Origin of the sequence: Salegentibacter chungangensis, assembly GCF_042678405.1 — a bacterium.
GTDB classification, from domain to species: domain Bacteria; phylum Bacteroidota; class Bacteroidia; order Flavobacteriales; family Flavobacteriaceae; genus Salegentibacter_A; species Salegentibacter_A chungangensis.
Genome location: NZ_JBHTLI010000001.1, coordinates 2,197,231 through 2,254,901, shown reverse-complemented (window position 1 = coordinate 2,254,901; position 57,671 = coordinate 2,197,231). Strand labels below are relative to the sequence as shown.

General features: G+C 34.7%; 61 protein-coding genes (1 of these 61 running past the window's edge). 12 read left to right on the top strand and 49 right to left on the bottom strand.

Annotation, left to right across the window (positions count from 1 at the left end; all coding sequences use genetic code 11):
• Nucleotides 1-559, bottom strand: partial view of an oxygenase MpaB family protein gene (locus ACFQ3Q_RS10325; protein WP_380745425.1) — the 5' portion only. It extends 212 nt beyond the left edge of the window; 559 of the gene's 771 nt are visible here — the first part of the coding sequence; the start codon lies at nt 557-559; the stop codon falls past the left edge of the window.
• A gap of 118 nt (nt 560-677) precedes the next feature.
• Nucleotides 678-1,070 (bottom strand): cytochrome c oxidase assembly factor Coa1 family protein, encoded by a 393-nt coding sequence (locus ACFQ3Q_RS10320; protein ID WP_380745617.1) that lies wholly within the window; start codon nt 1,068-1,070, stop codon nt 678-680.
• Nucleotides 1,071-1,190: 120 nt separating this feature from the next.
• On the opposite strand from ACFQ3Q_RS10320, the gene ACFQ3Q_RS10315 reads away from it, so the two are divergent.
• The gene (locus tag ACFQ3Q_RS10315; protein ID WP_380745423.1) at nt 1,191-1,751 is read left to right on the top strand and encodes a helix-turn-helix domain-containing protein; all 561 of its coding nucleotides are present in this window, start codon (nt 1,191-1,193) and stop codon (nt 1,749-1,751) included.
• A 96-nt stretch (nt 1,752-1,847) separates the two neighbouring features.
• A complete protein-coding gene (locus ACFQ3Q_RS10310) occupies nt 1,848-2,090 on the top strand; it encodes a hypothetical protein (protein ID WP_380745422.1) in 243 nt (80 codons plus the stop codon).
• Between the two features lie 190 nt (nt 2,091-2,280).
• Here ACFQ3Q_RS10310 and ACFQ3Q_RS10305 read toward each other — a convergent pair whose 3' ends face one another.
• The 25 genes from ACFQ3Q_RS10305 to ACFQ3Q_RS10185 form a co-directional block, all read right to left on the bottom strand.
• The gene (locus ACFQ3Q_RS10305; protein WP_380745420.1) at nt 2,281-2,658 is read right to left on the bottom strand and encodes a DUF2255 family protein; all 378 of its coding nucleotides are present in this window, start codon (nt 2,656-2,658) and stop codon (nt 2,281-2,283) included.
• A 170-nt stretch (nt 2,659-2,828) separates the two neighbouring features.
• On the bottom strand, nt 2,829-3,983 hold the full coding sequence (locus ACFQ3Q_RS10300) for a porin (RefSeq protein ID WP_380745418.1): 1,155 nt from the start codon (nt 3,981-3,983) through the stop codon (nt 2,829-2,831).
• 350 nt (nt 3,984-4,333) lie between these two features.
• Entirely contained in the window at nt 4,334-4,564 is a 231-nt protein-coding gene (locus ACFQ3Q_RS10295; RefSeq protein ID WP_380745416.1) for a hypothetical protein, read from the bottom strand.
• Between the two features lie 177 nt (nt 4,565-4,741).
• Nucleotides 4,742-5,536 carry a cation transporter gene (locus tag ACFQ3Q_RS10290; protein ID WP_380745414.1) on the bottom strand — a complete coding sequence of 265 codons (795 nt, stop codon included), beginning with the start codon at nt 5,534-5,536 and terminating at the stop codon, nt 4,742-4,744.
• 246 nt (nt 5,537-5,782) lie between these two features.
• Entirely contained in the window at nt 5,783-6,229 is a 447-nt protein-coding gene (locus ACFQ3Q_RS10285) for an SRPBCC family protein (protein ID WP_380745412.1), read from the bottom strand.
• Nucleotides 6,230-6,410: 181 nt separating this feature from the next.
• A complete protein-coding gene (locus tag ACFQ3Q_RS10280) occupies nt 6,411-7,499 on the bottom strand; it encodes a serine hydrolase domain-containing protein (RefSeq protein ID WP_380745411.1) in 1,089 nt (362 codons plus the stop codon).
• Nucleotides 7,500-7,520: 21 nt separating this feature from the next.
• Nucleotides 7,521-8,612: a serine hydrolase domain-containing protein gene (locus ACFQ3Q_RS10275; RefSeq protein WP_380745409.1), complete on the bottom strand. Its 1,092-nt coding sequence runs from the start codon at nt 8,610-8,612 to the stop codon at nt 7,521-7,523.
• A gap of 163 nt (nt 8,613-8,775) precedes the next feature.
• Nucleotides 8,776-9,561, bottom strand: a complete 786-nt coding sequence (locus tag ACFQ3Q_RS10270; protein WP_380745408.1) for an FkbM family methyltransferase — start codon at nt 9,559-9,561, stop codon at nt 8,776-8,778.
• 147 nt (nt 9,562-9,708) lie between these two features.
• Nucleotides 9,709-10,167 (bottom strand): SRPBCC domain-containing protein, encoded by a 459-nt coding sequence (locus ACFQ3Q_RS10265; RefSeq protein ID WP_380745406.1) that lies wholly within the window; start codon nt 10,165-10,167, stop codon nt 9,709-9,711.
• A 237-nt stretch (nt 10,168-10,404) separates the two neighbouring features.
• The gene (locus ACFQ3Q_RS10260) at nt 10,405-11,373 is read right to left on the bottom strand and encodes a calcium/sodium antiporter (protein WP_380745405.1); all 969 of its coding nucleotides are present in this window, start codon (nt 11,371-11,373) and stop codon (nt 10,405-10,407) included.
• Nucleotides 11,374-11,792: 419 nt separating this feature from the next.
• Nucleotides 11,793-12,188, bottom strand: a complete 396-nt coding sequence (locus ACFQ3Q_RS10255) for a VOC family protein (protein WP_380745403.1) — start codon at nt 12,186-12,188, stop codon at nt 11,793-11,795.
• Between the two features lie 175 nt (nt 12,189-12,363).
• The gene (locus ACFQ3Q_RS10250; RefSeq protein ID WP_380745401.1) at nt 12,364-13,368 is read right to left on the bottom strand and encodes a thioredoxin-like domain-containing protein; all 1,005 of its coding nucleotides are present in this window, start codon (nt 13,366-13,368) and stop codon (nt 12,364-12,366) included.
• A 190-nt stretch (nt 13,369-13,558) separates the two neighbouring features.
• Nucleotides 13,559-14,470 (bottom strand): DUF5996 family protein, encoded by a 912-nt coding sequence (locus ACFQ3Q_RS10245; protein WP_380745399.1) that lies wholly within the window; start codon nt 14,468-14,470, stop codon nt 13,559-13,561.
• 240 nt (nt 14,471-14,710) lie between these two features.
• Entirely contained in the window at nt 14,711-15,775 is a 1,065-nt protein-coding gene (gene rsgA / locus ACFQ3Q_RS10240) for a ribosome small subunit-dependent GTPase A (protein WP_380745397.1), read from the bottom strand.
• Nucleotides 15,776-15,962: 187 nt separating this feature from the next.
• The gene (locus tag ACFQ3Q_RS10235) at nt 15,963-16,415 is read right to left on the bottom strand and encodes a hypothetical protein (protein ID WP_380745395.1); all 453 of its coding nucleotides are present in this window, start codon (nt 16,413-16,415) and stop codon (nt 15,963-15,965) included.
• 828 nt (nt 16,416-17,243) lie between these two features.
• Nucleotides 17,244-17,636 carry a hypothetical protein gene (locus ACFQ3Q_RS10230; RefSeq protein WP_380745393.1) on the bottom strand — a complete coding sequence of 131 codons (393 nt, stop codon included), beginning with the start codon at nt 17,634-17,636 and terminating at the stop codon, nt 17,244-17,246.
• A 172-nt stretch (nt 17,637-17,808) separates the two neighbouring features.
• A complete protein-coding gene (locus tag ACFQ3Q_RS10225) occupies nt 17,809-18,357 on the bottom strand; it encodes an RDD family protein (RefSeq protein WP_380745391.1) in 549 nt (182 codons plus the stop codon).
• Nucleotides 18,358-18,474: 117 nt separating this feature from the next.
• Nucleotides 18,475-19,236 (bottom strand): DUF6843 domain-containing protein, encoded by a 762-nt coding sequence (locus ACFQ3Q_RS10220; RefSeq protein WP_380745389.1) that lies wholly within the window; start codon nt 19,234-19,236, stop codon nt 18,475-18,477.
• Between the two features lie 132 nt (nt 19,237-19,368).
• Nucleotides 19,369-19,968 carry a hypothetical protein gene (locus ACFQ3Q_RS10215; protein WP_380745387.1) on the bottom strand — a complete coding sequence of 200 codons (600 nt, stop codon included), beginning with the start codon at nt 19,966-19,968 and terminating at the stop codon, nt 19,369-19,371.
• A 162-nt stretch (nt 19,969-20,130) separates the two neighbouring features.
• Nucleotides 20,131-20,814, bottom strand: a complete 684-nt coding sequence (locus tag ACFQ3Q_RS10210; RefSeq protein ID WP_380745385.1) for a hypothetical protein — start codon at nt 20,812-20,814, stop codon at nt 20,131-20,133.
• Between the two features lie 175 nt (nt 20,815-20,989).
• A complete protein-coding gene (locus ACFQ3Q_RS10205; protein ID WP_380745384.1) occupies nt 20,990-21,457 on the bottom strand; it encodes a hypothetical protein in 468 nt (155 codons plus the stop codon).
• A 245-nt stretch (nt 21,458-21,702) separates the two neighbouring features.
• Nucleotides 21,703-22,317 (bottom strand): hypothetical protein, encoded by a 615-nt coding sequence (locus tag ACFQ3Q_RS10200; RefSeq protein WP_380745382.1) that lies wholly within the window; start codon nt 22,315-22,317, stop codon nt 21,703-21,705.
• A 215-nt stretch (nt 22,318-22,532) separates the two neighbouring features.
• Nucleotides 22,533-23,702, bottom strand: a complete 1,170-nt coding sequence (locus tag ACFQ3Q_RS10195) for a hypothetical protein (RefSeq protein ID WP_380745380.1) — start codon at nt 23,700-23,702, stop codon at nt 22,533-22,535.
• Between the two features lie 153 nt (nt 23,703-23,855).
• Nucleotides 23,856-24,518 carry a hypothetical protein gene (locus tag ACFQ3Q_RS10190; RefSeq protein ID WP_380745379.1) on the bottom strand — a complete coding sequence of 221 codons (663 nt, stop codon included), beginning with the start codon at nt 24,516-24,518 and terminating at the stop codon, nt 23,856-23,858.
• Nucleotides 24,519-24,648: 130 nt separating this feature from the next.
• Nucleotides 24,649-25,329: a hypothetical protein gene (locus tag ACFQ3Q_RS10185; protein ID WP_380745377.1), complete on the bottom strand. Its 681-nt coding sequence runs from the start codon at nt 25,327-25,329 to the stop codon at nt 24,649-24,651.
• Nucleotides 25,330-25,527: 198 nt separating this feature from the next.
• On the opposite strand from ACFQ3Q_RS10185, the gene ACFQ3Q_RS10180 reads away from it, so the two are divergent.
• Both ACFQ3Q_RS10180 and ACFQ3Q_RS10175 read left to right on the top strand, forming a co-directional pair.
• On the top strand, nt 25,528-26,040 hold the full coding sequence (locus ACFQ3Q_RS10180) for a hypothetical protein (protein WP_380745375.1): 513 nt from the start codon (nt 25,528-25,530) through the stop codon (nt 26,038-26,040).
• On the top strand, nt 26,040-26,549 hold the full coding sequence (locus ACFQ3Q_RS10175; RefSeq protein ID WP_380745373.1) for a hypothetical protein: 510 nt from the start codon (nt 26,040-26,042) through the stop codon (nt 26,547-26,549). The genes ACFQ3Q_RS10180 and ACFQ3Q_RS10175 overlap by 1 nt, the downstream gene beginning before the upstream one ends.
• Nucleotides 26,550-26,873: 324 nt before the next feature.
• Here the strand turns inward: ACFQ3Q_RS10175 and ACFQ3Q_RS10170 are convergent, their stop codons facing one another.
• The 12 genes from ACFQ3Q_RS10170 to ACFQ3Q_RS10115 all read right to left on the bottom strand — a co-directional run bounded on the left by ACFQ3Q_RS10170 (nt 26,874) and on the right by ACFQ3Q_RS10115 (nt 36,848).
• Nucleotides 26,874-27,371 (bottom strand): hypothetical protein, encoded by a 498-nt coding sequence (locus ACFQ3Q_RS10170; protein WP_380745371.1) that lies wholly within the window; start codon nt 27,369-27,371, stop codon nt 26,874-26,876.
• Nucleotides 27,372-27,525: 154 nt separating this feature from the next.
• Nucleotides 27,526-28,275 carry a hypothetical protein gene (locus ACFQ3Q_RS10165; protein WP_380745369.1) on the bottom strand — a complete coding sequence of 250 codons (750 nt, stop codon included), beginning with the start codon at nt 28,273-28,275 and terminating at the stop codon, nt 27,526-27,528.
• Between the two features lie 162 nt (nt 28,276-28,437).
• On the bottom strand, nt 28,438-28,947 hold the full coding sequence (locus tag ACFQ3Q_RS10160) for a hypothetical protein (RefSeq protein ID WP_380745367.1): 510 nt from the start codon (nt 28,945-28,947) through the stop codon (nt 28,438-28,440).
• Nucleotides 28,948-29,102: 155 nt separating this feature from the next.
• Nucleotides 29,103-29,735, bottom strand: coding sequence for a hypothetical protein (locus tag ACFQ3Q_RS10155; RefSeq protein WP_380745365.1), 633 nt, complete (start codon nt 29,733-29,735; stop codon nt 29,103-29,105).
• A gap of 921 nt (nt 29,736-30,656) precedes the next feature.
• A complete protein-coding gene (locus ACFQ3Q_RS10150) occupies nt 30,657-31,181 on the bottom strand; it encodes a hypothetical protein (RefSeq protein ID WP_380745364.1) in 525 nt (174 codons plus the stop codon).
• Nucleotides 31,182-31,426: 245 nt separating this feature from the next.
• Entirely contained in the window at nt 31,427-32,260 is an 834-nt protein-coding gene (locus ACFQ3Q_RS10145) for a hypothetical protein (protein ID WP_380745362.1), read from the bottom strand.
• Nucleotides 32,261-32,263: 3 nt separating this feature from the next.
• Entirely contained in the window at nt 32,264-33,145 is an 882-nt protein-coding gene (locus ACFQ3Q_RS10140) for a DUF488 domain-containing protein (protein WP_380745360.1), read from the bottom strand.
• Between the two features lie 203 nt (nt 33,146-33,348).
• A complete protein-coding gene (locus tag ACFQ3Q_RS10135; RefSeq protein WP_380745359.1) occupies nt 33,349-33,894 on the bottom strand; it encodes a hypothetical protein in 546 nt (181 codons plus the stop codon).
• A gap of 151 nt (nt 33,895-34,045) precedes the next feature.
• Complete coding sequence (locus ACFQ3Q_RS10130) at nt 34,046-34,636, bottom strand: hypothetical protein (RefSeq protein ID WP_380745357.1); 591 nt, start codon at nt 34,634-34,636, stop codon at nt 34,046-34,048.
• A gap of 149 nt (nt 34,637-34,785) precedes the next feature.
• Nucleotides 34,786-35,352, bottom strand: a complete 567-nt coding sequence (locus ACFQ3Q_RS10125) for a hypothetical protein (protein ID WP_380745355.1) — start codon at nt 35,350-35,352, stop codon at nt 34,786-34,788.
• 155 nt (nt 35,353-35,507) lie between these two features.
• On the bottom strand, nt 35,508-36,179 hold the full coding sequence (locus ACFQ3Q_RS10120) for a hypothetical protein (RefSeq protein WP_380745353.1): 672 nt from the start codon (nt 36,177-36,179) through the stop codon (nt 35,508-35,510).
• 246 nt (nt 36,180-36,425) lie between these two features.
• Nucleotides 36,426-36,848 carry a hypothetical protein gene (locus ACFQ3Q_RS10115; protein WP_380745340.1) on the bottom strand — a complete coding sequence of 141 codons (423 nt, stop codon included), beginning with the start codon at nt 36,846-36,848 and terminating at the stop codon, nt 36,426-36,428.
• Between the two features lie 507 nt (nt 36,849-37,355).
• Here ACFQ3Q_RS10115 and ACFQ3Q_RS10110 point away from each other — a divergent pair.
• Genes ACFQ3Q_RS10110 through ACFQ3Q_RS10100 form a run of 3 tightly spaced genes read left to right on the top strand, consistent with a single transcriptional unit; the run spans nt 37,356 to nt 39,544 of the window.
• Nucleotides 37,356-37,883: a Pycsar system effector family protein gene (locus ACFQ3Q_RS10110; RefSeq protein ID WP_380745351.1), complete on the top strand. Its 528-nt coding sequence runs from the start codon at nt 37,356-37,358 to the stop codon at nt 37,881-37,883.
• Complete coding sequence (locus tag ACFQ3Q_RS10105; protein WP_380745349.1) at nt 37,870-38,871, top strand: hypothetical protein; 1,002 nt, start codon at nt 37,870-37,872, stop codon at nt 38,869-38,871. The genes ACFQ3Q_RS10110 and ACFQ3Q_RS10105 overlap by 14 nt, the downstream gene beginning before the upstream one ends.
• A complete protein-coding gene (locus ACFQ3Q_RS10100; RefSeq protein ID WP_380745347.1) occupies nt 38,861-39,544 on the top strand; it encodes a hypothetical protein in 684 nt (227 codons plus the stop codon). Before ACFQ3Q_RS10105 ends, ACFQ3Q_RS10100 begins: the two co-directional genes overlap by 11 nt.
• A 263-nt stretch (nt 39,545-39,807) precedes the next feature.
• Here ACFQ3Q_RS10100 and ACFQ3Q_RS10095 read toward each other — a convergent pair whose 3' ends face one another.
• From ACFQ3Q_RS10095 to ACFQ3Q_RS10065, 7 genes are all read right to left on the bottom strand, one after another.
• The gene (locus ACFQ3Q_RS10095) at nt 39,808-39,987 is read right to left on the bottom strand and encodes a hypothetical protein (protein WP_380745345.1); all 180 of its coding nucleotides are present in this window, start codon (nt 39,985-39,987) and stop codon (nt 39,808-39,810) included.
• 537 nt (nt 39,988-40,524) lie between these two features.
• Nucleotides 40,525-41,736: an alpha/beta hydrolase-fold protein gene (locus tag ACFQ3Q_RS10090; protein WP_380745344.1), complete on the bottom strand. Its 1,212-nt coding sequence runs from the start codon at nt 41,734-41,736 to the stop codon at nt 40,525-40,527.
• A 187-nt stretch (nt 41,737-41,923) separates the two neighbouring features.
• Complete coding sequence (locus ACFQ3Q_RS10085; RefSeq protein ID WP_380745342.1) at nt 41,924-42,775, bottom strand: hypothetical protein; 852 nt, start codon at nt 42,773-42,775, stop codon at nt 41,924-41,926.
• A 588-nt stretch (nt 42,776-43,363) separates the two neighbouring features.
• A complete protein-coding gene (locus tag ACFQ3Q_RS10080; protein WP_380745340.1) occupies nt 43,364-43,786 on the bottom strand; it encodes a hypothetical protein in 423 nt (140 codons plus the stop codon).
• Nucleotides 43,787-43,831: 45 nt separating this feature from the next.
• Entirely contained in the window at nt 43,832-45,010 is a 1,179-nt protein-coding gene (xerA, locus tag ACFQ3Q_RS10075; RefSeq protein WP_380745339.1) for a site-specific tyrosine recombinase/integron integrase, read from the bottom strand.
• A 106-nt stretch (nt 45,011-45,116) separates the two neighbouring features.
• A complete protein-coding gene (locus tag ACFQ3Q_RS10070) occupies nt 45,117-45,557 on the bottom strand; it encodes a GNAT family N-acetyltransferase (protein ID WP_380745337.1) in 441 nt (146 codons plus the stop codon).
• Nucleotides 45,554-46,150 (bottom strand): hypothetical protein, encoded by a 597-nt coding sequence (locus ACFQ3Q_RS10065; RefSeq protein ID WP_380745335.1) that lies wholly within the window; start codon nt 46,148-46,150, stop codon nt 45,554-45,556. Before ACFQ3Q_RS10065 ends, ACFQ3Q_RS10070 begins: the two co-directional genes overlap by 4 nt.
• A 206-nt stretch (nt 46,151-46,356) precedes the next feature.
• Between ACFQ3Q_RS10065 and pyrR the strand changes: the two genes are divergently transcribed.
• The 5 genes from pyrR (at nt 46,357) to ACFQ3Q_RS10040 (ending at nt 49,828) form a co-directional block, all read left to right on the top strand.
• Nucleotides 46,357-46,896 (top strand): bifunctional pyr operon transcriptional regulator/uracil phosphoribosyltransferase PyrR, encoded by a 540-nt coding sequence (pyrR, locus tag ACFQ3Q_RS10060; RefSeq protein WP_380745334.1) that lies wholly within the window; start codon nt 46,357-46,359, stop codon nt 46,894-46,896.
• Nucleotides 46,897-46,904: 8 nt separating this feature from the next.
• A complete protein-coding gene (locus tag ACFQ3Q_RS10055) occupies nt 46,905-47,834 on the top strand; it encodes an aspartate carbamoyltransferase catalytic subunit (RefSeq protein WP_380745332.1) in 930 nt (309 codons plus the stop codon).
• Nucleotides 47,835-47,885: 51 nt separating this feature from the next.
• Nucleotides 47,886-48,218 carry a ribonuclease Z gene (locus ACFQ3Q_RS10050; RefSeq protein WP_380745330.1) on the top strand — a complete coding sequence of 111 codons (333 nt, stop codon included), beginning with the start codon at nt 47,886-47,888 and terminating at the stop codon, nt 48,216-48,218.
• Nucleotides 48,219-48,227: 9 nt separating this feature from the next.
• On the top strand, nt 48,228-49,136 hold the full coding sequence (locus ACFQ3Q_RS10045) for a ribonuclease Z (protein WP_380745329.1): 909 nt from the start codon (nt 48,228-48,230) through the stop codon (nt 49,134-49,136).
• 188 nt (nt 49,137-49,324) lie between these two features.
• A complete protein-coding gene (locus tag ACFQ3Q_RS10040; protein WP_380745327.1) occupies nt 49,325-49,828 on the top strand; it encodes a CAP domain-containing protein in 504 nt (167 codons plus the stop codon).
• Between the two features lie 299 nt (nt 49,829-50,127).
• Here the strand turns inward: ACFQ3Q_RS10040 and ACFQ3Q_RS10035 are convergent, their stop codons facing one another.
• From ACFQ3Q_RS10035 to ACFQ3Q_RS10025, 3 genes are all read right to left on the bottom strand, one after another.
• The gene (locus ACFQ3Q_RS10035) at nt 50,128-51,993 is read right to left on the bottom strand and encodes an OmpA family protein (RefSeq protein WP_380745325.1); all 1,866 of its coding nucleotides are present in this window, start codon (nt 51,991-51,993) and stop codon (nt 50,128-50,130) included.
• Between the two features lie 17 nt (nt 51,994-52,010).
• Nucleotides 52,011-52,922: a PorP/SprF family type IX secretion system membrane protein gene (locus ACFQ3Q_RS10030; protein WP_380745323.1), complete on the bottom strand. Its 912-nt coding sequence runs from the start codon at nt 52,920-52,922 to the stop codon at nt 52,011-52,013.
• A gap of 12 nt (nt 52,923-52,934) precedes the next feature.
• On the bottom strand, nt 52,935-57,671 hold a 4,737-nt coding region (locus ACFQ3Q_RS10025; RefSeq protein WP_380745322.1), incomplete at its 5' end, for an HYR domain-containing protein.

The window sequence follows — 57,671 nt, the reverse complement described above, 5'->3', positions numbered from 1 at the left end:
CTGCCCCCAGATGTTTTCGGTATTGTAAATACAGGTCACGTGTATATTTGCTATTTTCCAGATTCCTGCTCAGGTGTTCCCTCCTCATTTTCTCCCATTCAGTGAGGTTTGAGGGAAGGCCGTTAATATTCATTCGTTTACCGACCCGTTGGAATACATTAAATACCTCTTGTTTTTCAGTCTCGCTAAGTTTGCGTTCCATAATTTCGAAAGACCTTATGGAATAATCTATAAGCATAAAAAGCACATCCCTGTATGCCCAGTCAGGGATCTTTGATCTGCGCCTGTCTTCTACCGAAGAATGGATGGCATTTATAGTATCGATTGCCGATAGCGCCGATTCTTTATCTGAAAACACAATGCTCCGGGCATAGGAAACCGTAGAGAATAACCTGCCCAGGGGATCGGCGGGCAGTTTCCCCGTGAAATATAACCAGTCTACAGCTTTGCTCAGGGCAAATTCTGCCGAAGCTCCGGCGAAAATAAAAAGAATAGTGTCTCCTTTTCCCCAGATCTCGCGAACTATGGACCCTTCTTCCACAAAATATTCCTTCTTCATTGTCCTTTACTTTTATATCCCAAATTATGAAAACTTTCAATAAAAGAATATACAATGTTAAGTTGATCAAATTTTATCGGTTAGCCCGAATTTGAGTCATAGCTTACTGCCTTTGGTTTTAGGGTGCATTTACAATTTCAATTGTTCTTTTATTATTTTCCGGTCCTTTAACTCGGATATTTATTTTTTCATCCTGCCAGTTATCATTTTCCCGCTTTGCAGTAATATCCATTTTGGCTGTTTCTTTTTCACCGGTAATCTTTATAGTTGAATTCACAATTTTATTATTGCCAGTAAACTTTACTTCCCCATTCAAAATCATCATTTTATTTATCGGTTTTATTTCACCGATAAACTCAATTACCTCTTTGTTGGAATTGGCCTTTTCTATGGTCTCTTCATAAAGCTCTTTATCTGCATAGGCCTGGGTTAGGTCTGTTGCCATCTTTCCTATTCCGGAGGACGTGAATAAATAAATAATGGAAGGGAGGATCACCAGGACAGGAATCATCCATTTTAATAGTTTAAAAGCCGGACTTTTGTTTAGGTGCCTGGTCACTTCTGCATTAAAGTTATTTATATGGGTTATCTTTAATTAAAATGGAATGCTTAATCAATTCCTTATAGAAGAATGAAACTCTACATAAAATATATGGTAAGTTTAAGATGTAAACTTATGGTAAAACTTGAGTTGGAAAAACTTGGATTGCATTACACCAGTATCGAGTTGGGAAAGATTGAAATCGAGGAAAATATCGATAAGGCACTCAAACAAAAGCTTAAATCTAATTTAGCCATATCTGGTTTGGAATTACTGGATGATAAAAAAAGCATTCTAATAGATAAGATAAAAAATGTAATTATTGAGATGATTCACTATTCTGAAGAAATTCCGAATGTGAATTATTCAGATTATATCGCTGAAAAATTGAATTATGATTACACCTATTTATCCAATCTGTTTTCTGAAGTAGAAGGTATTACCATTCAAAATTTTATCATTAAACACAAGGTGGAAAAAGCGAAAGAGTTTATACTATATGATGAACTTAATCTTACGGAAATAGCCTATAGATTACATTATAGTAGTGTAGCACACTTATCTAACCAGTTTAAAAAAGTAACCGGCCATACTCCTTCTTATTTTAAAAAAATTGGCGAAAAAAGAAAGAGTAACCTGGAAAACCTGTAAGATATGTAATCTTACCCCTTGCTTATGTAACATTAAATCAGGTATTTGTCCCCATCTTTGTAATAGTACAATTAAGTACTGTTTAAATAAATAATTATGCAAACCAAGAATAAAGTCGGGGAGAACAAAACAACTGAAATTTTTAAATTCAGTGGGGATTGGGATAAGCAATCTAAAGCCTTGCAAGAAAAATATCCGAAGTTAACAGCTGAAGATGTGAAATTTGAAAGCGGTAAAGAAATGGATCTAATTAAAAGATTAGAAACCAAATTGAATAAAGACCGAAATGAAGTTGTTAGTATTTTGAAATCGAACGCAGCTTTAGCGAAAACAGCTTAATTGGTTAAATTCTACCGGAATCTTAAGAACAGTTTATTTTATAGACTGTTCTTTTTTTATTTCAGATCAGCAACTAGGAATCTATTGCTTAACGGGACTGGTTAGCAGAGCAGGAGACAGATAATTGGCCTTCCTGCCAAAGCTCCTAATTTTTAAAGGCATTCGTACCAAGTTTGTGGTATACTATATTTTAGGCAGAATCCTGATTAAAAAATTCCATTGTATAATTGAAATATTCAGGTTGGGAGATCCCTTTTGAGTATTTCAAATTTTCAGGTTGATTGTATTTCTTAATGTAGGCTTCGCTTATTTTAAGATTGATAGGATTTTTCGAATTAAGCTTTTTTCCGCTTACCTTTAAGATCTTATCTCCGTATTTTATCTCTCCGATCCCTGTATTTTGAAATTCTGTAAACCAACTTTTTTCACTTTTATTCCAGCTCCTTGCAAAAATTCTGTCATTCACTTCTACCACCCAAATCTTTAGAAAAGAAGGGCGAACGTTGCCTCCTTTTATTTCTATTAAAGTATTATTGGCCAGGTATGCCTGGAAGTCTTTCGGAAACATATCTCTTATATATTTATTAATTACAAATGTACCCTTAAAAAGTTAGTGCCCTGCCTGTTATTGGTGAAAGGAGGAGGGAAGCGGTGTTTTTTAAGCCCAGCCTGGAGGCAGTTTTATTTTTTGGTGAATTAATAATTTCTGAAGCCTTAATGGTTTATGCTGAATTAAGCTTACAATAACAACAGGGGAGCCATAATACCAACCCTTACTTCATTTTTATTATAACTGGATTGCCCAAGATTTTCTATGGCATAGGTCGAATAATCAAAATACCGGCCTATATAAGCCAAATAAAACCGGACATCAATTTTTTTAAACGGACTGTAATAAATAGTGGGGATCATCCCATAGCTCGTTCTAATATGGGTATTGCTGCTCATGATGTCATCAAAGGCGCTACTGGTCATTAGAGTTAATAAACCTTGGAATTTTGGGCTAAAACGATACTCTGCTCTCAACCAGTTTTCGATGTACATCACATCCTCAGCTATCTGTTCATCACTAAAAATATTTGTTACAATTCCCTTTGTATCTACTTGTTCATAACTATAATGAAAGTCATACATCAGGCTGAGATCTTGATTTTGGTATTTATGACCTAGAGTTAAAAAAGTTGTTCCTCTCTTTTTTACCTCATAGGAATGACTTAAGCTATAAATTGTCTGGAGTTTTCCGTCAAAAAAGCTTCCTCGCCAGTTTCCTACGAAGGCTACCGGCCAGTCTGGTTCCTGGATATTTTCTGCAACTATATCACCGTAAAGGTCATCATAATGCATGGTGCGTGAGTTTAAAACCTGCAATCCGAATTTATGATTTTCTAAGGCCTGGTAAGTAATTCCTGCCCCGGTAACAAAGGCAAGTGCATTGCCATAAATATCATTATATTCTAAAACTTCCAGGCCACTGAACTCATATTCGTAACCGCCGTAAAATGCATGCATTTTTCCAAGGAAAACATTAAGTGTAGGGCTGATTTGAACGTCAACATAGGCCAGTTCGATATCGCTTCCAAGCTGATCCAGCGTTTGCACCTCGCTGTTTTTATTAAAGCGGTTTCTAAATTTAAAATTGAGCTTTTCATGTAATTTCCCCGAAATTCCAAGGGCCGTAAATCCATTTTCAAACTGGATTCCGTTGTAATAGTTGTCACCACCCCTAAAGGTGTATGCCTGGAAATCCATACGCATATCGAAGGTGATATTTATATTTTTTAAGAGCTCTATCTTTCCTGCGGGAATAATAGGTTCAGCCAGGCTATCTTGTTCCTGTGAGTACCCCACTGGAGGGATTAGCAAAAGCACACTAATTAAAAATGACTTGATCATAACAAAACAGGAATTTCCGATTAAAAATTTTAGTGAGATTATGGCTGAATTATCATCATTTATTGTGTTTGGGTTAAATAAGGAAGCTTTAGTATTAAAGTCTCCTTAGAAAATTACTAAAATTTATTGAAATTAGAATATAGACTTAAAATATTAATAATCGTATTTTCTCGATAATTAATAAATTAAACACCTGGAGCATAAAGGCTTACTTTTTTTTATTGAATAATGCAGATCAGGGTGATCCGGATAGTGCGGGTTTTTAAAACTGGCCAATTTGTGGTTTGTTATATAAGCGGGATAACTATTTCAGACAATTGGTATTTTCCTTTACTTTTGCTGGTAGCCGACTAAAAAGTCAAAACATTTGCCCATTTTAAAAGAAACATGATTAGAAATGTAATTCCGGTACTGGTGAATATAGCGCCTTGCCAAAAATAAAGTCTTGCATTCCATTGGTTATACATCTTTTCACCCAGTTCTTTTTTGCTATAATAGCGCATTACCTTCCAATAAATAAAAAAGCTCATTAAAAAAACCGATACTGCTATTATTACTGTTGTTGCTGAGATTTTTCCCATTGTTAATTTTTTACATTCTACATTTTGTCTTGTTGCAGAACGGTCTTGGTTAACACAAGTTGGCGGATTAATTCTTTAGGGTTAGTCAGCGTGTTCTTGATTAGTTTAGTTTCTGAAATTGTTGAAATTTTATCGGGTACGGCAAATTTAGATTAATCGTTGTTATTGTAAGTGCGACTATCTGCCCAGTTTTAAAATTCTTATAGCTCCTTGAATCACCAACATAAAAACTATAGTCCCTATTATTAAGTCTGGCTTACTTGAGTCTAACCAATTTACAAGCAGTCCTGCAATTATCACTCCCAGGTTAATAATTACATCATTCGATGTGAAGATCATACTGGCTTTCATATGAGCTTCTTTCTTACTATTTGATTGTTGGAGTAGATATAAACAAACCCCATTGGCGATTAATGCAAAAATTGAAACAATGATCATAGTAGAAAAATCTGGAAGTTCCTCATTGCTAAAAAATCGACGTAGAACTTCTGCAAATCCAATTATTGCAAGTAGTATTTGAAAATATCCGGCTAAATTGGCAATTTTCTTCTTCCGAACAATTGATCCTCCAACCGCAAAAAGACTTATTCCATAAACGAATGAATCAGCTAACATGTCCAAACTGTCTGCCACTAAGCCCATTGATTTTGAGATTAAGCCTGTAGTCATCTCGATAATGAAGAATGCAAAATTTATTGCTAGTACTGACCATAGAAGCTTCTTTTGGTTCGAATTTTCTTCAAAATCTGTTTGGTCGGTTTGTTCTGTAGCTATCTTTTTAGTTCCTAAATTTAATCCCAGCAAGGATTCTTCTATTTCATCGGTTTCTCCAGTATGAAATACAGTAAGTTTTCTATTGGGAATGTCAAAATCGAGATTCTTGATGCTTGAAAATCCGTCTAATTTCATTCGAATTAGATTTTCTTCGGAAGGACAGTCCATCTTTGATATTTCGAAAATTGACTTTTTCATTGAGGTTTTTATTTATCTGGATGTTGCAAGATAAATTATGAATTTAAACCAGAAGATTTTCTTGTATGGAATTTTGATTTATAAAGCTGAACTAATTTCCGCATTGGCTGGAACGGGCTTGATTATCGAAAGTAGGAGGAGCAGGGACGTCGAGTTTTTTAGCCTGATGTCTAAAAACAGCACTTTTCACCGCCTGCTTTTTGGAGACAACCAATGTTGCCTGCAGTCTTGTTCAATTTCCAGATATTAATCTGGAATTTCAGGTTCTACTAATTTCGATAATTTATCCAAAGATTCCTGCCAACCCAAATAACACATTTCAACAGGTATCATTTCCGGAATTCCTTCCTGGATTATGCTCAGTTCTGTTCCGCAGGATACTTTTTTTAACCAAACAGAAGTGGTCATTTCCCCCGGCAAATTTGGGTCATCAAAGCTATCGGTATTCTTAATAAATTCGTTTGGCTTGATTTCTAAATATTCTCCACCAAAGGAATGTTCCCTGCCAGTTGAAAAATTCCTGAATGACATTTTGTAAGTACCACCTTTTCTTACATCCAAGGAATGCACGACACACAAAAAGCCATAGGGCGGCATCCAAAATGAAATTGCATCTGGCTCCGTAAATGCGCGATAAATTTTTTCAGGTGAAGTTTTAAGAACTCTGTGAAGTGTAACGCTATTTTTTGTCATAATTAATCGAATTTATCGTTTGTTCACATTTAATATTTTCAAAGCATCTAGCGGTCCTGGCTAACACAAGCAACGGGAGCAGGGCAGCGGATTTGGCGGCTTAAGACCTGGTTTGTTGGTTAAGTTAATTAATTTTCTCTAACGGTGGTGCCTATTTTCGATGAACTGTTCTTGTACCAAGTTATTTTACTTCTGGCTTTCCTGAAATTTTAGATTTGAAAAAATTTGACACTTTTTCTTTCCCGTCATTATCAAGATTAGATAAAATGATTACCGTGTAATTTGAATCTAAGAAATCCATCCATTCAGTTCTTATTCCATACCAGCCTCCGCTATGTCCAACGATAGTTTCCTCATATCTGTTATCAATATCAATTCCATATCCCAGGTGTGTATTATAGCCCTTCACTTTAGGTTCCAGCATCAGATCAGTAGTCGCTTTACTAAGTAATTCATAGTTTCTTAATGCTTTGGAGAGTTTAAATAGATCTTCAGCTGTTGAGTAAAATCCTGATGACCCTGAAGCCTTTGATATTAAATAATCGTTTCGGGCTAAAGAGTTGTCTTTACGTAAATAAATAGAATAACCATCGGCCGTGTTGTAATTTACACCATCTATTTCGAGTGCTTTTGTATCTTCCATCCCTGCAGGATCAAAAATATTCTTTTGCACGTAGTCATAATAATTTTCTCCCGTTACTTTTTGAATAATCAATGCTAATAAAACAAAGCCTCCTCCGTTATATTCATATTTACTTCCGGGAGAAAATGCTAATGAATCATTTTCGAACAGAGGTAAAAAATCTTCCAGTTCTCTATATCTGTTCTTATTGGTTCTTTGATATTCTTCTCCATAAATGGCTTTCGTTCCTGCCGTGTGGGTAAGTAATTGATGGATGGTAACCGAGTCTAAAACTCTCTGGTTTGGATATTCATCTAAATAATTTCCAATTGGCTTATTTAATTCAATTTTTCCCTGATCATAGAGCTTTAAAATTCCGACAGCTGTAATTGATTTTGAAATTGAAGCTAAATTGAACTTAGTGTTTCTGTCATTTTTGATCTTGTGTTCAATATTTGAATAGCCGTAGGTTCGTTGGCTAAAAATACTGTCATTCTTTCCCACTAAGATTATTCCCGAGAATGTATTTGAGTTTAATGTATCCAGAAATGAAGTTATTTCTGAATCAAGATTTTCACTATTCTGAGAATATAGATTACTGGTGCTAATTGATGTAAGTAAGAATAGGAATAGTATAAAATTACGCATATTTAGAATTTAGATTTATTTTTACTCGATATTTCCTGCTAGCAAATTTTTAAAAAAGTCAGAAACCATTGCTTTACCTGAATCCATAGCTGAATCTACATTAGACAAAATTGTTATGGTATAACCTGATTCTGGGAGATAGATTATCTCGCCACTTATTCCATACCAGCCTCCGCTGTGGCCTAGGATAATTTCATTGTATCGCTGATCTACATCAATGCCATATCCCAGGTGAGTATTGTAACCTTTTACCCGCGGCTCGATCATTACTTCTAGCGTTTCTTGATTTATCAATTTATTATTAAATAAAGCTTTATTAAAATTAAAAAGATCTTCAACTGTGGAATAGTGGAATCCTCCCGGAGATGCTTTTGATAAATAGAAAATATTGTTCTTTAAAGGTTTAGTTGTATCTCCGGCAAAAGTATATCCGCTCGCCTTATTTTCAATTATGGCATCTACACTATAAGCCGCTGTATTTGGCATTTTAGCTTTCTCGAAAATATTTTTATTCAAATAATGATAATAACTTGAGCCGGTTACTTCTTCTATAATTAAGCCAAGTAGTACATAGCCAGCAGCATCATAATTATATTCTGCACCTGGTTCTGAAAGCAATGGTTCACTCTCAAAAAGCGGCAAGAAATCTTTAACTTCTTTAAATCCGAATTTACATCTATCTAGAAAGTTGGTGACGTAAAAGTTTGGGAGCCCTGCAGTATGAGTCAATAATTCAGATATTGTTGCTGACTCTCTGATTTTCTCGTTGGGATAATCTTTTAAATATTTCCCGATTGGTGCATTTAAATCAATCTTTCCCGCCTCATACAATTGTAGTACTGCAACTGCAGTAAAGGTTTTAGTAATCGAGGCAATATTAAATTTTGTATCAGTTTCGTTTTTAACGTTTAGTTCTTTACTGGCAAATCCATAAGCTCTCTTTTGAATTATACTATCATTTTTAGCAACCAGTATCGTTCCTGAAAATTCTTCACCGGTTAATCCATTTAAAAATGAGTCTATTTCTTCTTCTGTGGTCGAATTACTTTGGGAGTAATTAATTGAAGTTGAAAGTATTATTGAAAGAGCAATTAAGATTTTAGGAGCTTGCATAGTTGAATTTTCTATAAAATTATTTGGTATAACGGTCTCGGTTAACACAAGTAGCGGGAGTAGGGCTGCGGACTTGTCGGCTTAGACTTGGTTTGTTGGTCAAGATAATTATTTTCTTACTAAGGCTGCCGCTTATTGGCAATGAACCGTTGTTAGACTTTGCTTATGATTGTAAAACATACCAATCATCAAATTCCGAGTAATCTTCTTTTACTCTTTTATACCCTTTTTTAGTAAGTAGTTCATAAATAGAATCACGAATACCGGTGTAATTATGTTCTACGGTAATAATCTTAAACTTATATTCTTCGAATTCAAAATTCTTTAAAATCTCTAATTCACTCCCTTCCGTATCTATAGACAAATAGTCTATAATATTTGGTGCGTTATATTTTCTAAGTAAATCATTTAGAGAAATAGTTTTGACCGAATATTTTTTTCCGATTTTTCTTAGTTCTGTATGATTATCATTCTCTCCAAATCCTTGTATAGTCGATAATGATGCAATTTCAGGTTCATTAAACTCTACTTCCTGATTTGTTTCAGACCAAATACATTTTTTTTCAATGAATGCATTTCTATTAGATTTTAATTCACTGTGCCAAATTTTTCCAGGTTCTGCAATTATTCCCTTCCAGTTGAATTCCTTTTCAAGCAAATACGTATTGCTATGAAGGATGCCATTACAGCCTCCAAACTCGACGAAATATCCATTATTCTTAAAATCTAATTCATTCAAAACAAATAGATCTTGCCTTAATTGTGATTTTGATAAAGTTCTTACTTCGAAATATTTATTTAGATTTTTGGGTTCAAAACTTAATATGAATTTGAGCTCATTTGCATATTCTTGATCTATTAATAGTTTCTGTAATTCGATATCATTAATAATTTTATATCCAATCAAGGAAAAAGCTTTGTCAATATTTTTTCTTAGAATTTTTTTCATAAAAAAAGATAATGGTCTCTTTTCAAACAAGTTAGCGGGATAGTCCGTTAGGATTAGTGCGTGTGTTCTGGACCAGGTTTGTTTCTAAAATTAGTCAAATTTTATCGGTTACCGCGAATTTGGATTAAACCTTGTTAGGTGCAGTTTTTATTGTTCTGAAATTTCTTTTAATCTATCTAATGCTTCTGGATAAGTTTTATTGAAGAAATCCAAATATTCCTCAATCGCATCCATCTCTACGGTTACGGTTGTAATACCACTATTTTCCTTAAAGCTGTAATTTTCGTATCCGTCTGCCCATTTTTCTACCTGTTCCCCTGTAGTTACTTCTGTATCTCCGTCCAAAAATCCGTAATGACGGATGGAAACAAAATTGGCAGGTTTGTGTTCTGCAATTTCCGATACCATTCCCCCTTTTTTGCCATTTTCATCTACTCCCACAAAAAGGATTTTGCTTCCCTTGTTCCAACTACCTTCATAAGTAGAAGTAGGGTTAAAGGTTGCTGTCCAATATTCGTAAGTTTTTTTATTTTTTAAGCCAAGCATCGTTTCATATACTTTTTGAGCTGATGCGTTTATTTCCTTTTTAAATTTTAATTTTTTCATCGCTTTGTTTTTAGAAGTTTAAATCAGTCCAAAAATTTACATATTTATTAACTTGTATTGCTTTTTACAATGTGTTAAATTTCAGGGTGATGTGGCTTAAAATTGCATCTAAAGGTCTCTGTTATGACCAGTTGGCGGATCAGGGAGGTGGTCCCGACGCTTCTGGAGTCGGCTTATTGTTTTGTTAGTTGGTAGCTCTAAATTATCTATTTTGTTCGAATAACGCATAATGGGCCGTTAACTGATGTTTTGGTGCATTTCCTTCCACACTAAATAGATCGTATAAATTAAATAGAAGCTTAATAATAAAGCAGATTCCCATCTGTCAAGTCTTTTTCTTTTACCTGTAAACATTGCCATAAAAAGAAAAATGCTTCCTCCTATTAAAATAAGAATATCTAAATTAAATTTTTGGTTATATGAAATTGGATTGATGAATGAACTTACAGATAATATTAGCAGAATATTAAAAATATTTGAACCGATCACATTTCCAATCGCTATATCACTATTTTTCTTAGTGGCCGCCACAATTGACGTTAATAATTCTGGTAAAGAAGTTCCTGCAGCAATTATTGTCAAACCAATAACTTTTTCACTTACTCCCAGGTTTGTTGCTATTAGCACTCCATTATCAACAACCAGTTGACCTCCAATTATAAGACCTGTAAAACCTAATAATATAAATCCCCATATTTTTAAATTTGATTTGTGCTGGTAAGAAACTGCAATATTTTTCTCTTTTTTCATCTGCCTGAACATATAAAATAGAAAAGCAGTAAAACCTATGATTAAGATTCCCCCATCAACTCTTGATATTTGAGAAATTTCATCTAGAAAAAAATTATTCGCAAGTACTGCTAAAAATATAGCTGCTACCAATGAAATTGGGATTTCCCGCCAGACTGTTGAGGATTGAACGGTGATGGGGTAAATCAAACCTGCCGTACCAAGTATTATAAATAAATTAAAATTATTACTCCCAATAATATTCCCTAATATAATATCTGGGTATCCATTTAACGAGGCAATGGAATTGACCACTAATTCGGGTGCGGAAGTGCCAAAGGCAACAATTGTTAATCCAATTACTAAATCAGATACATTGTGTTTTTTCGCCAGGGAAGATGCACCATCCACTAACCAGTTGGCCCCAGAAATTAAAGCTGCAAATCCAATAATTATTAACAATAATGAAATAACCATTTTAGTTTTTATCTGTTTTTAAATACACCACAACTATTATTGTGGGAGGTTTTATTCTTGTTAGTTTTTGCTAAAACCGGTATAAATATAGGGGAAATAACAATCAGAATTTATGGAATGTTAGAGGGCAATTTCTTGGTATTATTATAATAGAAATTAGAGATGCCATTTAATATTTGCAGTTGAATTGAGATGTTTAGGGAATTATTTATTCTTTTTTTGCCAGGACCAGAGTATATCGTTTTCACTCAGCATTGTTATAAAGTTCGTGATTTATTTAAAATGCATTACAACGATTCCGGTTATCGCAAATGGAACGGATTAGTCCACGTGCCCTGGACCAGGGTTGGTTTCTAAAATTAGTCAAATTTTATCGTTTACCGCGAATTTGGGTTAACCGTTATTGGTAGTAGTGTATTTTACAATTCTTCCACGAGTTGAATATTATTACCACAGGTGTCATTAAAAACTGCAACTTTTACTGTCCCCATTTCAGTAGGTTTCATACTAAACTCAACTCCAAGTTTTGTCAACCGATCATATTCAGAAGATACATCTTGAACGTCAAATTGTGTCCAAGGAATTCCTGCTTCCAATAATGCATCTTGATATACCTTTGATGGTTTAAAGTGGTTAGGGGCTGGTTCCAATAATAGTTCTGGTCCATCTTGCCAATCTTTAGAAACTACGGTCAGCCATCTATTTCCACCACCTAAAGGCTCATCCTTCTTCTTTATAAAGCCTAATTTTTCAGTATAAAACCTCAAGGCTTTTTCTTGATCTCGTACTGGAATACTTATTAGTGTTACTTTCATTATCTAAGTCATTTTACATTACTCACAACGTCTCGGTTAAGACAACTTGTACCGGATTGATCCGTTAGGATTGGTCCGCGTGTTCCGAACCAGGTTTGTTTCTAAAATTAGTCAAATTTTGTCGGTTACCGCGAATTTGGGTTAACCGTTGTTGTGAACTGGGCGAAAGTGCGGATTATTTAAGATGTTCTATAATTTCTTTTTCCAGATTATCTTCTCTAAGGTTCCTCGCTACTATCTCTCCATTTTTATCGATCAAAAAATTAGTTGGAGTGGAATGAATTCCATAGCCACTAAATATCTTCCCATTCCAGCTTTCTAAACTGCTTAATTGTGGCCAGGTTAAATTATCCTGTTTGATCGCTTTCATCCAATTAGATTTACTAACATCATTAGAAATACTAATTATTTCAAACCCTTTAGAATGGTATTTTGAATATAACTGAGTCAATTGATTATTCATAGTTCTACTATAACTACAGGAGGATGACCAGAATTGAAGTAATGTTAATTTGCCTTTTAGTTCGGAAATTTTCTTCTCAATTCCAACCGTATTAGGAGCACTATAATCATTGTATTTTTCTCCGACATCCGGAATACCTTTATCTAAATCTTTTTTTATTCTCTTTCCAATTGATGATACTTGAACTTTTCTAGAAAGTTTTGAAAAATATTCTCCGATTTCATTTTGGCTCCATCCCTGATTACCGTCCAGGATATAAGCACTAAGTATAGAATTGGGATATTCATTGATGAATTTCTTTTCTTTTATTTTCAATGCATCTTTAGGGGTTGATTTAATATTAGCATAAACTGTTTGCTGCATCTTTGTGAAAAGGTTTTGAGTTTCTGATCCTGTAACTTTCGCATTCATAAATGAATTCTTTGAGGCATTAAAACTCATTGGATTTTTTTCCAGCCATAATTCTTTAAAGTTCTTACGATCTTTTGTGTAGAGCATTACGTATAAAACAGGTTCAGGTAAGTTTGTATTAAATATAAATTCATTGTTTTTAACCAAGGCTGAATCTATATCTCCGCCGTTCACAAGATCTCTTAGGTAAAGATAAGTTTCATCTTTGATATTAGAAGTTTCTCCGGATAGTGAAAAGTCGTTCTTCTGAGCTAAAACAACATTAAACGTTATTAAGCTTAGGAGAATTAATTTTTTTGAAATCATAAATTAATTTGAATTTAGTTTAAAGCTAAGGAAATTTTTCTGAGCCTTGTTCACAACGGTCTCGGTTAACACAAGTGGAGCGGATTAATCCGTTAGGATTGGTACTCGTGTTCTGGACCAGGTTTGTTTCTAAAATTAGTCAAATTTTGTCGGTTACCGCGAATTTGGGTTAACCGTTGTTGGTGCTAGTTTATTTTAACTCAAGGTTCTCTCTATCCCAATTTGAGGTTATTGCTGCCGCTTCATATGTACTTTGTAAAAAGTCATATAATATATTTTCTGGTTGATCAGAATTTCTAACATCTTCGTATTTTAAAATAAATTCTCCCATCTCTTGATTGTAAAATGCCTTTTCAGGTAGAACTTTTTGCTTAGCAAAATTTTCCTGACTAGGGTAAGCGTATGAATAAAATATTGGATATGGAAAATCTTCTGAACCAGGCCAAAATCCAGCACTTGACACTTCTTTAGAGTAGGCCTCTTGCATAACTTCCAAAGGTATATTGGGCATTCCTCCCTGATGAAGAGGAGCGTTATTTCCTGAAAATCTTGTGACAGCTAAATCAAAAGCACCCCAGAATAAATGAACTGGACTAGCTTTTCCAATAAACTTAGATCTAAATTGGTGAAATACCTCATTTATTTTTAGCATTGTAATCCACAATTTATTTGCTTGCTCCGGATCATATTCTTTTTGAATAGTATTCTCTTTAAATGGAATGGCCGGTTCTATTTCGTTAGGCCGATCATGAATTTTTATATCAATCCCTGTTAACTTTAATTTCTCAAATAATTCATCATAAAAATCGGAAACCGTTCTAGATTTCAATTTCATATTGATAGTTTCTTTATTTGAACAACTAATTAATAGTTCGTGTTTTTTGAAATTAAAATCAATTTGGAATATTCTTCCTTGATAAGGTATTCCATAAGTAGAGAAACCACTTGAAGTAATATAAAGTGTTGTATGCCATGAATGATTTTGCCATGGCATAGTTTTTAATCTAATCTTACCAACTATTTGAATCCATTGATGAAGTGTATCTAACGTTGGCTTTAGCTCATCAAACTTTAATTCCGGCCAAATGGTTTTATTTTTCATGTTTTGAAGTTAATATAAATCTTATTTAAAGTATATAGAATCACCAGTTTGTTCGAATCAAAATTCAATTGAATTAAGATCATAGTTTAATTCTTAATATAAATTACCTCCAACGGTCTCGTATAACCGTCAATTACGGGTTTATATGCGTTAATATTCGGTTTGACATTGACTTTAGCAATTCCAAGTGGATTCGGAGGTGGTCGAATCCGTCGTAATTGCGGTTATACATTGTTGTGCTTAGTACTTTTTATCATTATTCCTTTTATAATTCTTTATCATTTTGCCAAATTCCTTGTCCTTTTTGCGTTTTTCAGCAATTGTTGATTCAAAGTGCTCTTTTTCTCTTTCCATTTTCAAGAAGTTTTCATAAGATGATTTATCTATTATACCGTTTTCAACTGCTTTTAAAACTGCACAATCAACTTCGGTCGTATGCCTACAATCTTTAAATTTACAGTCTTTAGAAATTTCAATTATTTCATTAAATGTGATTTCTAATCCTTCTTTTGAATCTGCAATTCCAACTTCTCTCATTCCAGGATTGTCAATTAGAATTCCGCCATTTTCGAGAATAATTAATTCACGATGACTTGTAACGTGTCTCCCCTTATTTGTGCTTGTACTTATCCTATTAGTTTTCATTAACTCTCTACCTGATAAATTGTTCAATAAGGTAGATTTTCCTACTCCTGATGAGCCTAATAAACAATAGGTTTTACCTTTTTCAATACTCTCTTTGAGTTTTATCAGTCCTTTTTGAGACTCATTACTTATGGGAATTATCGGAACTTTTTTAACTCTTTCTTGAACTTTGTTAACCAATATCGATAGCTCATTGTCAGTTATCAAATCGGTTTTATTGAGAACAATAATCGGACTTACTTTAGAAGTATGACAAATGGTTAAATATCGTTCAATTCTATTAATGTTGAAGTCTCTATCAACTGCTTGGACAATAAACGCATAATCAATGTTTGTGGCGATAATCTGTTTTTCTCCTTGTTTTCCAACTGCTTGTCTTTCAATTATGGTTTTTCTTGGAAAGACAGAATGAATAAGAACTTTATCATTATCATATTCAGATATTGCTACCCAATCTCCAACAGCAGGGAAATCAGATCTGTGATGAGCAGTAAAACGTATATTTCCGATTATTTCACCATCATATTCTCCTTTATCTGTTTTCACAACATATCTTTCTTTATGCTCTGAAATAATCCGTCCTACTTCAAAAACATCAAGATTCTGGCCTTTTCTGTGTTTTTCCAGTTCTATGTCATATCCTAAATCATCAAGTGTCATCTGTTTCTTTCAGTATTAAGCACAACGGTCTCGGTTAACACAAGTGGAGCGGATTAATCCGTTAGGATTAGTCCGCGTGTTCTAGACCAGGTTTGTTTCTAAAATTAGTCAAATTTTGTTGGTTACCGCGAATTTGGGTTAACCGTTGTTACAAATAGTGCTTGTACAATTATTGTTTTACTTTTTTCTACCAATACATAGCTGCGTAAGTATTAGTCTTTTTAGCTTCTATTCTTCTTTGAAATCCTAATAGGGTGAAAATTGAAATAAATATAGGGTAGTAATAATTAGTCAAAATAAAATAAAGAATTATATCAATCGTCAATCCTAGGAAAATGAATATGTGTAAATCCCCTGGTGTTTTAAAATCTTCTTTTTTAATCAAAAACTGAATTACAGGCAATAAGTATTTATGAATTTGTGCACTTGTAAGTTTGTCCTCAACAGTATAATTTAGTTCTTCTAATTCATTAAAATAGTCGCATAAGTTCTTTTTAAGCTCTTTAGTTTTGGAATGTTTAGAGTTGGTCACTCTATTGGTAATATTTATTACAGTTTTATAATGGAGAAGTCTTTTTTCCTCAATGGATTTGTCTCCAACTCGATCTATAAAGTTTTGTAATTTTTCTTCTAAAGTCATTTACCAATTTAAAATTCCTGCTAGCAGATTTTCAGTTTAAGCATTATTTGTAACGGTCTCGGTTAACACAAGTGGAGCGGATTGATCCGTTAGGATTAGTCCGCGTGTTCTGGACCAGGTTAGTTTCTAAAATTAGTCAAATTTTGTCGGTTACCGCGAATTTGGGTTAACCGTTGTTGTGCTTAGTTTTTAAATCTATTGGCTTTCTTCTTAAATAGATAATAATTAAAGTAATCAAAATAAGCCAACGAGAAATTAATAATCCAGTATACATCCATTCATAGACTTCTAAATAATTTTCAAATGAATTGATATTATGAAACTCAGTATGATGTTCTGTATATAGACTTGAAAGTTTACTCGTAATCGGCATTAAAAATATAGCTATTGTCGCTAAAATCAGAAATGAGTTTTTAGGAAATTCGTTCAAATATATTCCGTCTGAATTGGATTTAGATTTAAGTTTCCTTAGTAGAATAAAGGTTGTAATTATATAAGATATAAATGTAATTATCGGAATAGAATACTTTGCAATTAGAAAGTTTATATCCAATTCAAGCTCGGAGAAATAAACAATGTGAGTAAAAAAATACAGAATTGAATCGATTGCTTTGATAAATACAAATCCAAAAATGATCCAAAGTATTAATAATCTATTTTCCTTTATCATTCAGGTTAAAAATTAAGCACAAGGGTCTCGGTTAACACAAGTGTAGCGGATTAATCCGTTAGGATTGGTCCGCGTGTTCAAGACCAGGTTTTTTTTAAAATTAGTCAAATTTTGTCGGTTACCGCGAATTTGGGTTAACCGTTGTTAGGCACTGGCTTTTACTTTTTCTTTATTCCATTCTTTTTCATTCTTTTAAAAGCGAAATCAAATTCGTCCTTTCTACTAGATTTTACATTTCCGTAAATTATCTGAAATTTCTCAATATTTTCTTTTTTAGAAAAGATATCTGGATTATCAGTTTTCGGTAATGCTAATTCTGCATTTTCACCTTTTAAAATAATTACATAACTGCTATCAGGGTAAATAAAATGTTGAGTAAAACCTTCTTCATAAAGTTTTACTTTATTTTCAATTATTCCAGCTGGTAATTGTAAATAATCGTTGGTTTCATTTATTTGAACATCTTCCAATGAAAATTCTTGTTGATCTCCATTTTTGCAACTTGTTATAATAAATATACTTAAAATTAAAACTGAGATTATTTTAATCATTTTTAGCACTTATTTTTATTAAGCTTGTGCCTAACGGTCTCGGTTAACACAAGTGGAGCGGATTAATCCGTTAGGATTAGTCCGCGTGTTCTGGACCAGGTTAGTTTTTAAAATTAGTCAAATTTTGTCGGTTACCGCGAATTTGGGTTAACCGTTGTTGTGTGCTGGCTTTTTACCAGTTCAGAAAATTTACTCCAATTATCAAAAATTGTAAAATAAAGATACCTGCTAATATTAAAGTTCCAAGTAATAGTGATAGAAGTATTTGTGGTTTATTAATTTTCACTTCTTGTTCAATATTCCCAGAAACTACTTTTGTTCCAGCAATATAATCTCCAATTCTTCTTTGAGTAGAAAAAATTGAAACTAAAACCTCTATAGGCCATATAACCAAAGTAATATTTCTAATTAAAGCTTTAACAGGAGTTGCTATTTTACCAGTTTTGTTGTCGACAATAACAAATCCTAATATTCTTTTTCCTGGACTCTTTCCTTTTATTGCATCTTTATTTAAATAAACGGAAAACATAATTAGCATTACAATCCCCATAAAGATTCCAAATTCGGAAGATAAGTTTGATTCGGAAGCGTTTCTATTAATTATAAACCCGATTCCTCCGATTATTAAAGTTGGGAATACAATACTGAACGTCATAATGAAATGATCAAGTAGCATTGATCCTAATCGGATGGCTATATTCTTATTTCTATTTTCTTTCATAAAAGCTTGCACACAACGGTCTCGCATAACGCAAGTTGGCGGAGTAGGGATGCGGACTTGTCGGCTTAAGACCTGATTTGTTGATCAAGTTAATTATTTTCTTTTTAATGCAACCGCCTATTTGCGATATGCATTGTTGGGCACAGTATTTTGATGGCAATTTTTTATTCTTCTATCCCTTATCGAATCAAATTTCCGTTCATACTTAAAGTTGAATTTCTCTGACAAGTTTTTATATGTTGAAACATAAAACTCTTTGAAGGTATATTGCTCATCTTCATTGTCTACAATTCCATTTTCATTAACAACAATTCCCGAGCTTCCAGTTCTACCCCAATGAAAGACACCTAGCTTGTCTCTTGGTGGTTCGTCAGGATTTTTCTCCGCGGTCCATTCCTCATTAAAATCTCGAACGTCCATTTTTGGTAATTCCGTCCGTTTTCCTTTTTGATCAACTAAATAATATTCCTGGTCTATAAAACCATATTTTTGTTCCTTATCAAGAATTAGTATTCCGTCATTAGGTATTTCATAAACTAATCCCTCTTTGGATTTTTCAAGTTTTATCCCGCAACCTTCTTTATAAATAATATTTACTCTTCCACGATAATCTTCTGGAATTAGAAAAGTTTCTGGTCCGACTGTATTCATTGCTCTGTAAATAGGCCAGAAAGCTACAATTCCGATTATAAAAAGTCCAATTGGAATCAGTCTTGCTTTCCAAGTCTTTTTTCGAGAGGTTAAAATCAGGATTAATCCAACAATAAATATGGGTAAACCGATGATTGCGAAGAACGCGGCGAAAGTCAGTCCGAATGCACCGACTGCAAGCAAACTTAGTCCGCTGTAGTATAAAATGTTACTTGTTCTATTGGTCATTTTTCATATTGTGCCCAACGGTCTCGGTTAACACAAGTGGAGCGGATTAATCCGTTAGGATTAGTCCGCGTGTTCTGGACCAGGTTTGTATTCTAAAATTAATCAAATTTTGTCGGTTACCGCGAATTTGGGTTAACCGTTGTTGGCAGTAGATTTAATTAGACATTGAAAAATAAAGTCTTTCTCTATTATTAATGCTTGACTTTTTAGATAATATAAATATAATAACGCTTCAATAGGCGTTTTATTCTTGAAGTGATATTCTACATATTGAATTTTTTCGGCCTTGCTATTAAGTATTGGAGAAGAATGAAAAATATAAGTTGCTCTTTTAAAGTTTTCATTAGATTTTTCAAGTTTTTGAAGACTGTTATCATATTGCTCTAGTTCTTTAGTGAAGCTCTTATCAAAATTATTTTCCCCGAAGAAATATGAATTTATGATATCCCTATTATTTAAGTTTTCTCTTGATTTTGTTTTGTCTTCTATATCGGAAATTATCTTATCAAGAAAGTCTAAGTAAGAATTGGTTTTAGACCTTAGTTTGTTTATTTCACCTTGATATTTATAATTACTTTCCGGTGGGAATTCTTGTAAGTATTGGTCTATTTGATTCTGATTATAAGAAATTGAAGTTTGAAAAGCGCCAATAAGCATTTCGTTAGAGGTGTTATTTTTTTCAGCGCAAGCAAAGAATAGGGCTATAAAAGGTAAAAAGTATAATTTTTTCATTTATCGTTAAAATTTACTGCCAACGGTCTCGCATAACGACAAGTGGCGCGGAGTTTTGGATGCGGATTTGTCGGCTTACCGGTTTTGTTTATTATGGAAACTAATTTAGTTCTTTTCTAATAAACCCGCCATTTGCGATATGCGTTGTTGTGAGCCGGCTCATTATTTGGCTTTTCTCCAATATTCTAAATCAAGGTGAACTCTCAAAATTCCCTTTCTGTCAGCAATAGAAAGTGCGATATTTTGATATTTGTCACTTGTATTTTGATCCAGACTTTTAATAGATTTCCATCTTTTTAAACTCTTATTCTCTTTTTCTTGATATAAACCTTTTGCGACATCTTTGTCTAGTGGAACTTCTAGTTTTTGAAGGTGTTTAATTGAATCTGAATTTATATTCAAATATTCTCTTAAGTAGTGATTGTAAATAACATCTCTTAAAAATAAATTTAAACCTTTTCTTGCTGCTCCCCAACTTTGACCATTTATAGGAAATAAATTTCGCAGTTTTATTGTATTGTTATCTAAATATTCTTTGAAATTATCAGAGTATAGTTGCTGTTTAAATTCTTTTAAATCAATTTCATTTTCAAAATAGTTTCTTGAAATTTCAATAATTCCCTTTGCTCCTTGATTTCTAAGTGCTGAAGAACCAACTGATGTTTGGGCAACTTTCCTTTTTATTAAAGAATAAAAATGTTTTTTGCTCTTATCAGTATTTCTTTTTTCTATTTCTTTTTCTAACAAATTTCCAAATTCTTGAGTAGCCCCATTTATATTTTGATATCTAATTACATTTAATGAATTCTGTAATTGATTAGTTGAAAATTTTGTAAAGTCAGCCATAGTTTTATGTTACAATTTTGAAATGAGCTTGCTCACAACGGTCTCGGTTAACACAAGTGGAGCGGATTAATCCGTTAGGATTAGTCCGCGTGTTCTAGACTAGGTTTGTTTTTAAAATTAGTCAAATTATGTCGGATACCGCGAATTTGGGTTAACCGTTGTTGGCAACAGTATTTTATTTTTTGACATTTCCATTTTCATATTCTATAGTTTCTTCTAAAATCCCATTTTCGTCAAAATAATAAACGGTTCCGTTACCTCTTCCTTTTTTAGTCTGTCCGATCATTTTAATAGCCCCATTTTCGTGGAATTTAATATTTTGGCTATCATTAAAAATGTCAGCACTTCTGAATGATTTAATAACTCCATTTTCATAAAACTCAATCATAACTCCGTCTCGTTTTCCATTATTTGTCTCATACAAGTATTTCGGGCGGAATGTATCTTTATTGAGAATTAATCCATATCCATTTAGAGTGTCTTTCTCATAATGCTTAAAACCCACAATATTTTCATTTTGGTCAAAGTAAAATCCGTTTCCACTTTTTAATCCATTTTTTGTTAGAACTTCAAACTCTTTTGTCCCGTCCGTACGATAATTAATAATCGTATCAGTTCTTTCAGATTGATTGGATTCTCTCATTTCACTTTTCTTTTTCTGTGAACGGCTATTACAACTGAACAGAGTCAGTAGAATTATGATATGTAAAATTATTTTTTTCATATTGTTGCCAACGGTCTCGGTTAACACAAGTGTAGCGGATTAATCCGTTAGGATTAGTCCGCGTGTTCAAGACCAGGTTTGTTTTTAAAATTAATCAAATTTTGTCGGTTACCGCGAATTTGGGTTAACCGTTGTTAGCGGCATACTCTTTTTTCATTTTTCCATCAGTCAAATTCAATCGCATTTTTAGTCTTGTCGGCCCATTTAGCAATTTCAGTTTTAATAATCAATTTCTCGTCTCTTGTTAAATGAAGTTTGTTTGGTTTTGCCCAATAGTCTGTCGAGTTGAACCAAATTACCAGTCCGTTTACGCCCAATTCATATTCAATTTCTGCAAGTCTTCCTTTGTCAACGAAATAGAAAAATCCATTGCGTCCGTGAGACTTGAAATGAAGTCCGTCATTGTTCATTATTTGGTCTATATTGTCCTTTTCTCTTCTTTCATTTGCCCACTTGTCCTTGAGTATTTCTGAAGTGTAATGCTGAAAGTGAGTATCATCAATCTTCTCAACTGTCGAGCCGAACGATATTTTGAATTTTAAATCCTTCTCAGTTTTTCTAATCTGTTGACGACAAAAGTCTCTTTCTTTATTCATTTCCATTTTGTCTGCAGCGACTGCAAGGTCAAGCCAATATTTGTCAGAGAAGTAATGTCCTGTTTCTTCGGTCAGTTGGATTAAACTGTCCAATGCAAGTCCCAATTCGTTTTGCTGCAAAAAGTCATTTGAGTTTTTTAATTGTCTGTGGTCATTGTAGATCGCAGGTAAATAGTCAATCAAATTTTTAATTATCTGATTTGGGGTTTTGTCAGTCGACTGTTTCTTCTGTATGAAGTTGAATAGTTTCAATGTCGTTCTTTTGAGTTGCCGCTAACGGTCTCGGTTATCGCCAGTTGGCGGAGTAAGGGACGCGGATTTGTCGGCTTAGTATTGGTTTGTTGGTCAAGTTAATTATTTTCTTTCTAACGGTGCCGCTTATTGGCGATGAACCGTTGTTAGCTGCTGTATTTTTCTTCTATAATGCCCCTGAGGACGGCTTCATTGTAAAAGTGTTTTAGTCCATATCTAAGTGTTTTCTCTTTATCTTCTGGTAAAAATTCTAAAATTGAAGCTTTAATTTCTTCTTGATTTTCAGTGTTTACAGAATTGAATATTTGTTGGTATACATCCATTTCATTTCTAAGCTGCCATTCATCTCCACCAAAATGAACTATACAAAATTCTGATATAGATTTCAATTTATTTATTCCTTTAGCTGAATGAATGTATTTACCGACTGTTGAATAGGTTTTTTCATCTGCTAATATTACTGATTCAGTGAAAATTGATTCATATAGTGATAATATGTAAATGGCTATTAATTCTTGGTCTGTATTATCTAATTGGATTAGTTCCTCGTGGAATAAATTATATAAACTAAAAGCTTTTAAACTATCTCCTTTTATTACGGCATCCTTTAATTCCTCTAATTCCTTTCTTATTACTTCTGGAGATAGCAGTGGTTTTAGTTCTTGAACTAGGGGCTTTACCTCTTCTAGGTTTTCCAAATCCCTTATTTCATTCACAGGATCATAATCTGAAATCATTTTGTAATGTTCGAAATATGACTTTAAAAGCTGCTCGATTTTTATTAATTCAAATAGCAAATTTTCTCTTTCAACCTTATGAAGTTTGGTTGCAACCATTCCAAAAATGTCTTTAAACTCTCTGTCACTTTTTAGTTTCTTCAAAGTTTCTTCTGCATTATAACCATACTTTTTTAGATGATTATTTCTTAGCTTTCTAAGAATTATATCTAAAAGTATTTTGGCCAATTTTGCAGTCTCGAAATCAAATTCTTCTTTTGTTCTAATTTCTTTCCCAGGATGTATCAAGTTTCGGTAATCCTTTATTATTACTGCTAGTTGCTTGTCCTTTGAATTGATTATATCTGCGGCTTCGGCTAAGTCTAATAAGTCAGCTAAGCTTGATCGTAGAATATTATTTTCCGTTTTACCAGTCGGTAAGTTTTCAACGAAATAGTCAGTTAAAACTGATTCTACTATGCTTCCTGATAATATAAGAATGGATTTAGAGGCTTTTACATTATAACAATCTCTGAGTTCGTTATAGTCTCTTTCTAGAATTTTCCGGAATTTATTATCGTTTATAAAGTCAAATGTCATTTTAAAAATATTGCAGCTAACGGTCTCGGTTATCGCCAGTTGGCGGAGTAGGGTACGCGGAGTTGTCGGCTTAGTATTGGTTTGTTGGTCAAGTTAATTATTTTCTTTCTAAGGCTGCCGCTTATTGGCGATGAACCGTTGTTGCCCATAGTTTTAAATTGTATCTATCAATCTTTGAATAATTCTACCTTTTTGTATTATCCAGGTTATTTCATAAAATCCGGCTCCATCTCCACATTTTTGATTTATGAAATAAGTATTACCACGTTTATATATTTTAAATTTATCGTTATTCTCACTGCTAATTTTTCCTTCTTTAAAATCTAAGTTGAAAATGTCGTTGTAATACTTTGCATCAATGACTTGACGATTTTCGTTCCATTTAAGGATCATTTCCTCTGTTTCGAAGGAGTCAGTTAATTGAATTTCTAGACCGTATCCCGAATTTCCCTTTTCTAGTGACTTCTTAGTATCTATCTTCTTAATTTTAAATATTAGGCCAATGTCATTTTCTTTGTAGACAGGTAAGCTAGAAATATTCTTTATTTGAGATTTTTGAACGTAACCATTTTTGAAACTTTCATCTCTATTTAAATTATTTTCCGGTATATCTACTAATATCCATTCTGATATATTTTGATGATTTTCTGTTATTAGAAAAGCTTCATCTCTCAAAATTGTATCTATAGGTTTAGAATTTTTATTTGCGTTTTCGTAAACAATTAGTTTAGAATTATTAGCAATAACTTCTTCTTGTTTTTGAGCGAAAATTAACTGAGAACCAAAAACAAATATTAGAAATAGGACTCTTCTCATTTTTAAAATTATGGGCAACGGTCTCGGTTAACACAAGTTAGCGGATTAATCCGTTAGGATTAGTCCGCGTGTTCTTGACCAGGTTTGTTTCTAAAATTAGTCAATTTTTGTCGGTTACCGCGAATTTGGGTTAACCGTTGTTGGGCATAGTTTTTTTATAGTATAATTTAAATTTCTCAAAAGTCTTTTGCCCCGGAATATTTAAGCTCATTAAATAATAATTATCCTGTTTAGATAATACTTTATAAATATATTTATCTCCTTTTACACTAAAATTAGATCTGGTTTTGTTATTACTGTCGATAAAAGTTAACTCAAATTCAGTATCAGTAACCCAATTGTATGTGAGTTTTGAATAAGTTTCATTTGAGAATTTATCTTTCCAAATTCCCTCATTCATTGACACTTTAGTGGTGTCACCGTCAACTTCAAAGTAGTAGAAATTCTTTTGATTCTTGAATTCCTTAAGCTGATTTTTAGAAATTGTAGAAGTTGGATTTTTAGTTATTCTTACTGCTGCTTCCTTTGGTGGTTCTAATCTATCTAACAAATTTCTAAATTCAACACAGTTCCGTTGGAGTCTATAAAACACCTTTTCACCTATTTGTTTAGATTTTGATTGATCAACTTTTTCTAGATAAGGAAAGAGTTGCTTTTCATAGAGTGAAGATATTTTCAAAGTATCATTTTCAATATCTAATTCTTTCAAATAATCGCACATAACGATTGATACGGAATCAATATCTTCAATAGTTTGCGAAAATGTATGGTTAGAAATACCAATTAAAATTACAAAGATTAAATTTTTCATTTTGTCAAAATTATGCCCAACGGTCTCGGTTATCGCCAGTTGGCGGAATAAGGGACGCGGATTTGTCGGCTTAGTATGGGTTTGTTGGTCAAGTTAATTGTTTTCTTACTAACTGTGCCGTCTATTGGCGATGAACCGTTGTTGTGCAAAGTTTGGTTTTCTACTTTTTAAATATGTAAGTTTGATTAAAACATTTTTATGCCGGAGATTAGTGACAATATTCAATACGATAAATCAATTATCCAATCAGATGACTCTAAATTTTACACTAAACAATTAGAAATTGTCAGTCTTAATTTAGATGATTTCAATCAAAGATTTAATTCTGATATCGTTTTAAAATTTGATCATCATTACAATAGCTTTTATTTAGTTTCTCCTAATGAACCGTATCGTGGAGATATGTTCATTAGACATATTTCTCATTTATTGGGATATTATAATAACAGAGAATTTATAGAAGAAACAAATTTCATTAATAATGATTTGAGAATCATCAATAATGTTGCAAGAGGTTTCATTAATGTAATTTTGTTTGATAATTCTGACTACAAGAAAAGTGATGAGTTTCAAACAGATTTAAATAATTTTCTGACTCGTTATGAAAATTATTGTCCTTTAGGAATTTTGACGGAAAAAGGAGAGAAACATTTTAGAAACTATTTAACTGAAATATATAACCGAGTTTTATCCGCTAAATCTCAATTATAGTGAATCCAATTGATATTAATAAGCATACTCGATATTCTTTAGAATTAATATTTAGCGAAGCAGATAAAATGGCAAATCAGCTTCTTAAGTCTATTTCTGAAAATGCAAATAAGTCTTTTTTATTATTTGCATTGTACTCTTCCTTATTTTCTTATGCTTTCATTCAAATGGTTCAGTCAAATTTTGAGTACTCAATCATTCTAATAGGTTCCACCATAAGTATATTGGTTCTTCGGAAGAATTTATTTCCGAATGTTGTTAAATTTAGCGGATCACAGCCATCAAAAATTTTAGTTGAATATTTTGATAACTTCCAGGATGAAGAACTTGAAAAAGAACTATTGGCAACCCAAATTGAGAATTATAATGATTCACTGATTAAAAATGAATCTACCATTGAAAAAATGGTCAATAGGTTCTTTAACTCAATTTGGTGTATGGCAATTTCATTTCTTATTTTTAGTATTGTTCTTCTTATTAGTTCCTTTATTGAAGGTTCTTATACTTGATGTAGTATTTGGTCTTGTTGAAACTCTGGGTTTAGAAGAGCTGGAATTGCAATTAGGTTTAGAACTTTTAGCCATTTCTTTAATTTTTTCTCGACAACTAAATTAAAAAGAATTAATTCTAGGTAAGTTATTTAATAAGCTAGTTTTAAACTTTTTACCAACAATTTTCTTCCAAATTTTGCACAACGGTTTGCGGTTATCGCAAGTTGCGGGAATGGGGACGGGGACTTGTCGGATTAACCATTTTCTTTACTGGTTTCTAAAATTACAATTTTTTCACAATTACCCGGAATTTGAGATGAACCGCTGTTGTACACTGGGTTTTTATTCTTTAAGCAAGTTGAATAGTTCTTCTCTTTTTAAATTTTTTCCATCGTAATAGAAATATGTGAAAAGGGAAAAAGTTGAATCCTTGACAATACGTTTTGTCAGATTAGGAGCTGAAATTTCAGTATAATCGTTATTCGAATAAATAATTGGAATATTTAATGAATCAGATTGTTCAATCAATTTTGAGTTATACCAAACCATATCATCTGCTGCTGTGTAGAAATTATCTTCTCCGTCGATTTTTTTAACTCTTTCAATTTCAAGTGAGTCTAATTGAATAACAATAATAGAAGGCTTATTTAATTCAATTTTCTTTTTGCTTTCCTCATCAAGAATGATAAAAGGTTCATTATCTTTTGAAGAATCAGCTTTTTTATTCAAATTATATTTATCTGCTCTTTCTTTTCTTTCATTAAAGTTCTCAGAATTTTGCTCCTTATTTTCTTTACAAGAAATAATCAATAAGAGAAGAAAAATTAGAACTATTCTCATTTTTAAAAACATAGTGTACAACGGTTACGGTTATCGCAAGTTGCGGGAGTTGGGACGCGAACCTGTCGGATTAACTCTTTTTCTTCCTGGTTTCTAAAATTACACATTTTCGACTACACCCGTTATTTGCGATGAACCGATGTTAGGGGCAGTTTTAATTGTTACTACCATAAATTGTAAAATCTGGATCCTTTTGTTTAGAATGTTCTAATCTCAAAATTTTATTATTTTTTACTTCTATAACGAAACTAAAATCTCCGTGAGAGGCAAATGAATTTCCTTGACCATTAGCAATATGAGAAAAATATCCTGGTAAGGAATTGTCTAAATCTTCAAATGAATCTCCTTTTTTAAAATTAGGAATTGTTTTCTCTACAATATCAGCTTGAATTTCATCGGGCATAAATCTAAATGCAGTCGAAGGCATAATTTTAGGAAATGCATAGAGAAATAGAAATATGAATAGAAAAGGGTATAAAATTATCAATCTATTAATTTCACGTCTTCTTATAAAATTATTAAATCTTGTGCTTTTAATCAGATATACATAAATAAATCCAAAACTATATCCTACAACTGCAGCTACCTCTAAAACAATATAATATCCAGAAAATAAAAATCCCCATCCTATCATTAGAATAAATACTAATTCGAGATATATCATTGATATTATTGGGAAAAGTAAGGGATTAAAAATCTTACTTTTTAGATTTAATTTTTTTAAAGGATAGATTAGGAAAACTAACCAAGCGACAAATTCGAAAATTGCAGACCAAAAAATAATAACTCCAAAATCATCTGCTCTACCGTTTAATATTGTTTCAGCAATTGTGAAATATAGTAGTCCAATTGTATATGCAATTGATATTGATAAAAATGAAATTAAAGTTGTGTCTTTTTGCAAATTTTCAGTTTTAAAATTGCCCCTAACGGTCTCGGTTATCGCCAGTTGGCGGAGTAGGGACGCAGATTTGTCGGATTAGTATATTGTTGTTGGTCAAGTTAATTATTTTCTTTCTAACGGTGCCGCTTATTGGCGATGAACCGTTGTTGTGAAACGTTTTTTTTACTCAACTCTTCTTTCGAAGCTCTTCTCATAACTAGTACCAAATCCGATATAAGTTATTTCATTAATTTTTATCTTTTCTCTTCCAATCCAATTAGCATCTTCATCTATTAACTTTAGTTCTAAGTTATTTTTGGAAAGACTTTTTATCTGGCCAACGAAATAAGAATCATCATCAGATTCTGTATATATCGCTACTAATTTTTCGTTTTGTAATTGGCATAAACATTCAAAAATATTATTCATCTTATCGAGAGGTAACTTATTTATAAAGTCGGAAGAATTGTTGTTTTTAATTTCCGCTAATTCTTCTTTATCCCATTCTCGATATTTTTCAATTTCATAATTTCTTATTACCGCATACCCATCAAATTCTTGAGTTTCTTCATTAAAACAATTCAATATGAAAATCTCATCATTCGATTTAAGACAAATTCCTGTATAGACTTCATCTCTATTAGGATATAAGTCAATATGAACAGGAGTTCTATTTTTTATTAATTCCTTCAATTTTCTAAAAAAAATGTTTTACAACGGTCTCGGATATCGCCAGTTGCGGGAGTTGGGACGCGGAGTGGTCGGCTTATTTGTTTTATTTCCTGGTTTTTAAAATTACACTTTTTCGACAATACCCGTTATTGGCGATGAGCCGTTGTTGGCAAGCGTTAATTTAGTTCCTTATTGAGGAGTTCGATTTTGTCTTTTAGGTTTTTATCAAATTTGACTTTGTTTCTTGTGAATTTTATCAACTCATTTCCTATTTCTACAAGTCTGCCCATTTTCGACTTTTCATTAGGAGTCCAAATCTTTCCAGCTTTTATTCCATTATCAAAAACTATAAAATAGTAATCAGTTCCATCAAAACCTATTGTCTCTTCCTCTGCATATCTAGTTCCATTTAAAGCATTTTGAAATAAAGGCATTATTAAATCATATTGTTCTTTGTCAATTTTTTTCTTGTATTCTAAAACCTTGATTTTCTCCCAATTTTTATTGTACCAAATTTTGGATTTACAAACTCGAAAAATTAAATAAATCTCTTCTTTTTTCTTATCGTAATTTAAATCCAGTACATATTCGGGAGAAAAGGATGGTAGCGTTATAAATCTTAAATCTGGAGAATCTGAAAGGTCCTTAAGAAGTACTTTTCTAATTTTTGTATGATAATCAAAAGCAAAATCATAATCGCCAAATATTCCGGAAACCGGTTCAAGATGATCTGAATTGTTTTGAGCTTCTAAATGAACTGATATTAAACTTAGGAGTATTAAGAAAACAATCTTATTATAGTTCATCATATCGTTTAATGCTTGCCAACGGTCTCGGTTATCGCCAGTTGGCGGAGTAAGGGACGCGGATTTGTCGGCTTAGTATTGGTTTGTTGGTCAAGTTAATTATTTTCTTTCTAACGCTACCGTCTATTGGCGATGAACCGTTGTTGCTAACTGTGCCTTTCCAGAATTAAGTTCTTTTGAAGTCTTGTTATTAGTTGATTCTTTTTTCTAAATTCGATTAATATAAATTTTCTTTTTTTGAACCAATATTTAAAATTCATTTTTGAATTAATATTGATAGTTTTCATAGTTCTGTTTTTCTATGTAATAACTATTGATCTTTTCATTTTCAATCGATTGTTTTTACAATTCGAGTATTTGTCCTGGCTTTTCTATTTACTTCCAATTATTCTTTGTTTAATTTTTCTTTTTGGAGCTGTCTCTATTAAGAATCGACTAATGAAATTGATTTTATCAGTTTTATCAATAAGCTATTTGGCTCTTTCTTTATTTATGATCTCTGGGGTTTATTGCGAGGAAGAAAAGAATTTAAGTACAATTCAAATTGTGATTGTACTACTATTGACTTTTTTGGCAATCGTCATTAATTACAAAAAGCTTCTTCCGAAATTGGCAAGCTCTGATATACTCTTAATTATTTCTTCTACTCTAATCGTTTTGATAGATCTTTATTTTACACTAATCAGTTATGATTTGATTTATGTAAATGTGATGACCTTTTTTAATTTAATCTAGGGAGAGGTTAGTCCGTTTTATTCTACTAGCAGAATTTTTCTGGGCATTGTTTGCAACGGTCTCGGTTATCGCCAGTTGGCGGAGTAAGGGACGCGGCTTTGTCGGCTTAATATTGGTTTGTTGGTCAAGTTAATTATTTTCTTTCTAACGGTGCCGCTTATTGGCGATGAACCGTTGTTGTGCGTAGTTCTAGTTATTAATTTTTTGCATTTCTATTGTGTCACTAATTTTTCTAAATCCAATTAAACTATCATTTGCTATTTTCATTTTTAAGGAATCAGCAATTAATATCCAATCACTATTTTCTTTATAATATTTCCCATCTAAAAAGCCCCAAGAGGATCCTGGATTTAAACTATATGACATACTAAATTGATTACTTTCTTTCCATCTTATTAAAGAAAAAGTTGTATCTGCTTTTTGAAAAGTCCAATTTTCTAAAACTCTATCTTGATGTCTATCTATTCCCTTTTTAAAAAAGTGGAACATTATAATTGAAGCAATTATCGAGTTTATTAAAAATAATTTTGAAAATGTTTTACGCTTGAAAAAATATAATATCGTTGCAATTATCAAATTTAAGATAAGTACAAATGGAACTAATAACAATATTCCAATAGAAAGACTAGGATCAGGATCTATCTGGTAGACCCATAGCCAAATAACTATAATATCGATTAGAATAAGAACTGCTAATTTGTAATAAAAATTCATTGCTTCTTTTCAGTCAATTGGTATGCTTATTCTTTCAAATATAGTTAATCTTTATTCTGAAGTTTTTAAGTTGGAATATTGAGTTCGTATTTTTCTGAATTACGCACAACGGTCTCGGCTATCGCCAGTTGCGGGAGTTGGGACGCGGAGTTGTCGGCTTATTTGTTTTATTTCCTGGTTTCTAAAATTACACTTTTTCAATGATACCCGTTATTGGCGATGAGCCGTTGTTGGCAGTAGTGTTTTTAGAATAATTTTGTTTGGAGATCCAATTTAGGGTAGAATACTCCGATTATTACGAACGGATTATATGCTCTCCTCATATGCCATTGTTTTGTTGTACCTAGAAAAAAGTAAATTTCCTTTTTAGTAAGAAATTCCTTTTCGTATCTAAATCTTACTTTATCTAAGGCTCTTGCTTCATTCCCTTCTGTTTGTCCTAATGATTTCCAATAAAGTGCCCCAATTTCCCAATCTTCAATCATCAAACGTCTTACCTTACCAGTTTCATCCTGAAATTTGTAGAAAAATTTATATGGTAATTTTGGAACTAAAATCTCTGGGTTTTTTTCCTGATTGAATAAATCGCCTTGCTTTCTTATTTCTGTCCATTCATTTTTCCATTCTCGATCATCAGGTTCTATATCCATTCCTAGAATTTTACTAGGTTTAAAAGTAGCGAGAGATTTATTTTTTGGAGCTTTGGAATCTTCTATTAAAAGATTAAAGTTCGTATAGACGTTTTGTAAGCATATTTGTTTTCTTAAATACCAGTTAGATTTTGTATCTAAGTGTTCTAAAATTTTTAAATCCCGGAAATCATAATGTTTAGGAGAATAACTCTCTGGTCTAAAATCGTTCGATTGAGAGCGTTGAATTAGATCAAGTTCTATCCAATTATATTTAAAAGTCTCCATTTTACCTGACTTTCTTTGGCCAAGTAAAAAGCTCAATGGAACAGGGTAAATTCTTATCCAGGTACCATCTTCTAAAATACCTGCTGTGCAAACTAATTCATCATAGCTCCTAGAAGGTAAAGGATATGTATTTACAGTTAATAATACTTTGGTTCTTGCCATTAATTAAATGTGCTCAAGATGTAAAGTAGGGTCTAAGTTAATAATTGATTTAGCTAAAGGTAACCTATGACATTGACAAATATCAGCTTCAAAACATGTTAAAGCTACCCGTTTATGTTCATTTACAAGTTTAATAATAATATTTTGATTCTGTAAAGTCTCTTTTAAAGTAGTGTTCTTGTAATTCTCAAAGAGTGAGTCGTAATCAGCTTGAGTTTCTAATTTCTGTCTTTGGCTTGAGTCTATACCTACTTCGGGAATGTGTAAATAGTTAATACCCAAACTTTCACAATATCTTTTAAGTAAGGTTTTACTAAAACCAAACTTCATACTTAAAGGGTTTTTTCTAACATCGATTAGTAAACTGATGTTATTCTTTACTAATCTATTTAAATAATTTTCCAAAGAAATACCTTCGTATCCTATTGTAAATAAAGCTTTTTCCTTTTGTGATGGAATAGCTTTTGAAATTCTTTTATATAGATTTTCGCTTAAAACTTGTTTGGCAATTGTACTCTTAATTGCATGGTAAGGGAAATTGATATAAGTATGTTTGATTAAAGCATCATTGCTCATATCCCCATATGTCTTAACAGTATTTATCAATAATTTTTTGTCTGCAGTTTTGAGAGTGGCTAAATAGTCTTTAGTATCTTTTTTTTGATAACCCTTATCAATGTCAATTAGATATTCTTTTTTGACCATTGTATTTAGGTCTGCTTTGGCAGAGTAGGAGTAGCAGCCGTATTTGTAAGGTACAAATTCATACTCAGGCTTTAATTTTCTTTGATTATATAAAAACAATAGCTTTTGAAGCTTAGTTTTTTCAACCTCTCCACCTAATAATTGCAGTAGCGACAATATTATTTTCCTTCTGTAAAACATACTGCAAAGGTATTATTTAAAAAATCCTCTTTAAAATATATTTTTTTGTTTAAACATTACTGCCAACGGTCTTGGTTACGGCAAGTGGCGTGGAGTAGGGACACGTTCTTGTCGGCTTTGTTGTTTTTTTACTTGATATCTAAAATATATCTTTTCATTGGAATACCCGCTATTTGCTCGTAACCGATGTTGTAGCCAGTTTTTTATCTGTCCCAACCGTCAATCACGTATTTTTTTTCAGTTAATTTTTTTTCAATTCCCGAATTTTTTGGTTTAAACCATAATTCAAATCGGACTGGATAATAGTGAGCCAAAGTTCCTTCATAAATCAGTGAATTTCCAGTGTAAAGTTTATAATTCTCTCCTAATTCAGATATCTCACTCTCAGTTCTAGTATTTAATTCCAATTCAGATAATTGTATATTTTTAGTTAATTCAAATGCTTTAATATATAGTTTTCCCTTTTCAGTTGGTTTATGCCACATATAAAAATCGTACCCATTATACCCATCTCCGATTACAACAATTTTTTCATCATTCACTTTTATTTTCGTTAACGAATCTATTTGTCGATTTGTTAGAAATTGAATGGGTTTTTCAAAATTCAAGTTCTCGGAAATTTCAATATTGTTAAATTTTTCGTCTTCTTGATTTTCATTTACTATTTCAAAATATAGCCAAAATACAAATCCAGTAAACAGAATTATAATTGTAACAATTCCTATAAAAATCTTTTTAGTTAATGTCATTTTTAAAAATTGGCTACAACGGTCTCGGTTAACACAAGTTAGCGGATTAATCCGTTAGGATTAGTCCGCGTGTTCTGGACCAGGTTAGTTTCTAAAATTAGTCAAATTATATCGGTTACCGCGAATTTGGGTTAACCGTTGTTGTACACAGTTATATTTTCTCGATTAATAATTGGCCAATACTACTGTCAATATTAAAAGAATAACATTGATTTGTCCATATCATTTTATGTTTTGTCAAAAGTGAATTCCATTTATCAGTTCCATCTTCAAAATTATCGTATATAACTCCTTCTTCAAATTTATATTCCGGTGGAGTATTAGTCATTATCATTGGTGGGATTGAATCATTTCTTATAATGGAATCAGTCTTAGATTCTTTATTCTGATCAACGAATTTTTTTATTTCTTTTCCTGTAAAGATGTAATCTTTTCCGGCACTAAATTTTCTAGAGCAGGCACCATTAAAAAATTGAGTAATGTAAAGTGTATCAGTTTGAATATTTCCTTTGAAGACTTTTTTAACCTTTACAATAATGTCATAGGCATCTTTATCTTTTTTCCAGGAATAATCTAAATATTCAGTTTTTTCAGGATTTAATTGATCGATAACTGTTCCAATCAATATATAATCTACTTCCGATTTAAACTCCTCAACATTGTTTTTGTGTAATTCTGAACATTCACACGCAAATGAATTAATAGAAGTCAGAAATAAGAAAATTAGTAGAAAAATTCTCATAAATATAATTGTGTACAACGGTCTCGGTTATCGCCAGTTGGCTGAGTAAGGGACGAGGCTTTGTCGGCTTAGTATTGGTTCGTTGGTCAAGTTAATTATTTTCTTACTAACGGTGCCGCCTATTGGCGATTAACCGTTGTTGTGAGTAGTTATTGTTCCCAAATTATGTTTTTGGTTCCTTTGTCAACTGAAAATGTTGATTCTGGGAATGCACCATTTGTTTTAGTTTGTTCTATTTCCTGGATATCTTTTTGACTAGGTTTCATTTTGTTTCCCATTTTATCATAAAAATTCCATTTTTCTGGATTAATAACACCAAACGAAATTTTTTCTCCACCTTCACAATATGTATTTAATTGAAATTTTTCTGTATCGAACTTTCCTTCTGCTTTAGTTTTACCATTTTCATAAAAATAAGTCCATTGACCTATTTTATAATTATAAAATCCATCGCAAACCCCACCTGTACAACATTCTTCATATTGTCCAATCTTATAATTTCCAATGCTTTTTAAATTTCCATTTTTATAGAATTCTTTCCATTCACCTATTCTAAGTTTATATATTGGTAAATATTCATTTGAATAAGATCCTTCTAATTTTAATTCTCCTGATTCATATTTTATTTGAACTTTTTCCTCTTCTTTTTCTGTTGTTTTTGTGGATTTACAACTTATCAGAATTATTAAAATCAAAAGTTTTAGAAGTATTCTCATTCTTGAAATAATTACTCACAACGGTCTCGGTTATCGCCAGTTGGCGGAGTAAGGGACGCGGGTTTGTCGGCTTAGTGTTGGTTTGTTGGTCAAGTTAATTGTTTTCTTTCTAACGGTGCCGGCTATTGGCGATGAACCGTTGTTGTGCATAGTATTTATCTAAGGTGCTTTAAGTTATCCAAAATATACATTTCCAAGTATTCCTCCATTGAAAATTTTTCATCTCTGAATTCATTATAATAAATCAAATTTTGTCTATTGTCGTTTTTAATTTTATTGAAATCTGATGAATTTTTCAATTTTTCAAATTGTTCCCTTTTTAGTTTTTGAAATTTTTTAAAATTTAGATCTAAAGTCTTATTTAAGATTCCCTCGTTAATGTCAAATACAAAGTAATCCTTATTATAAAAGAATATTCTACCCTTAGTTTTTCTTTTAATCTGATCACCATAGCCAATAACTTGCAAACCTGAATAGTTTTTCATCAGTACTTTATCATTATCCGGAAAATATAATTTGAAAACTGATTTTTCATCAAGTTGAGGCACACCATCTTTCTCTACTGAAATTAAGATTTTTACATCTGTGAGATACAAACAATTATCAATTATTGAATATGTATAAAGAAAAATTCCATAATTAGCTGTTGTTTCTAATGCTTCCTTTGGAGGTTTAAACTTCTTTTCTTTAAATAAATCAACAGCTGGAGAATATCCATTCCATTCATATTCTGATCCTTGATAAATTAATTTATCTGGAATTTGAGGAGTAGAACTAGCAACTTTGAAAGAAGTTAGAATTAAAAAAAATAGAAGTTGAATTTTCATATAAATATTATGCACAACGGTCTCGGTTATCGCCAGTTGGCGGAGTAGGGGACGCGGATTTGTCGGCTTAGTATTGGTTTGTTGGTCAAGTTAATTATTTTCTTACTAACGGTGCCGCTTATTGGCGATGAACCGTTGTTGTGCAAAGTATTTCTACTCCGAATTAAAAACGCAATAGATGAATCATAATCGAAATCAATATTCTATTGCTCTTTATAAATCAATTATAATTTTTATAACAAGGAATTATTCAAGACACATTTTTCCATCCAATCGTTGTTCTTCACCTTCAATAGTTAAAGTTGAAAGATAAAAGAAACACCCTTTCTCTATCTTTTTCATTTCTACTTTGATTCCACCATTGGTATTTACGAATTTTTGAAACTCAGTTAATTCCATTTTAGTTGCGTCATACTTACCAATGTAAGTACAATCATCAACCCACTCAAGGTTAATATATTGTTCTTCTTTGTTTTTGTCTGGTAGACCTTTTTCATTTAAAGGTATTTCGATTTGATAATTATTATGTCTTTCTATACGAACGCTTGAATATCCCTCTTCAGGAGGCATAATAAAATTCCCAGTTTTAAAGTTTTCACAAGAGGAATTCTGAGCTGCAGAATTGAAATATGCGAACATTAGGAAGGTAAGTAAGTATATATTTTTCATTGAAATATTTTGCACAACGGTCTCGGTTATCGCCAGTTGGCGGAGTAGGGGACGCGGATTTGTCGGCTTAGTATTGGTTTGTTGGTCAAGTTAATTATTTTCTTACTAACGCCGCCGCTTATTGGCGATGAACCGTTGTTGTGTGCTTTTTTATTGCACGATAGTGTTTTATATTCAAATTAATTATAATAAAAATCTTACAATAAGAGTAAAATTAATATTAGAAATATGCTTTTTACCTATATAAGTAATCTATTTGTCGTAATCTGCTTAAAATAGTTAATAAGATGTTTACAACTATTTGATATGCAGCTATTTGCGACTTTAATCTTTTGCTAATTTTATCATTGCCTTAAATCCAACTATTATGAATTTGATTAATTACACTTTAAAAATCTACTTATGTTATTTACGAAAAGATCTCTTTTATTTAGAAGAGATAATTATTTAAAATTCTCTTTATCAGAGGACTTTCTTTTTTCCAATAATTACCTAAAATGCTAATTTATGGAAAGAGAGAGATTACTTTATTCTATCAGTCGCTTTGATCACTATTTCGATAGTGTAAATAATAAAACCGCAGTTTATTTAGCAATAACAACTTTTATTTTAACTGCAAGCGTTACTGCTTATTTTCAAATTTCTGATATTTTTCCCGAGCTTCATTGCTTTGCTTATTGTGCAATTGCCATTGATATTATTCTTGCAATTATTGCAATTCTTGGCTTGATCACTTTGAATATTCTAATCTTTGCAAGTACCCCCTTCTTTTCTCAAGAATCGAGTTCTCTGTACTATTTTGGTGGAATTGGAACAATGAAATGCAAGCAATTTGTAAAAATTTCAAAAAATAGGAAGGAAGCAGATGATTTGAATGATTTGCGAAATCAGGTTCACACCTTGTCTAAAGGATTATCAAATAAATTTAAAAAATTAAAAATCGCCGGAAAATTACTTCGTGCCCAAAGTATTCTGGTCTTTGTCTTATTAACCATTTTGTTTACCCTAAAATTCTTAACCTATGGAAATTTATAAAGATTATTTAAACTTAATTAAGGAAGCAGTTGATAGTGACCCTCTTTACCAAAAAGAGATAAAATCTGAATTATACACTTCTCGATCGCCCGAAAAACTTTATCAATTAAGATCTCGCTATTCTAATAAAGAAATCGCTCCAAGTCTTGCTAAACTTGCTGGGAAACTCAATAGGGATATCGACTTTTCTCAACAGCTAGGTCTTCATCCAAGCTTTAAACATTTGAAAGCTACGAACAATACTGAAGAACATTATATTGTTTCTGCTTTTATTGATATTAAAGGAAGCACTAATCTTTTTAGGAGATTTGATAAAGAAACAATACATCTGATTGTAGAAGCTATTTTAAAAGCGGGAATTCATACTGCTTTAATCTTCGGAGGTTATGTCCATAGATTACAAGGAGATGGATTGTTTTTGTATTATGGTGGAAAAAATATTAGCAAATCGGAGGCAGTCCTTCAATGTTTACAAATGGTTAGCGTATATAGTCATTTTATCCAAAATGATCTTAAAGATTACTTTCGAGAAAATGGAATTGAAGGCATTTCCGTTAGAAGCGGAATTGATTTAGGAGATTCACCTGATGTATTGTGGGTTAATTCCGGGATTGGAAATATTAGTGAAGTAACGACTTGTAGTTTGCATACTAGTTTAGCATCAAAAATGCAGGGCAATGCAAATTCAAATGGTGTCGTTGTAGGTGATAATATAATTAAAGAAGTGGATTTTGAAGATTTATTCACTCCAGTTTGTCACCGAACGAATGATGAGAACGATAGGTATATTTTTGAAATTCCAGAAAAGAAATTTCGGTATACTCAGTATGATTTTAATTGGATAAAATTTCTAAAATTACAGGATTTTATTGCTTTAGATCGTTTAGGAAATGTGTTTTTGAAGAATCAAGATTATAGCTCCGAATCTGCTGAGTATTTAAAGCCTATAGCCGAAACAAATAAACCCTATTTCGGATATGAAAAATAAAATTATTGAAAAGGATGTTCGGGAATTTTTAGACTTGTATCCAAAGTTTAAATTTTCTCAAAGCTCCAAAACCAAACTTGCTTTTCTAGAGGGAGAAGTTGATATATGTGATATAAGAGGTCAATATTTAGAATCCTTTGAAATTAGAATTCTAATTAAGGATAATATCTATCCATATGCCTTTCCTTTTGTGCAAGAGATTTCAAAGAAGATTGAGCGAAATATGGAATGGCATATCGATAAGAATGGATTTTGCTGTTTAGATATTGAGCATAAACTAATTAAATTGGCGCAAAGGGGAATTAACTTAATCAATTTTTATCAAGAAAAAATCTATCCTTTTTTCTCTAATACGGTCTACAAGAAGAGATATAATGAATATGCAAATGGTGAATATCCACATTTTTTTGAAGGCGTAAAAAGCTTTTATTTGGATGAATTAGATTTGGATGATGTTAATTTTGTAGTTAAAGTTTTGGAACAAGTTGTACATAATCGAATCCCTGGGAGGAATGATATATGTATCTGTAATCAAAGCAAGTATAAAAAATGTAGACACTATTCTTCAATTGAATTTTTACATAGTCTTCCTCTATCCAAAATCGCAAGTGATTTAAAAGAATTTCGTAACGAGATATCAGATAATGAAGAAATTATGCAAAAAGAAATTTGATTTGAAAACCACTCTTGATATAAAATTGCACACAACGGTCTCGGTTATCGCCAGTTGGCGGAGTCATGGACACGGATTTGTCAGCTTAGTAATGTTTTGTTGGTCAAGTTAATTGTTTTCTTACTAACGGTGCCGCTTATTGGCGATGAACCGTTGTTGCTAACTGTGCCCTTACAGAATTAAGTTCTTTAAATTCTGGTTTATAATTGATTTTTTCTAGATCCGAATTGCTAAACACTTCTTTGTTATCGATGTTTATCTTTTTAATTTAAATTTTTATTCTTCTTAGGGATTAAGCTTTTTACTACCAAAATCAGAACTATTCCCACCACAATAAAAAAGGCGATATTCTCATATTTTTCACTCATATAATTATTTGGTATATATGATAATGCAAATCCGATAATTATACTTAGAACTATTCCTATAGTTTTTTTATTCATTCCATCATTTTTTAAGTTGTTATTGTAACTGATTCACAATTTAACTTCATAGAATCTTAATTTCTAATTTAAAATTAAATAAACTCCGTAACAGAAAAAGAAAATAAGAGATCCAATAATTTTGACTTTAAAGTATTTTCTAGTTTGGTCATTTTTTTGAATTTTCAAATATTCTTTTATTTGAAAATATAACCATATCGAACTGATTATTAGAATTAAAACTCCAATGAGAAATTCATATTTTTTCATTTAAATCTGTATTGAACTTATTCAAGTTTTTTTAATTCAGGAATCATCTTCTTTTTGAAATTTTTCTGGGCATTGTTTGCAACGGTTTCGGTTATCGCCAGTTGGCGGATTGCGGGACGCGGATTTGTCGGCTTAGTATTGGTTTGTTGGTCAAGTTAATTATTTTCTCACTAACGCTACCGTCTATTGGCGATTAACCGTTGTTGTAAGCAGTTTTTGCAACGAGAGTTTGCTTAAAAACTTAAATAATGGAACAAACTGATTGATTGAGTTTTTGAAACTGGATTTCTAATCACTATTCATCTTTTTTTCTAAATTTTCTAAATCAGCTTTGTAAAATTCCCACTCTGGATTTTCTGTTTGCTTAACCAGTTTCAGAGCTTTCTCGTAATTGGTTTTCGCATTTTGTAGTTCACCTAATCGCTCATAAGCCATTCCTAATGTCGAGTACGCATCATAAGAATCTGGGTGTGCATCAACATTTGCTTTAAAGGCATCTATAGAATATTTTCTAAACTCTTCTATTTTTAAAAAATTATATCCAAGATCAATCAAAGTGTACTCATTTGTTACTTCAAAACCATATTTTTCGGATAGTTGGTCAAAATAGTCAACTGCTTTTTTAATTACGGCCTTAGGCCCTCCTTGTGCTATTATAAGTTCTTTAGTTCTAGGGATTTCATATTGAGTTGGTTCGAAAATGAAACGCAATCCATTAAAAATTGAAGGTAATCCTACAGTTCCATGGACTTCTTCTGGCATATGTACATATTTGAAACGTAAACCAGTCTCTTCGTGTTTATTAATATAATTTTCAAACTCTCCACTTAACTTCAAAACATTTCCTCTCATACTTCCTTTGTTCTCATTTGCTAATGTTAAATAAAAACTTGAATTTAATTCTGATGGGTTTTTGAAGACGTCTTCAAAACTTTGTGATATTAATTCGTTTGGATACCATAAACTAGGACTAATCGTTATATATGCATCAAATAATTCAGGTTTCTTAAAAAATGAATAAATGTTGAAAAGGCCTCCTCTTGAATGACCGACGATCAATCGGTACGAGGCGACTTTGTAATTCTTCTCTATTTGAGGAATTAATTCGTTTTCCAGGAATGCGAGAAAATTATCTGCTTCACCCTTTGCCCCCATTCTTTCTTTTTCTTCTTTGCTTAATTGTGGAGATGGTGGGCTTAAATCACGATTTCTATTTGTGTTTCTTACACCTACTACGATCATTTCAGGGATTAGTCTGTTTAATTGTAAATATTCTATAGTTCCTACTGCATGTGGAAAATTAAAGAAGCTATCAAGTAAGTAAAGGACTGGATAAGTTTTGTTTGATTCTATATAGTTTTTGGGCAGGTGGATTTCAAGCATTCTATCCTCCTTGAGTATATCTGAATGAACTTCTATGCTTTCACCTATTTTGATAGGTTTTTGCGAATAGCACACAAAACTTAATAATAAAAGGATAATTAGTAGTTTAAATTTCATACTATGATTTGTTTAAAAATTGCTTACAACGGTCTCGGTTATCGCCAGTTGGCGGAGTAAGGAACGCGGATTTGGCGGTTTAGTATTAGTTTGTTGGTCAAGTTAATTATTTTCTTACTAACGGTGCCGCTTATTGGCGATGAACCGTTGTTGGCCACAGTATCTCTTAGTGAATATCTTTATTTACCTATATGAATTGAAATAATCCTAAGATAAACCCAATAATTGTAACTAAAGCCACGACAAAATTCAACACCTTTTCGTTCTTAGAATACCAATCGCTAATTTTAGTGTTCCAAGTCTTATTCGTTTTTTGGTTTGAATTCTTATTTTGATTGTTGTTTTTTATTTTTTCTCCAATAAGTTCTTCTCTTTCTTTCTCACGTTTCCATTTATCATGTCCAATTTGATAAATGTGATAACCTAATGCTGTTAGTTTTACTGGATCTGAATGTACTTCTACTATTTTATTTTCTTCTAAGTAGTTCATAACATGTCTAATTTCATGTTTATGAGTTTTCTCTAATTCCATATGCTGTAGAGAAATATCCATAGTATAAATATCATTAACTACTTTATCTATTATTCCATTTATATTTTCGTTTGGAACTTCTATTGAAGGGTTTTGATCACCTAAGTTTTTTCCAGGAACGATTTTATAATGTTTACCATCGAAATAAATTTTCCCTTCTGATTCTAAAGATCTTATTGTATACCTTTCAATATTAGGGGTCGATTTAGTGACAACATATGGACCATTTTTAATTTCTGTAAATGTTTCAGTTCTAATCCATTTTTCTAAACCTAGAGTCAATACTTGTGCTCCTTTATCGGTTAAAGAATATTTATATTCGTTATCGATTTTTTCTTTAGCTATTAATTTTAATCTAATAAGATCATTACATCTTTTTTCGACTGAAGTAACTCCAATTGGGAAAGAAGCTCTTAAACCCATAAAATCAAAATGATCACGGTCGGAAAGTATTTGAAGAATTCTTTTTTCTATATTTCCCGGTTTTTGATAGTCGATTTTCTTCATTTAGAAGATTGTTTTCTTTGATATTGTGGCCAACGGTCTCGGTTAACACAAGTAGCGGGAGTAGGGATACGGACTTGTCGGCTTAAGACCTAGTTTTTTGGTCAAGTTAATTATTTTCTTTGAAAGGCTACCCGCTATTTGTGATAACCGTTGTTGGCTGCAGTACATTCGGATTTGTCGGATTAGTGAAAAACAGTCAATTTAAGGTTAATCTTCCTGGAGTTTAATCTGATTAATCTCAATGAAAAAACGGATCTTGAAATTATCGATTTTCAATCAGCAGAACTTAAAGTTTAAATCCGCCGAACTCCAGAACCTTAGATTTGAGCGAAATTTTTCCGCCAGCGTATTGCTGCCAACGGTCTCGGTTATCGCCAGTTGGCGGAGTAGGGGACGCGGATTTGTCGGCTTAGTATTGGTTTGTTGGTCAAGTTAATTATTTTCTTACTAACGGTGCCGCTTATTGGCGATGAACCGTTGTTGTGCAAAGTATTTCTACTCCGAATTAAAAACGCAATAGATGAATCATAATCGAAATCAATATTCTATTGCTCTTTATAAATCAATTATAATTTTTATAACAAGGAATTATTCAAGACACATTTTTCCATCCAATCGTTGTTCTTCACCTTCAATAGTTAAAGTTGAAAGATAAAAGAAACACCCTTTCTCTATCTTTTTCATTTCTACTTTGATTCCACCATTGGTATTTACGAATTTTTGAAACTCAGTTAATTCCATTTTAGTTGCGTCATACTTACCAATGTAAGTACAATCATCAACCCACTCAAGGTTAATATATTGTTCTTCTTTGTTTTTGTCTGGTAGACCTTTTTCATTTAAAGGTATTTCGATTTGATAATTATTATGTCTTTCTATACGAACGCTTGAATATCCCTCTTCAGGAGGCATAATAAAATTCCCAGTTTTAAAGTTTTCACAAGAGGAATTCTGAGCTGCAGAATTGAAATATGCGAACATTAGGAAGGTAAGTAAGTATATATTTTTCATTGAAATATTTTGCACAACGTGTTATATCCACAGCAATATACACTTTTATTCCAGAAATTTCCGGGATAAACGCAGGTCGGGGTCGCCTTTACCGGAATCCTGGAACTCCTTGATCGCTATATCCAACGGACTCTTTATCTTGTTCAGGTCCTTTTGTGCCACGTGCGTATAGATCATTGTGGTCTCCGGCCTCGAGTGCCCAAGCAATTCCTGGATATACCTGATGTCTATCCCGTTTTCCAGCATATGCGTTGCATAGGAATGCCTCAGAGTATGTGGAGTGACTTTTTTGGTGATGCCTGCCCTTCGGCAGCTTTCCTTCAGAAAGCTTCTGATAGAGGAGCCGGTGTAAATTCCGCCGGACTGGCCCTCAACGAAATATCCCTTCGGTTTATAGGTTCCCACATAATTATAGAGAAGCGGAATAAAGCTATCGGCCAGGATAGCATACCGGTCTTTACGTCCTTTTGCCATTTTTACCTTTACCTGCCTTCGGTCAATATCAATATCTGAAAGCTTAAGCTTTAAAAGCTCCCCTATCCGAAGGCCTGAGGAATAGATTAAAGCCAGGATCGCCCGATGTTTTAGGTTTCGCGTAGCCCTTAAAAGATCTATCACTTCTTCCTTAGACAATACTCCCGGCAGGTACTTGCTCTTACCGGGCCTTTCAATATTATCGGTATCGATCTCGGTATTCTTGAAGACCTTAAAGAAATGCATCAGTGCACTAATGCATTGGCGGTGTGAACTTATAGAATAAGCTTTTCCGGCAATTTGCAATTCCACAAACCGCTCCAGGTCCCTGTTGGTTATTTCCTCGGGAGCCTTGTTCTGGAATACTATAAATTGCTGTGCAAAATTCCGGTAAGTACGTATCGTGCTTTCGCTGTAGCGCTTTCCGTTAAGGTATTCGGTGTATTCTTTCAGTAAACTTTCATTTTCCGGGCTCAGTACAGGTTCCGTTTTCTTTTTGGGTGACAGCTTGCCGTTTTTGACCTTTTGCAATGCAGTGTAATCTACAAACCAGCCTTTTTCTCTTAGATGATTGAAAAGCCTGCTTTTGTTCTCATAACTGTAAGGGATAAAATAGCAATTACGGGTTGTATTCCATTGAATACCCGGGAGGTTCTTTAAATGTGTTTTTACTTCAGCATTAAAGCTGAAAGAAATTCCTATGAACACCTCATTCTGAAGCTCAAAAGGAAATAGTTGAATTCTGATCATAGCCGAAAAAATAAACTCCCTAATGTACTTAAAAAAGCGATGGGGAGCCTGTGCGTTTTTGGCTACTGAAAAAGAAGCCAAAGCCAGATTTCATCTGTGAACTGGATTATTTCAGGCTCATTTTCATAAAATAAAGATCATAACCTTTTGCCCAGAAATCTTTCTCAACCTGTTCCAAGTCAAAACCCATTTTTTCATAGAATTTATAGGTGAGTTGACTGGTTCTTACTATCAGGTCTTCAACACCCTTTCTTTGGCGGGCTCGCTCTATTCTGTACTGAACCAGCTTGCGGCCATGTCCCCGGCCCTGATGCCTGGGGTGCAGTACATCCCAGGAAAGTACAGCTCGCTTTTTCTGAGGCGAATAATTCAGACCGCCGGAACCGATGATCTTCCCGTTCTCTTCAATAACATAATAATCTTCAGTCTCGTGTTCCAGGTATTCTTTGAACTGAGGCCATTCTGTCTCATCAAAATATTCAGGAATGTTCAGTTTAACCAACTCAAGTAAAGTTTCGCTATCCTTAGGGGAAAAATCTCTTATCATAATTCTGAATTTAAAAATTCTGCATATCCCATAGAGGATCGCAGGCCTAGTTTTGTGGAGCCTGTAATTTCTGAAATCAGCCCGGCACCGGGTTCTATAAACTCCTCTCCGAACCATTCCAGGCCAAAGCTGAACCATTGCTCAGCATTTACTTCGATCTTCGTGTATTCCATCTGGCAGGCAGAATCGGTTTCCTCATCAAGCTTCCTGAAATTTAATTGGCCATTTTCCTTTACCAGGTTTAGTCCTAATCGTTTCTTTTCCACCTTTATCCAGTCATATTTATTTTCCCTGACAATCTCCTTAGCAAGGACATCGGTTTTGGCAATCCCGAAGCTCCACTTGACGTATTCTTCAAAATAACCTTCAGCATTAGGAGCAATTTTAGCCTTTTCAGGTCCTGTTGTGCGTTGTTTAATTTCAAGTCTTCCTTCCCGCAATTTAATACCTGTATCCTCTTTTTGCGGAAGAGGCAGGTAATGGTCTGTTCGGCTTTCTGCAGTTTCGAAGTCAAGACCTTTTCCTGCGAACCAGGCTATGATATGCCTGTCTTTCGCTCTGCTGAACCATCGTATTTCCCTGGTTTTGAACATTAGTTATATAATACCTTGGTTTTCTTCTGAATGAAATTAGTGAAATTATTAGTAATCCGAAAAGGGGAGGAGCCCTGAATATGAAGTGGGTAACAGGGCCAAATTCAGCTCCTGAAGGCTTCAGCGTACTTATGTGCCGGGCAGGCTCTTTAATAATTAAAAAAATCTTACTTTTGCGATAGAACTTCTTCATATTAAAACTGACTATGAGCCAAAAAGTCCTGCTTGATGCAAAAGAATTAGATATTATTTTACATCGTTTGGCCTGTCAGTTAGTTGAAAATCATACAGATTTTAGTGAAAGCGTGATCATCGGCATCCAGCCGAGAGGAGTGTTTCTGGCCAGGCGTATCGAAAAGATCCTGAAAGAGGAATATAATATTCATAACATACTTTCAGGACAGCTGGACATTACTTTTTATCGCGATGACTTCAGGAGAAGCGATAAGCCTCTGGAAGCAAATAAGACAAAGATTGATTTTGTGGTGGAAGATAAACGTGTGGTGTTTGTTGATGATGTGCTGTATACCGGCCGAAGTATCAGGGCAGCACTTACCGCTATTCAGTCTTTCGGAAGGCCAAAGGAGATCGAACTCTTAACGCTTATAGACAGGAGATTCAGTCGTCATTTACCCATTCAGCCGGATTATAACGGCAGGCAGGTAGATGCAATAAATGAAGAGAAGGTTCAAGTAAACTGGAAAGAAAATGAAGGCCAGGATGCGGTATATCTGGTTTCAAAATAATTTAGCAGATGAGTGAATTGAGTGTAAACCACTTGCTGGGGATCAAATACCTGAAAAAGGAGGATATTGATCTTATCTTTAATACGGCCGACCATTTTAAGGAAGTGATCAACCGGCCCATTAAAAAGGTTCCTTCCCTTCGGGATATCACCATCGCTAATCTTTTCTTTGAGAACAGTACCAGAACAAGACTTTCCTTTGAGCTTGCAGAAAAAAGACTGAGTGCTGATGTGATCAACTTCTCGGCCGCGTCCTCTTCGGTTAAAAAAGGGGAAACCTTAATTGATACCGTGAACAACATCCTTTCTATGAAAGTAGATATGGTGGTGATGCGGCATCCTAACCCGGGAGCCGGGATCTTCCTTTCAAGGCACGTAAATGCCAGTATCGTGAATGCAGGAGACGGTGCCCACGAACATCCTACCCAGGCACTGCTCGATTCTTATTCCATAAGGGAGAAGCTTGGCGAAGTTGCCGGAAAGAAAGTGGTGATCGTTGGGGATATTCTGCATAGCCGGGTAGCGCTTTCCAATATTTTCGCACTGAAACTTCAGGGTGCCCAAGTAAAAGTATGCGGACCAAAAACCCTTATTCCAAAACATATAGAATCTTTAGGAGTAGGAGTGGAGACCGATCTTAGAAAGGCATTGGAATGGTGTGATGTGGCCAATATGCTTCGCGTGCAGAACGAGCGAATGGACATCAGTTATTTCCCGAGTACCAGAGAATACACCCAGCAATTCGGCCTGAATAAAAAAATACTGAACAGCCTTAATAAGGAGATCGTGGTAATGCACCCGGGCCCTATAAACAGGGGAGTGGAGATCACCAGTGATGTAGCCGATTCTAAACAGGCGATTATCCTGGACCAGGTGCAGAACGGAGTGGCGGTGAGAATGGCTGTGATCTATTTACTGGCTTCCCGCATTAAACAATAGGATTTTCCACCAGCTTTTTATTAACTTAGAAGAAATAAAGACTTTAGCGCTATGAAGAGAACCTCTAAGGAGAATTATATATTTATAGAGCCCGAGAATGAAGATATTACCGGGTTCAGTTCTTTTATAACCAAGCATCATGATGATTTTAAAGAGTCTAATGTGCTGGTGAACCTGCTTGATTACGGAGAATTACAAACCGAAGATCTTTTAAGCTTTTTGGAGCTCTCCAATGTGCACCGTACCGGGAAAAAATCTTTTGTGCTGGCCGGAGATGCCGCAAGTATGGACAAGGTTCCCGATGAGCTGGTAGTGGTCCCTACTATCCAGGAAGCCGAAGATATTATAAGAATGGATGAACTGGAACGTGAACTGGGATTCTAAAACCATCTTATGAAGCTTACTATTTTAGGTTGCTATGCCGCTACTCCCCGAAGCTTTACCAACCCTACCTCCCAGGTCCTGGAAATAAAGAACCGTTTGTTCCTTATTGATTGTGGGGAGGGGACGCAGGTAGAACTAAGGAGGAACAAGGTGAAATTCTCTAAAATAAAGCATATTTTCATCTCTCACCTGCACGGAGATCATTTCTTCGGACTCGTAGGACTTATCTCGACCTTCAGGTTGCTTAAGCGGGAAACCGAATTGCACGTGCACGGGCCTAAAGGGATTAAGGAGATCATTACCCTGCAACTGAAGCTTTCAGGTTCCTGGACCAATTACCCGCTGTATTTTCACGAACTGGACTCCAAAGAACCACAGCTGATTTTTGAGGATGAAAAAGTTACCGTAGAGACAATTCCATTAAATCATCGCATCTATACCAACGGATTTATTTTTCGTGAAAAGCCCGGAGATCGCAAGCTGCTTATCGATAAGGCCAGGGAATATCATATAGATGTTAGTTTATATAAAAGCCTTAAAAAAGGCAAGAACGTGGTTTCTGAAGACGGAAAGCTTATCGATAATAAACTGGTAACCTCCGAACCCAAACCAGCGCTTAGTTATGCCTATTGCAGTGATACGATGTTCGAACCTCGAATAGTTCCGCGAATAAGTGGGGTAGACGTATTGTATCACGAATCTACATTTTTAGATGACCAGGAAGAGCTTGCCTTATCAACCAAACACGCCACCGCCAAACAGGCAGCAACTATAGCAAGGGATGCCGGGGTTAAAAAACTGCTGCTTGGCCATTATTCCACCAGGTATCCCAATATCAATTTATTCCGGTCAGAAGCAGAAAGTATTTTCCCACAAGTTGAATTAGCCGATGACGGGAGGGTTTTTCTCTTTGAATAACCAGATAGCATTGAAAATATAAGTAAATTCTTACTTGGCTTGCCTTTGATCGGTACAGGCGTCAAATATACGTAAGTGAAATCTTACTTTTTTTGTTAAAAAAAACTTAAAATCGGTGAAGTGCATTGGATAACAAGCATTTAATCGATTATATGTGTACTTTAGTCTTTCTCAAATCTGATTAACCTATGAGAAAAAGTACACGAACTTTACTTATGATGGCCCTTTTGGCCTTCAGCTTTACGTCTTGTACCAAAGACAGCCTGGAGGAAGAAGTGACTGCTTATGATCAGGTTGCCGAAAAGGTGAACGTGGAGTACACCGATATCGAACTTGAGATCCTTGCTGAGGTAAATGACTATAGAGCATCCCTCGGATTAGCCGAACTTAAACCTCTTGCCGAGATTTCGGTAGAGGCGGAAGACCACAATGTTTATATGGCCCAACAAGGGCAAATTAGCCACGACAATTTTGGGAACCGTTACGAATCCCTGGTGCGCAATGTAAATGCGCAGGCAGTGAGTGAAAATGTGGCCTATGGTTACAGAACAGCAGAATCTGTTGTTAAGGCCTGGGTTAATAGTAGCAGTCACCGTCATAACATTGAAGGCAAGCATACTCATTTCGGGATTTCTGTGCTTAGTGATGAGGAAGGCAAAAATTACTTTACTAACATCTTCGTGAGAAAATAAATAAAGCGCCAATATTTCAATAGGAACAACAGATCTTTGGGCTTTTTGGCAGGGTGAGCCATTTATTCAAACATTTCTCACGATTATAAAAAACATCGGCATCCGGCCGATGTTTTTTTATGCTTTCATTTAAAGCAATGAGTCAGTATGCAATAGGTCTTAGTAGGTCCTCTGCCGTAGCGTTCTTCTATTGGAAAGCTCTGATGAGTCTCTTATTAAAGCCTGAAGGAATTTGAAAAAAATAAAGGCCCGATAAAAACAATCGGACCTTTGGGGTTGGGGCAGGGTGAATCTTAATTCTATTCCATTTTTACCACTTTAAACATAGATCTTCTGTTCAGCTGATGTTCTTCCCTGGTGCATCGGTCACATTCTATAGCAGGCCTGGTTTCTCCATAACCTTTGTAAGACTGGATCCTGTTCTTATCTATTCCCTTAGAGATCAAATAGTCGTAGGTGGACTTTGCTCTTCTTTCAGCCAGAGCCTGGTTGTATTCGTTAGATCCTCTAAAGTCGGTATGAGAGCCTATTTCGATCACAAGATCGGGATATTCATTTTTCATAAGCGCTACCAGTTTATCCAGTTCCTTAGCTGCATCTGGCCTGATGTTCGATTTGTCGAAATCGAAGTAAATATTATCGATCTCAGCAAGATACTCCACATCCTTAACGGGTTGTAACTGAATATTATAAACGATCTTTTCTTTATCATCTGAATCTGTGGTATTGATCTTTCCATGGAAGGTCTCATATTCAATTTGTTTGGCTTCTACAGGAAAGATTTTATCACGATCTATTTCAGTAGAATAATCACCCTCTTCATTGGTTTCCAGGAAAGCTATCTGCTTATTATTCTCATCCATCAGCCTTACCGTAGCCTTTGCAACAGGAGTGTCGTTAACGGCGTCGGTCACCTTTCCTTCAAGCATAAGCGGCTCCAGCCTGTTAAAAGCAAAGATATTGTCGCTGTTGCCCTCGCGGTTTGAAGAAACAAAGCCTGTATTGTCTTCTCCTGATCTGAAGTACGCAAAATCATCAAGATTTGAATTTACCGGTTCTCCAAGGTTTTCAACTTTTCCACCTTCATTCAGATCATAGCTGTAGATATCGTAAAGGCCGTAACCTCCATGTCCGTTAGAAGAAAAGTATAGCACTCCTTCCTCGTCTATAAAGGGAAAGGCTTCATCAAATTCGGTATTTACAGCGGCTCCCAGATTTTCAGGTGAGCCAAAGCCATTTCCGTCCAAACTTATCTTATAAATATCGGTGCCTCCCTGGCCGCCGGGCATATCTGAAGTGAAATACAGGGTTTTACCGTCTTGTGATAAAGCAGGATGTCCAACAGAATAAGAATCGCTGTTAAAAGGAAGTTCGCTTACATTGGTCCAGCTATCACCGGAACGTTGTGCCTTATAGATCTTAAGATGATTGGTAGCGTCCTTATCTCTTTTTCCTTCCTTATTGCCCATATAATTATTACGGGTGAAATAGGCGGTATTTCCATCAGGGCTAATTACTATAGGCCCATCGTGCAACTTCGTGTTAATGTCTCCCGAAATAGGACTAATTTCTCCTGAATCTGCATTCATTTGATAGATATCCAGGTAAGGTTCCCCATTCCAGCTGTAGGTCTTGGTTTTTACGTCTACACCTTCAGCTCGGGCCGAAACGAAATAGATGGTATTGTCCTTTTTAAAGACACCAAAATCACTAACTGCCGAATTGAAACCGGCGCTTTCCAAGCGATAGATATCCTTGGCTTCATAATCGGGATCTTCCATCAATTCGCTAACATCCTTACTCCCGGCGCCTTCATTAAGATATTTCTGAAGCCACTTTTTAGATTCGTCATAACGCTTTACCCCACGAAGGGCCTGGGCGTATTTGTAATAATATTCAGGCGAAGCTCCTTCATTCTCCAGCACATCTCCGTAATAATGAACCGCATTCTCAGGACTTCTTAATTTCATATAAGCGTCACCAAGACGAAGTTTGTTTTCCTGAACATTATACTCTTTCTCTATAAGCTCCTTGTATACATTAGTGGCTTCCAGATAAGCAAGTTCATCATAAAGCCGGTCTGCTTTTTTCTGTTTTGAAGATTGTGCCTGAAGACTCAGGGAGCTTACTAATAACAATAATATGGTGGTGTAAAAGTTTTTCATAATAAGCAGGATTTATATTAGAAGAATCTTGGTGATTTATACCTGGTATTTTTGAACCTGAATTCGTAGATCAGGATAATTTCGTGCGAACCGTCGCTGTAAGGTCTGATGTCTGAGATCGTATGTTCGTAGCCGTAACCCACCCTAAGGCCGTCGAGAATTTCCACATCAAGAAAACCGCCAATGGCGTCGTCTATACGATAGTTGGCCCCTAAATAGAATTTCTCATTTAGGATGAAGGTGGAAGAAACATCAACCGAAAGCGGAGCTCCCTTGGTCACTTTTGCGAGTGCCGTTGGTCGTAATTTTAAGTTATCGCTCAGGTCAAAAACATAGCCCCCGGTAAGGAAATAATGTACCTGTTCCATTGCCAGGTATTCACTATACTCGTGGTTATTGTTGTTGATGAGTTTAGGAGCCGACAGGCCGATGTACCACTTTTGCGCAGACAGGTAAAAACCTATCCCGAAGTTCGGGGTCCAGTTATTGAACTGATCCTGGAAGAAAGGGTCGTCGAGAACATTAGGCTCGGCGAACAGGTCTTCATCCAGATTGTAATAACTAAAGCCTCCTTTTAGTCCAAAGGCAAGGGAAACGTCGCTGTCAAAATCTATACGATAAGAGAAATCTCCGTAAAGATAGGTGTAGTTCTCGTATCCTGCATTGTCATTGATCACTGAGAGTCCCAGCCCAATCTTGTCATTCCGTAGGGGAGAATGAATGGACAGGGTTTGAGTGTTTGGAGCTCCTTCTACACCCACCCATTGATTACGGTTAAGGGCTGTGAGTGAAAATCCGTCCCTGGACCCCGCGTATGCCGGGTTTATCGAGATGGTGTTGTACATGTATTGCGTGAACTGAGGCAGCTGCTGCGCAAAGGACGATGTTCCAACAAACAAGACGATTATAATTAGATATCTTTTTTTCATGGTTTCCCTTTTTTATTTTGTTCCTAAATAAATGTAACCTTGAATGGGTTCAAATCCGCTATTCCTTATTTCAAGGACATAGTAGTAGGTTCCTGATGGTAACTGGTCTGAGCTTGTAAATGAATCGGTTGAGAAGCCATCCCAGTTATTTTGATAATTATTTGACTCGAAGATCTTAGCTCCCCATCTGTTGAAGATCATAAGGTCATATACAAAACCGCACTCGTTCGCAAAGTCGATCTCGAAATAATCGTTATGACCATCCCCGTTAGGCGTAACCGCTTTAGAGATACTGGAGCTGATATCTTCCAGGGCACAAGGCAATACTACAACACAATCATCATCAATATTAGCAGTGATTGTGGTCGTGGTTGCGCATTCCCCGGTGGTCTGGTAAGTGAAAGTGTAAGTGCCTACTTCCAGTAGTGCCGGATCCAGGATGTTATCTGTAAGCGCACCGGTCTCTTCGGTGTCCGTCCATTCTCCGGTTAGATCGTTGCCTTCAGGGAAAAGTTCGAACAGGTCGTAAGGAAAGTCTCCAATACAAAGATTAACTGTTGCTTCTTCTATATTGGAGCTTTCAGGAGCCTCGATACTAAAGCTTTTGGCTTCAGAGATACATCCTTCAGTATTTTGAGCATATACATTGTAATCCCCGGCTGTAAGCCCTTCAAAAATTCCGTCTTCATCTTCATCGGTGATCATACTTCCGTCTCCGGTCTCAAGACTGAAGCTTATTCCGTCTACAAGGCTAAGCATAATGCTTGCAGTAGGATCGGTACAGGTAGTTTCAAGCCTTTCCTCGATCACCGGTGCAGCCGGAGTAGAAGGTTGTGCATTTATAACCACTGTTGTTGCCGGAGAAATATATCCGTTTTCATCTCTTGCAGTAATAGTATAAGATCCTGCAGTTAATTGAGTGAAATTCCCGTTTTCCCGGTAATTTTCACCATCTATACTATAAGTAAGACCGGCAGTAGTTTCTACCGAAATACTTCCGGTAGCAGTATCACAGTCAGGCTGAATTATACTTACAGAAGGAGCGGCTGGTTCTTCATCTACCGTTACGCTAAAGCTGCAGGTTACAGTATTTCCCGAGGCGTCTGTCACTACAAAGGTATTAGTGGTACTTCCAACGGGGAATACACTTCCTGAAGCCAGACCTTCGGTTTGTTCTATTGTCACATCAGGACAATTATCTGAAAATACAGGAGTTTCATAATCTACCGTAATTCCTGATTCCCCGAAAGCTACACTTGTAGTAATATTGGTACTGCATTCTATTGAAGGATCTATATTATCTGTGATGATCACATTAAAGCTCACGCTATCCATATTGCCCGCAACATCTGTAACCTGGTAGGTGACCAGTGTGGTCCCGACAGGGAACTCACTTCCCGGTTGCAAACCTTCGATAAGCTGATTATCTGAAATCTCACAGTTATCGCTGGCAGTTGGGATTTCGTAGTTTACGATCGCACCGCATTTTCCGGCATCCACATTCATTGCGATATCACTGACTTCTGTAAATTCAGGAGCGGTCACATCGTTTACGATCACATTCTGAACAACTTCAGTGGTATTGCCATTACCATCATCAAAGACCCAGGTTACCTGGTATTCTCCTTGTTCGGTATAGCTTAGCGGATCGTTTGTGGTAGCAGTCATCTCTCCTTCACAGTTATCCTGGGTTACAGGAGCTATAAGGTTTACTTCGCATTCTCCTGTAGCATCGGCAATTTCGATACTTTCAGGAGCGGTCACATCGTCTACGATCACATTCTGAATAACTTCTGTGGTATTGCCATTACCATCATCAAAGATCCAGGTTACCTGGTATCCTCCTTGTTCGGTATAGCTTAGCGGATCGTTTGTGGTAGCAGTCATCTCTCCTTCACAGTTATCCTGGGTTAAAGGAGCTATAAGGTTTACTTCGCATTCTCCTGTAGCATCAGCGATTTCGATACTTTCAGGAGCGGTAACATCTTTTACGATCACATTCTGAACAACTTCAGTGGTATTTCCATTACCATCATCAAAGACCCAGGTTACCTGGTATTCTCCTTGTTCGGTATAGCTTAACGGATCGTTGGTTGTTCCCACAATTTCTTCTCCGGAACATTCATCTGTAGTTACAGGAGCTATAAGGTTTACTTCACATTCTCCGGTCGCATCAGCGATTTCAATTGGAGCAGGAGCCATCGTATCATCAACGATCACATTTTGCACGACTATTGTCGTATTTCCATTGCCGTCTTCAAATGTCCATTCCACTTCATAGGTTCCCTGTTCATCATAGAATAAAAGATCATTGGTGGTTCCTGTGATCTCTCCGGAGCAGTTATCATTGGTCACGGGAGTTTCAACACTCACCGAACACTGCCCGGTAGCATCAGCAATCTCCGGAGCTTCAGGACCGGTAGTGTCGTTTACAAAGACATTCTGAACCCTTTGTATAGTGTTTCCATTTTCATCATCAAAGGTCCAGGTGATCTGGTATTCTCCTTGTTCAGTATAAGTTAATGGATCTGTTGTAGTTCCCGTGATTTCCCCTTTACAGTTATCCTGGGTCACCGGAGCAGTTACATTCACATCACATTCCCCAATGGCATCAGCTATTACTATACTTTCAGGTGCAGTAACATCTTCAACAAATACGTTCTGAACTGTTTGTGTGGTATTTCCATTACCATCGTCAAAGGTCCAGGTGATCTGGTATTCTCCCTGCTCGGTATACGTTAACAGATCTGTAGTGGTTCCGGTAATTTCTCCTTCACAGTTATCCTGGGTGGTTGGAGCAATTACAGTCACTGCACACTCTCCCCGGGCATCGGGGATTTCTATGGCATCCGGCGCGGTATTGTCTTTAATGATTACATTCTGAACCGATTCAATAATATTTCCGTTACCATCATCAAAGGTCCAGGTGATCTGATATTCTCCTTGCTCTGTATAAGTTAAAGGATCGGTAGTGGTTCCTGTAATTTCTTCCCCGGAACAATCGTCTGTAGTTACCGGAGCTGTAACGGTGATCTCACATTCAGCAATTGCATCGGGAATAATAACCGGCGACGGTGCGGCGGTATCATCTACAATTACATTCTGAATGACTTGTGTGGTATTTCCGTTACCATCATCAAAGGTCCAGATTACTTCAAACTCACCCTGTTCATCATAGAAAAGCGGATCATTAGTAGTTCCTGTAATTTGTCCTTCGCAGTTGTCGTTGGTTACCGGAGTGCCAAGACTTACCGAGCACTGTCCCACCGCATCAGCAATTTCAATGCTTTCAGGAGCGGTTGTGTCGTCTACGTATACATTCTGAACAGCCTGAGTAGTATTCCCATTACCATCATCAAAGGTCCAGGTGATCTGGTAATCGCCTTGCTCGGTATAAGTTAACGGGTCTGTAGTGGTTCCGGTAATTTCTCCTTTACAGTTATCCTGGGTGGTTGGAGCAGTTACAGTCACTTCACACTCTCCTGTGGCATTGGCAATTTCTATGCTTTCAGGAGCAGTAATATCGTTCACATAAACATTCTGAACAGCCTGAGTGGTATTTCCATTACCGTCGTCAAAAGTCCAGGTGATCTGGTAATCACCTTGCTCGGTATACGTTAACGGATCTGTAGTGGTTCCGGTAATTTCTCCTTCACAGTTATCCTGGGTGGTTGGAGCAGTTACACTCACTTCACACTCTCCTGTGACATCGGCAATTTCTATGCTTTCAGGAGCTGTTGTGTCGTTCACATAAACATTCTGAACAGCCTGAGTGGTATTTCCATTACCGTCGTCAAAGGTCCAGGTGATCTGGTAATCACCTTGCTCGGTGTACGTTAACGGGTCTGTAGTGGTTCCGGTAATTTCTCCCTCACAGTTATCCTGGGTTGTTGGAGCAGTTACAATCACTTCACACTCTGCTGTGGCGTCAGCTATTTCGATAGTTTCAGGAGCAGTAATATCGTCCACATAAACATTCTGAACAGCCTGAGTGGTATTTCCGTTACCGTCGTCAAAGGTCCAGGTGATCAGGTAATCGCCTTGCTCGGTGTACGTTAATGGGTCTGTAGTGGTTCCGGTAATTTCTCCCTCACAGTTATCCAGGGTTGTTGGAGCAGTGACAGTCACTTCACATTCTGCAGTGGCATCGGCTATTTCGATAGTTTCAGGAGCAGTAATATCGTTCACATAAACATTCTGAACAGCCTGAGTGGTATTTCCATTACCATCGTCAAAGGTCCAAGTGATCTGGTAATCGCCTTGCTCGGTATACGTTAACGGGTCTGTAGTGGTTCCGGTAATTTGGTCCCCGGAACAATCATCTGTAGTTACAGGTGCTGTTACGGTCACTTCACATTCTCCTATCGCATCAGGAATACTTATTGGTGATGGAGCAGCGGTATCATCAACAATTACATTCTGAATTATTTCTGTAATATTTCCGTTGCCATCATCAAAGGTCCAGGTAACCTGATATTCTCCCTGTTCATCATAAAACAGATCATCTGTAGTAATACCGGTGATTTCTCCTGAACAATTATCATTAGTTGAAGGAGTGCTTACCTTAACAGAGCACTGTCCAACGGCATCCGGAATATTTATTTCTTCAGGTGCTGTAGTGTCATCTACGATCACGGTCTGGTTCTGCGTAGAAGAGTTTCCTTCAGAGTCTGTAAAGGTCCATACAATAGTATAGGTTCCCTGGTTTGAATAGGAAAGCGGATCAGTGGTTGTACCGTTGATGCTTCC

Bases quoted from the DNA above. Each gene is read 5' to 3' on its own strand.
- ACFQ3Q_RS10320 (WP_380745617.1), bottom strand. From the start codon at position 1,070: ATGATTCCTGTCCTGGTGATCCTCCCTTCCATTATTTATTTATTCACG.
- ACFQ3Q_RS10315 (WP_380745423.1), top strand. From the start codon at position 1,191: ATGAAACTCTACATAAAATATATGGTAAGTTTAAGATGTAAACTTATG.
- ACFQ3Q_RS10310 (WP_380745422.1), top strand. From the start codon at position 1,848: ATGCAAACCAAGAATAAAGTCGGGGAGAACAAAACAACTGAAATTTTT.
- ACFQ3Q_RS10305 (WP_380745420.1), bottom strand. From the start codon at position 2,658: ATGTTTCCGAAAGACTTCCAGGCATACCTGGCCAATAATACTTTAATA.
- ACFQ3Q_RS10300 (WP_380745418.1), bottom strand. From the start codon at position 3,983: ATGATCAAGTCATTTTTAATTAGTGTGCTTTTGCTAATCCCTCCAGTG.
- ACFQ3Q_RS10295 (WP_380745416.1), bottom strand. From the start codon at position 4,564: ATGGGAAAAATCTCAGCAACAACAGTAATAATAGCAGTATCGGTTTTT.
- ACFQ3Q_RS10290 (WP_380745414.1), bottom strand. From the start codon at position 5,536: ATGAAAAAGTCAATTTTCGAAATATCAAAGATGGACTGTCCTTCCGAA.
- ACFQ3Q_RS10285 (WP_380745412.1), bottom strand. From the start codon at position 6,229: ATGACAAAAAATAGCGTTACACTTCACAGAGTTCTTAAAACTTCACCT.
- ACFQ3Q_RS10280 (WP_380745411.1), bottom strand. From the start codon at position 7,499: ATGCGTAATTTTATACTATTCCTATTCTTACTTACATCAATTAGCACC.
- ACFQ3Q_RS10275 (WP_380745409.1), bottom strand. From the start codon at position 8,612: ATGCAAGCTCCTAAAATCTTAATTGCTCTTTCAATAATACTTTCAACT.
- ACFQ3Q_RS10270 (WP_380745408.1), bottom strand. From the start codon at position 9,561: ATGAAAAAAATTCTAAGAAAAAATATTGACAAAGCTTTTTCCTTGATT.
- ACFQ3Q_RS10265 (WP_380745406.1), bottom strand. From the start codon at position 10,167: ATGAAAAAATTAAAATTTAAAAAGGAAATAAACGCATCAGCTCAAAAA.
- ACFQ3Q_RS10260 (WP_380745405.1), bottom strand. From the start codon at position 11,373: ATGGTTATTTCATTATTGTTAATAATTATTGGATTTGCAGCTTTAATT.
- ACFQ3Q_RS10255 (WP_380745403.1), bottom strand. From the start codon at position 12,188: ATGAAAGTAACACTAATAAGTATTCCAGTACGAGATCAAGAAAAAGCC.
- ACFQ3Q_RS10250 (WP_380745401.1), bottom strand. From the start codon at position 13,368: ATGATTTCAAAAAAATTAATTCTCCTAAGCTTAATAACGTTTAATGTT.
- ACFQ3Q_RS10245 (WP_380745399.1), bottom strand. From the start codon at position 14,470: ATGAAAAATAAAACCATTTGGCCGGAATTAAAGTTTGATGAGCTAAAG.
- rsgA (WP_380745397.1), bottom strand. From the start codon at position 15,775: ATGACACTTGATGATTTAGGATATGACATAGAACTGGAAAAACACAGA.
- ACFQ3Q_RS10235 (WP_380745395.1), bottom strand. From the start codon at position 16,415: ATGACTTTAGAAGAAAAATTACAAAACTTTATAGATCGAGTTGGAGAC.
- ACFQ3Q_RS10230 (WP_380745393.1), bottom strand. From the start codon at position 17,636: ATGATTAAAATAATCTCAGTTTTAATTTTAAGTATATTTATTATAACA.
- ACFQ3Q_RS10225 (WP_380745391.1), bottom strand. From the start codon at position 18,357: ATGAAAGAAAATAGAAATAAGAATATAGCCATCCGATTAGGATCAATG.
- ACFQ3Q_RS10220 (WP_380745389.1), bottom strand. From the start codon at position 19,236: ATGACCAATAGAACAAGTAACATTTTATACTACAGCGGACTAAGTTTG.
- ACFQ3Q_RS10215 (WP_380745387.1), bottom strand. From the start codon at position 19,968: ATGAAAAAATTATACTTTTTACCTTTTATAGCCCTATTCTTTGCTTGC.
- ACFQ3Q_RS10210 (WP_380745385.1), bottom strand. From the start codon at position 20,814: ATGGCTGACTTTACAAAATTTTCAACTAATCAATTACAGAATTCATTA.
- ACFQ3Q_RS10205 (WP_380745384.1), bottom strand. From the start codon at position 21,457: ATGAGAGAATCCAATCAATCTGAAAGAACTGATACGATTATTAATTAT.
- ACFQ3Q_RS10195 (WP_380745380.1), bottom strand. From the start codon at position 23,702: ATGACATTTGACTTTATAAACGATAATAAATTCCGGAAAATTCTAGAA.
- ACFQ3Q_RS10190 (WP_380745379.1), bottom strand. From the start codon at position 24,518: ATGAGAAGAGTCCTATTTCTAATATTTGTTTTTGGTTCTCAGTTAATT.
- ACFQ3Q_RS10185 (WP_380745377.1), bottom strand. From the start codon at position 25,329: ATGAAAAATTTAATCTTTGTAATTTTAATTGGTATTTCTAACCATACA.
- ACFQ3Q_RS10180 (WP_380745375.1), top strand. From the start codon at position 25,528: ATGCCGGAGATTAGTGACAATATTCAATACGATAAATCAATTATCCAA.
- ACFQ3Q_RS10170 (WP_380745371.1), bottom strand. From the start codon at position 27,371: ATGAGAATAGTTCTAATTTTTCTTCTCTTATTGATTATTTCTTGTAAA.
- ACFQ3Q_RS10155 (WP_380745365.1), bottom strand. From the start codon at position 29,735: ATGATGAACTATAATAAGATTGTTTTCTTAATACTCCTAAGTTTAATA.
- ACFQ3Q_RS10150 (WP_380745364.1), bottom strand. From the start codon at position 31,181: ATGAATTTTTATTACAAATTAGCAGTTCTTATTCTAATCGATATTATA.
- ACFQ3Q_RS10145 (WP_380745362.1), bottom strand. From the start codon at position 32,260: ATGGCAAGAACCAAAGTATTATTAACTGTAAATACATATCCTTTACCT.
- ACFQ3Q_RS10140 (WP_380745360.1), bottom strand. From the start codon at position 33,145: ATGTTTTACAGAAGGAAAATAATATTGTCGCTACTGCAATTATTAGGT.
- ACFQ3Q_RS10135 (WP_380745359.1), bottom strand. From the start codon at position 33,894: ATGACATTAACTAAAAAGATTTTTATAGGAATTGTTACAATTATAATT.
- ACFQ3Q_RS10130 (WP_380745357.1), bottom strand. From the start codon at position 34,636: ATGAGAATTTTTCTACTAATTTTCTTATTTCTGACTTCTATTAATTCA.
- ACFQ3Q_RS10125 (WP_380745355.1), bottom strand. From the start codon at position 35,352: ATGAGAATACTTCTAAAACTTTTGATTTTAATAATTCTGATAAGTTGT.
- ACFQ3Q_RS10120 (WP_380745353.1), bottom strand. From the start codon at position 36,179: ATGAAAATTCAACTTCTATTTTTTTTAATTCTAACTTCTTTCAAAGTT.
- ACFQ3Q_RS10115 (WP_380745340.1), bottom strand. From the start codon at position 36,848: ATGAAAAATATATACTTACTTACCTTCCTAATGTTCGCATATTTCAAT.
- ACFQ3Q_RS10110 (WP_380745351.1), top strand. From the start codon at position 37,356: ATGGAAAGAGAGAGATTACTTTATTCTATCAGTCGCTTTGATCACTAT.
- ACFQ3Q_RS10105 (WP_380745349.1), top strand. From the start codon at position 37,870: ATGGAAATTTATAAAGATTATTTAAACTTAATTAAGGAAGCAGTTGAT.
- ACFQ3Q_RS10100 (WP_380745347.1), top strand. From the start codon at position 38,861: ATGAAAAATAAAATTATTGAAAAGGATGTTCGGGAATTTTTAGACTTG.
- ACFQ3Q_RS10095 (WP_380745345.1), bottom strand. From the start codon at position 39,987: ATGAATAAAAAAACTATAGGAATAGTTCTAAGTATAATTATCGGATTT.
- ACFQ3Q_RS10090 (WP_380745344.1), bottom strand. From the start codon at position 41,736: ATGAAATTTAAACTACTAATTATCCTTTTATTATTAAGTTTTGTGTGC.
- ACFQ3Q_RS10085 (WP_380745342.1), bottom strand. From the start codon at position 42,775: ATGAAGAAAATCGACTATCAAAAACCGGGAAATATAGAAAAAAGAATT.
- ACFQ3Q_RS10080 (WP_380745340.1), bottom strand. From the start codon at position 43,786: ATGAAAAATATATACTTACTTACCTTCCTAATGTTCGCATATTTCAAT.
- xerA (WP_380745339.1), bottom strand. From the start codon at position 45,010: ATGATCAGAATTCAACTATTTCCTTTTGAGCTTCAGAATGAGGTGTTC.
- ACFQ3Q_RS10070 (WP_380745337.1), bottom strand. From the start codon at position 45,557: ATGATAAGAGATTTTTCCCCTAAGGATAGCGAAACTTTACTTGAGTTG.
- ACFQ3Q_RS10065 (WP_380745335.1), bottom strand. From the start codon at position 46,150: ATGTTCAAAACCAGGGAAATACGATGGTTCAGCAGAGCGAAAGACAGG.
- pyrR (WP_380745334.1), top strand. From the start codon at position 46,357: ATGAGCCAAAAAGTCCTGCTTGATGCAAAAGAATTAGATATTATTTTA.
- ACFQ3Q_RS10055 (WP_380745332.1), top strand. From the start codon at position 46,905: ATGAGTGAATTGAGTGTAAACCACTTGCTGGGGATCAAATACCTGAAA.
- ACFQ3Q_RS10050 (WP_380745330.1), top strand. From the start codon at position 47,886: ATGAAGAGAACCTCTAAGGAGAATTATATATTTATAGAGCCCGAGAAT.
- ACFQ3Q_RS10045 (WP_380745329.1), top strand. From the start codon at position 48,228: ATGAAGCTTACTATTTTAGGTTGCTATGCCGCTACTCCCCGAAGCTTT.
- ACFQ3Q_RS10040 (WP_380745327.1), top strand. From the start codon at position 49,325: ATGAGAAAAAGTACACGAACTTTACTTATGATGGCCCTTTTGGCCTTC.
- ACFQ3Q_RS10035 (WP_380745325.1), bottom strand. From the start codon at position 51,993: ATGAAAAACTTTTACACCACCATATTATTGTTATTAGTAAGCTCCCTG.
- ACFQ3Q_RS10030 (WP_380745323.1), bottom strand. From the start codon at position 52,922: ATGAAAAAAAGATATCTAATTATAATCGTCTTGTTTGTTGGAACATCG.